At 51.7% G+C, this 45,329-nt stretch carries 42 protein-coding genes, 1 other RNA gene and 1 pseudogene; 11 read left to right on the top strand and 33 right to left on the bottom strand.

The genetic code is table 11. The features are described 5' to 3' along the window. Window positions 1-278: 278 nt before the first annotated feature. The 6 genes from ACI31J_RS00665 to ACI31J_RS00690 all read right to left on the bottom strand — a co-directional run bounded on the left by ACI31J_RS00665 (window position 279) and on the right by ACI31J_RS00690 (window position 6,545). A complete protein-coding gene (locus tag ACI31J_RS00665; RefSeq protein WP_439772547.1) occupies window positions 279-1,064 on the bottom strand; it encodes a metallophosphoesterase in 786 nt (261 codons plus the stop codon). Window positions 1,065-1,131: 67 nt separating this feature from the next. Then, window positions 1,132-3,636: an ATP-grasp domain-containing protein gene (locus ACI31J_RS00670; RefSeq protein WP_439772548.1), complete on the bottom strand. Its 2,505-nt coding sequence runs from the start codon at window positions 3,634-3,636 to the stop codon at window positions 1,132-1,134. Further along, the gene (locus ACI31J_RS00675) at window positions 3,636-4,718 is read right to left on the bottom strand and encodes a carbamoyl phosphate synthase small subunit (protein ID WP_439772549.1); all 1,083 of its coding nucleotides are present in this window, start codon (window positions 4,716-4,718) and stop codon (window positions 3,636-3,638) included. Before ACI31J_RS00675 ends, ACI31J_RS00670 begins: the two co-directional genes overlap by 1 nt. Before the next feature lie 67 nt (window positions 4,719-4,785). Beyond that, complete coding sequence (locus ACI31J_RS00680) at window positions 4,786-5,697, bottom strand: RluA family pseudouridine synthase (RefSeq protein ID WP_439772550.1); 912 nt, start codon at window positions 5,695-5,697, stop codon at window positions 4,786-4,788. 1 nt (window position 5,698) lies between these two features. Next, a complete protein-coding gene (gene lspA, locus ACI31J_RS00685; RefSeq protein ID WP_439772615.1) occupies window positions 5,699-6,142 on the bottom strand; it encodes a signal peptidase II in 444 nt (147 codons plus the stop codon). After that, window positions 6,138-6,545 (bottom strand): EbsA family protein, encoded by a 408-nt coding sequence (locus ACI31J_RS00690; RefSeq protein WP_439772551.1) that lies wholly within the window; start codon window positions 6,543-6,545, stop codon window positions 6,138-6,140. The genes lspA and ACI31J_RS00690 overlap by 5 nt, the downstream gene beginning before the upstream one ends. A gap of 36 nt (window positions 6,546-6,581) precedes the next feature. Between ACI31J_RS00690 and ACI31J_RS00695 the strand changes: the two genes are divergently transcribed. After that, window positions 6,582-6,971, top strand: coding sequence for a ribonuclease HI family protein (locus ACI31J_RS00695; protein WP_439772552.1), 390 nt, complete (start codon window positions 6,582-6,584; stop codon window positions 6,969-6,971). 219 nt (window positions 6,972-7,190) lie between these two features. On the opposite strand, the gene ACI31J_RS00700 is transcribed toward ACI31J_RS00695, so the two are convergent. Continuing rightward, window positions 7,191-7,850 carry a cupin domain-containing protein gene (locus tag ACI31J_RS00700; protein WP_439772553.1) on the bottom strand — a complete coding sequence of 220 codons (660 nt, stop codon included), beginning with the start codon at window positions 7,848-7,850 and terminating at the stop codon, window positions 7,191-7,193. A 102-nt stretch (window positions 7,851-7,952) separates the two neighbouring features. Between ACI31J_RS00700 and ACI31J_RS00705 the strand changes: the two genes are divergently transcribed. From ACI31J_RS00705 to ACI31J_RS00715, 3 genes are all read left to right on the top strand, one after another. Then, entirely contained in the window at window positions 7,953-8,618 is a 666-nt protein-coding gene (locus tag ACI31J_RS00705) for a Crp/Fnr family transcriptional regulator (protein ID WP_439772554.1), read from the top strand. 99 nt (window positions 8,619-8,717) lie between these two features. Continuing rightward, window positions 8,718-9,587 (top strand): alpha/beta fold hydrolase, encoded by an 870-nt coding sequence (locus tag ACI31J_RS00710; RefSeq protein ID WP_439772555.1) that lies wholly within the window; start codon window positions 8,718-8,720, stop codon window positions 9,585-9,587. 168 nt (window positions 9,588-9,755) lie between these two features. Beyond that, on the top strand, window positions 9,756-10,295 hold the full coding sequence (locus ACI31J_RS00715; protein WP_439772556.1) for a flavodoxin family protein: 540 nt from the start codon (window positions 9,756-9,758) through the stop codon (window positions 10,293-10,295). Window positions 10,296-10,391: 96 nt separating this feature from the next. On the opposite strand, the gene ACI31J_RS00720 is transcribed toward ACI31J_RS00715, so the two are convergent. The 6 genes from ACI31J_RS00720 to ACI31J_RS00745 form a co-directional block, all read right to left on the bottom strand. Beyond that, window positions 10,392-12,659 (bottom strand): phospholipase D family protein, encoded by a 2,268-nt coding sequence (locus ACI31J_RS00720; protein ID WP_439772557.1) that lies wholly within the window; start codon window positions 12,657-12,659, stop codon window positions 10,392-10,394. A 196-nt stretch (window positions 12,660-12,855) separates the two neighbouring features. Continuing rightward, window positions 12,856-13,989, bottom strand: a complete 1,134-nt coding sequence (locus ACI31J_RS00725) for a THUMP domain-containing class I SAM-dependent RNA methyltransferase (RefSeq protein WP_439772558.1) — start codon at window positions 13,987-13,989, stop codon at window positions 12,856-12,858. 91 nt (window positions 13,990-14,080) lie between these two features. Then, a complete protein-coding gene (locus tag ACI31J_RS00730; protein WP_439772559.1) occupies window positions 14,081-14,899 on the bottom strand; it encodes an aldo/keto reductase in 819 nt (272 codons plus the stop codon). 101 nt (window positions 14,900-15,000) lie between these two features. Continuing rightward, window positions 15,001-15,375, bottom strand: an RNA gene (gene rnpB / locus ACI31J_RS00735) — RNase P RNA component class B. Window positions 15,376-15,403: 28 nt separating this feature from the next. After that, window positions 15,404-15,769: a cell division regulator GpsB gene (gpsB, locus tag ACI31J_RS00740; protein ID WP_439772560.1), complete on the bottom strand. Its 366-nt coding sequence runs from the start codon at window positions 15,767-15,769 to the stop codon at window positions 15,404-15,406. A 73-nt stretch (window positions 15,770-15,842) separates the two neighbouring features. After that, window positions 15,843-16,415 (bottom strand): DUF1273 domain-containing protein, encoded by a 573-nt coding sequence (locus ACI31J_RS00745; protein WP_439772561.1) that lies wholly within the window; start codon window positions 16,413-16,415, stop codon window positions 15,843-15,845. A gap of 86 nt (window positions 16,416-16,501) precedes the next feature. Here ACI31J_RS00745 and recU point away from each other — a divergent pair, with 86 nt between their 5' ends. Continuing rightward, entirely contained in the window at window positions 16,502-17,137 is a 636-nt protein-coding gene (gene recU, locus ACI31J_RS00750) for a Holliday junction resolvase RecU (protein WP_439772562.1), read from the top strand. Further along, on the top strand, window positions 17,127-19,412 hold the full coding sequence (locus ACI31J_RS00755; RefSeq protein ID WP_439772563.1) for a PBP1A family penicillin-binding protein: 2,286 nt from the start codon (window positions 17,127-17,129) through the stop codon (window positions 19,410-19,412). Before recU ends, ACI31J_RS00755 begins: the two co-directional genes overlap by 11 nt. 137 nt (window positions 19,413-19,549) lie before the next feature. On the opposite strand, the gene ACI31J_RS00760 is transcribed toward ACI31J_RS00755, so the two are convergent. The 4 genes from ACI31J_RS00760 to ACI31J_RS00775 all read right to left on the bottom strand — a co-directional run bounded on the left by ACI31J_RS00760 (window position 19,550) and on the right by ACI31J_RS00775 (window position 24,784). Beyond that, window positions 19,550-20,470 carry a DMT family transporter gene (locus ACI31J_RS00760; RefSeq protein ID WP_439772564.1) on the bottom strand — a complete coding sequence of 307 codons (921 nt, stop codon included), beginning with the start codon at window positions 20,468-20,470 and terminating at the stop codon, window positions 19,550-19,552. Window positions 20,471-20,489: 19 nt separating this feature from the next. Further along, on the bottom strand, window positions 20,490-21,203 hold the full coding sequence (locus tag ACI31J_RS00765) for a DnaD domain protein (protein WP_439772565.1): 714 nt from the start codon (window positions 21,201-21,203) through the stop codon (window positions 20,490-20,492). A gap of 74 nt (window positions 21,204-21,277) precedes the next feature. Continuing rightward, entirely contained in the window at window positions 21,278-21,796 is a 519-nt protein-coding gene (locus ACI31J_RS00770; RefSeq protein WP_439772566.1) for a cell wall elongation regulator TseB-like domain-containing protein, read from the bottom strand. Between the two features lie 75 nt (window positions 21,797-21,871). After that, entirely contained in the window at window positions 21,872-24,784 is a 2,913-nt protein-coding gene (locus ACI31J_RS00775) for a helicase C-terminal domain-containing protein (protein ID WP_439772567.1), read from the bottom strand. Window positions 24,785-24,929: 145 nt separating this feature from the next. Between ACI31J_RS00775 and mvk the strand changes: the two genes are divergently transcribed. From mvk to fni, 4 genes are read left to right on the top strand one after another with little or no spacing between them, the layout of a single operon-like run. Next, window positions 24,930-25,880 (top strand): mevalonate kinase, encoded by a 951-nt coding sequence (gene mvk, locus ACI31J_RS00780; protein WP_439772568.1) that lies wholly within the window; start codon window positions 24,930-24,932, stop codon window positions 25,878-25,880. Continuing rightward, the gene (mvaD, locus tag ACI31J_RS00785; protein WP_439772569.1) at window positions 25,880-26,857 is read left to right on the top strand and encodes a diphosphomevalonate decarboxylase; all 978 of its coding nucleotides are present in this window, start codon (window positions 25,880-25,882) and stop codon (window positions 26,855-26,857) included. Before mvk ends, mvaD begins: the two co-directional genes overlap by 1 nt. A gap of 24 nt (window positions 26,858-26,881) precedes the next feature. Then, on the top strand, window positions 26,882-27,991 hold the full coding sequence (locus ACI31J_RS00790; protein WP_439772570.1) for a phosphomevalonate kinase: 1,110 nt from the start codon (window positions 26,882-26,884) through the stop codon (window positions 27,989-27,991). A 58-nt stretch (window positions 27,992-28,049) separates the two neighbouring features. Beyond that, window positions 28,050-29,090, top strand: a complete 1,041-nt coding sequence (gene fni, locus ACI31J_RS00795) for a type 2 isopentenyl-diphosphate Delta-isomerase (protein ID WP_439772571.1) — start codon at window positions 28,050-28,052, stop codon at window positions 29,088-29,090. A 221-nt stretch (window positions 29,091-29,311) separates the two neighbouring features. On the opposite strand, the gene ACI31J_RS00800 is transcribed toward fni, so the two are convergent. From ACI31J_RS00800 to ACI31J_RS00870, 15 genes and pseudogenes are all read right to left on the bottom strand, one after another. Beyond that, window positions 29,312-31,408, bottom strand: coding sequence for an FAD-dependent oxidoreductase (locus tag ACI31J_RS00800; RefSeq protein WP_439772572.1), 2,097 nt, complete (start codon window positions 31,406-31,408; stop codon window positions 29,312-29,314). Window positions 31,409-31,506: 98 nt separating this feature from the next. After that, a complete protein-coding gene (locus tag ACI31J_RS00805; RefSeq protein WP_439772573.1) occupies window positions 31,507-32,043 on the bottom strand; it encodes a hypothetical protein in 537 nt (178 codons plus the stop codon). A gap of 229 nt (window positions 32,044-32,272) precedes the next feature. Further along, on the bottom strand, window positions 32,273-33,241 hold the full coding sequence (locus ACI31J_RS00810) for an L-lactate dehydrogenase (RefSeq protein ID WP_439772574.1): 969 nt from the start codon (window positions 33,239-33,241) through the stop codon (window positions 32,273-32,275). A 24-nt stretch (window positions 33,242-33,265) separates the two neighbouring features. Further along, a complete protein-coding gene (locus ACI31J_RS00815) occupies window positions 33,266-34,006 on the bottom strand; it encodes an LrgB family protein (protein ID WP_439772575.1) in 741 nt (246 codons plus the stop codon). 15 nt (window positions 34,007-34,021) lie between these two features. Beyond that, window positions 34,022-34,429, bottom strand: coding sequence for a CidA/LrgA family protein (locus ACI31J_RS00820; protein ID WP_439772576.1), 408 nt, complete (start codon window positions 34,427-34,429; stop codon window positions 34,022-34,024). 547 nt (window positions 34,430-34,976) lie between these two features. After that, a pseudogene (locus tag ACI31J_RS00825) lies at window positions 34,977-35,081 on the bottom strand (aldo/keto reductase); the annotation flags it as partial. Between the two features lie 21 nt (window positions 35,082-35,102). Further along, window positions 35,103-35,873 carry an ABC transporter permease gene (locus tag ACI31J_RS00830; RefSeq protein WP_439772577.1) on the bottom strand — a complete coding sequence of 257 codons (771 nt, stop codon included), beginning with the start codon at window positions 35,871-35,873 and terminating at the stop codon, window positions 35,103-35,105. A 13-nt stretch (window positions 35,874-35,886) separates the two neighbouring features. Continuing rightward, entirely contained in the window at window positions 35,887-36,645 is a 759-nt protein-coding gene (locus ACI31J_RS00835) for an ABC transporter permease (protein WP_439772578.1), read from the bottom strand. Further along, a complete protein-coding gene (locus ACI31J_RS00840) occupies window positions 36,642-37,523 on the bottom strand; it encodes an ABC transporter ATP-binding protein (protein ID WP_439772579.1) in 882 nt (293 codons plus the stop codon). The genes ACI31J_RS00835 and ACI31J_RS00840 overlap by 4 nt, the downstream gene beginning before the upstream one ends. A 152-nt stretch (window positions 37,524-37,675) precedes the next feature. After that, a complete protein-coding gene (locus ACI31J_RS00845) occupies window positions 37,676-38,128 on the bottom strand; it encodes a MarR family winged helix-turn-helix transcriptional regulator (RefSeq protein WP_439772580.1) in 453 nt (150 codons plus the stop codon). Between the two features lie 11 nt (window positions 38,129-38,139). After that, on the bottom strand, window positions 38,140-38,868 hold the full coding sequence (locus tag ACI31J_RS00850) for a B3/B4 domain-containing protein (protein ID WP_439772581.1): 729 nt from the start codon (window positions 38,866-38,868) through the stop codon (window positions 38,140-38,142). Between the two features lie 158 nt (window positions 38,869-39,026). Next, window positions 39,027-39,758, bottom strand: coding sequence for a LytR/AlgR family response regulator transcription factor (locus tag ACI31J_RS00855; RefSeq protein ID WP_439772582.1), 732 nt, complete (start codon window positions 39,756-39,758; stop codon window positions 39,027-39,029). A 2-nt stretch (window positions 39,759-39,760) separates the two neighbouring features. After that, window positions 39,761-41,506, bottom strand: coding sequence for a LytS/YhcK type 5TM receptor domain-containing protein (locus tag ACI31J_RS00860; protein ID WP_439772583.1), 1,746 nt, complete (start codon window positions 41,504-41,506; stop codon window positions 39,761-39,763). A gap of 12 nt (window positions 41,507-41,518) precedes the next feature. Continuing rightward, window positions 41,519-42,385 carry an SPFH domain-containing protein gene (locus tag ACI31J_RS00865; RefSeq protein ID WP_439772584.1) on the bottom strand — a complete coding sequence of 289 codons (867 nt, stop codon included), beginning with the start codon at window positions 42,383-42,385 and terminating at the stop codon, window positions 41,519-41,521. Window positions 42,386-42,396: 11 nt separating this feature from the next. Continuing rightward, the gene (locus ACI31J_RS00870; protein WP_439772585.1) at window positions 42,397-43,773 is read right to left on the bottom strand and encodes an RsmB/NOP family class I SAM-dependent RNA methyltransferase; all 1,377 of its coding nucleotides are present in this window, start codon (window positions 43,771-43,773) and stop codon (window positions 42,397-42,399) included. A 151-nt stretch (window positions 43,774-43,924) separates the two neighbouring features. Between ACI31J_RS00870 and ACI31J_RS00875 the strand changes: the two genes are divergently transcribed. Then, the gene (locus ACI31J_RS00875; RefSeq protein ID WP_439772586.1) at window positions 43,925-44,737 is read left to right on the top strand and encodes a Cof-type HAD-IIB family hydrolase; all 813 of its coding nucleotides are present in this window, start codon (window positions 43,925-43,927) and stop codon (window positions 44,735-44,737) included. Here ACI31J_RS00875 and ACI31J_RS00880 read toward each other — a convergent pair. After that, window positions 44,734-44,982, bottom strand: coding sequence for a hypothetical protein (locus ACI31J_RS00880; RefSeq protein WP_439772587.1), 249 nt, complete (start codon window positions 44,980-44,982; stop codon window positions 44,734-44,736). The two genes, ACI31J_RS00875 and ACI31J_RS00880, sit on opposite strands and share 4 nt — an antisense overlap. Window positions 44,983-45,329: the final 347 nt, after the last annotated feature.

Consider the following 45,329-nt stretch of genomic DNA (forward strand, 5'->3'; position numbering starts at 1 on the left):
ACCCGCGACCCCCACCATGGCAAGGTGATGTTCTACCACTGAACTACTTCCGCATGTCGTCCTTGACAACAGAAATAATAATATCAAGATTTCTGCTAAATGGCAAGGACTTTTTGCAAAAAAATTAAACTAAATTCTAAAAGCCTCGACAACCTCCGGCAGCACACGATTTCCGGGCGCCTTCATTTTCATCCGATCAAGACAGTGTCACCGCTTTTCGGCTAGAAGTCCATAATTCGCAGACTAGCCTGCCATTGGGCGGTAAAGTCGGCTCGCTGCTACTCGTTGATCCGCTTGTTTCTGACCCCCACCGCCTGGTTGAAGTAGGTAACGCCGTTGCGCTTTAGCGGTGGATGGCTCCCGTGAAGGTGGCCATAGAAAACATCCTTGACGTTGCCCATCGACTCCAGGAGCTCGCCTAGCCGGTCACTGCCCATCATGGCGTTGATCATCTGGTAGAAACGTTCTCGCCGGGGCGTTTGCACCGCCGCCGGACGTGGCGCTAGCAATTCATGTTGAGGGGCAAAGTGGGTCAAAAAGAGCACCCGTTTCCCCGCATCTTTAGCGGTGACCAGCTGATCCGCCACCTGGTCAAGGACGCCCTGCATTCGCTCTTGGTCGTCCCCTGGCTGGTCGATCTCGCTATCTAGCCAGTAGACCCGCTTCCACTGACGAACGGCGGCCGGATCGTCACGATAAGCAGAAAAGGAGTAATCATACCAGCCGTTATTGCCGACCACCCGCCAGTCCGTCCCCGCTAAATCGACGGAGCGCCGGTGCAGATAACCGGGATCAGCCAAGTGTTCGGTCAATTCAAAGGGCGCGTGTTGGAGAAGGTCATGGTTGCCCGCAATGTAGTAAACCTGTACCCGGTTGGCCAGCCGGGTACGAAGCGCCGTCATGTAGCGCCGGGTTTGATCAAAATCATTAAACAGGTCTCCGGCGTAAAAGTAGTACTGGACCCCGCGTGCTTGCAGGTATTGGACCTGCATCGCCAGTGCCTTTTGTGGCTCGACCTGATTGACGTCGAGATGATTGTCACTGCTGATTGCAATTCGTACCATTTTCGTTTCCTCTCCAAACAAAGAAAGCATCCCAGACTTGGAATGCTTTTCATTCTACCAACTTCAATTAACGCGTCAAGAATTGCATTCGGGCCCCGATGATCTTATTTACGGCTGGTACCCCATCCTTGACGTGGAGGGCCTTGAATGGGAAGGTTGCCCGATAGGTTACTACCCCGGGATCCACGGCCTTTTTCAGCGAATCAATCACTGCCTCAGTGGCTGTTGAGCCCGTCACCAGTTGGGTGAAGACACCTGGCAGGTTAACTTGAAGGACTTTGGATAAGAAGGCCAACTCAGGTAGCGGCAAGGGCTGGACCCCAACCTGATGAAACTCGTTGCCAGCCTTCACAAAGACGACCTGGTACAAGCCAGGATTGCCTTGCTCCATCACGGCGTTGCTAGCTTGGTCACTTACTGACTGGAATTCATAGTCCGGCAGCTCGGCAGGATAGCGGATCGCCGTCGACTGGTAGTTAAGCTGTTCAGGAGAAAGCAGGTTGGTCGTCGTCCCGAGCGGGTAGGCATACTCGCCATCGAAAATGTAGTTAAAGGCCACCAGCTTGGCCGCCCGGCTATCCAGCTGCGGCAATCGATCATCAGGAAGAATAATCAACCGGCTGTCGAGTTCCGTCTGGGTTAGACTAGCTAAAAGTTGAGTATATGAGGCTGGCACAAACAGTAGTTGCGGCTGCTCCACCTTCAAGAGCTGGAGGATATTTTCCGGAGTCGGCGGTTCCAGGTAGCGTTTGTCGCTCAATTCCCCCACCAGGGCCACCGAGCTCGGGTTAGTGTCAACGATCACCGTATGGTACCCTTCCTCACGCAGCTGTTTCATCATGGAGGCGACAAAATAGTCCCCGGCATTGCTGAGCCCCAGCCGCAAGCCGCCGGTTCCAATCACCAGGGCACTTGGCTGGGCCGTCTTGGTCCCTTCATTTTCATCTTCCAAGGCCGAATAAAAACTGCTGGTGTGCTGGTCCAGCTCGCCTGCAGAGGGCTCAATTTCCTTGTACTTGGTCGTCAGCTGGTGATCCACCAGCATCTGGTAGATCCGGTGCGGCGTGGTCTTCCACAGCCGCGCGATCAGCTGATTGCTCAGCCCGTATCCCTTGGCCTTGATCAAGACCGGCTCCTTATTTGGATTGTCAATAATCTCCCTGATCAGAAGCCGCATCTGGTTAATCTGGTCGAAGTAGAAGGGATCGATCTTGGTCATCTCCGTCAGTTCATCGACGGAATATCCCCGATCCATCGCTTCGATCAGGACAAACAGGCGGCCAGCCTCGGGGTGTACCAGTTTGACGATTAATTCGTCATCTGAAAGCTTCTTCTGGGCCGCCAGGTGGAAGTCAGCGGGTTCGCGGTAACGGGACTCGATGGCCTTAAAAAGCGCCTCGATCGTACTCCGACCAACCCCGAAGACGGTTCCGACCGACTTCTTCTCGGTTCCTAGCAGACGACTGGCCTCGGGAATCTCATCAAATCCCCAAACCGGCACCCGGGCGGCGATGTGGTCCATTGTCGGCTCAATCAGGGCGGCATGGTGGACGTAGTTAGGTCCTAAGTCAATGTCCCGCAACAGTTTACCGGCGTAGAGCTGGGCACAAACCTTGGCAATCGGGTAACCGGTCGACTGCTCGACGAAGGAAGTCATCCGGTCAAAGTAGGGACTGTTCTTGATGACGTAAAACTTATCATTTTCGGGGTTCAGGGCAAACTGCACGTGGTTGATGCCGACGATCCGCAGTTTTCGGGTAATCGCAAAGGCGGTGTCCCGCATGTCCTGAATCTGGCGATCGAGGAGGGTTTGCGGCGGATTAAAGGCCACTGAATCACCGGCGTGAATTCCAATCGGATCCATGTCCTCAATCATTGAAAGCATCATCAGCGTGCCTGAGGCATCGCGCTGGACGATTACTTCAATTTCCTTATACCCCGCCAGGCTCTGCTGGACCAGGACTTGTTCGGCCCGGGATTGGCTGAGGCAGCTCTGGACGGCCGCCGCCAGTTCCCGCTGGTCGTGGACGATTCGCCGAGTACTGTTGCTCTTTGGCAAAACAGACCGGATGATCACCGGGTAGCCCAGTTTGCGGGCCTCCTCGAGGGCATCCTGGTAGTTGCTGACCGTCACCACCGACTTCATGGGTGCGTCCATCTTGTGAAGGGTCCGACTGAGCAGGACCGGGTTATTGACCTGGCGGATTGTCGCCTCGGGGACCCCCAGCAACTTGATGTCCAGTTTCTGGATAATCCCCTTCTCCAAGAGCTCCTGGGTCAGTTCAAAAGCCCGCTGGTTACCCAGGGTCGGCAGGATGGCCTGCGGGTGGTAACGGTTGATCAGCGTGACCAGGTTTTCCACGTTTAGCGGACCGATACAGGCGTGATCAACCGCCGCCCGGTTCTCCAGGCTGACCGAAAACGGGTTGTCATCGGCGAGGATGGTCGTGATGCCAAGATGCTTAAAGGTGGTCGTGATCTGGTAGGTCGCAGCATCAAGCTCATCACCGTGCTGGACGTCGTTAGCCCCGGCACCGATCACCAGGACCGATTTGATTGCTGGCGTTGGCATTAATGACGCATCTCCTTTCGCTTCATCATATCAAGAAACTCGTCGAACAGGCCATCCGTCTCGTCCGGACCCGGTGCGCCATCGGGGAAGAATTGGACCGAGAAGGCTGGGTAATGCCGGTGACGAAGGCCCTGAATACTGTTGTCGATCAAGTCGACGTAAGTGATGAACAGCTGAGAACGGTCAACCGTCTGCGGGTCGATGTGGTAGCCCTCGCCCTGGTTAGCGTAGACGATATGGTCGGTGATGATCTCCTTCAACGGGTGGTTCATCCCGTGATGTTCGACCGGATCGCGTTGAACCTTCGCTCCATTGGCAATCGCAAACAATTCGTGACCCAGGCCGATCGCAAAAAGCGGCACCTTGGTCTGAATCTTTTGGATCATCTCCAGAACCGAGCGTTTAATGCTGTTCGGATTGCCAGGACCACTAGACAAGACGACCCCGTCTGGATCCAGGCGCAAGATCTCCTCCGCGCTGGCAGTATATGGCAGGACCGTAACGTTACACTTCCGCCGGCTGAGCTCCCGCAAAACCCCGTTTTTCAAGCCAAAGTCAACAACCACGACGCTCATCCCCACCCCAGGGTTCGGGTAGGGCTTCGGTGTAGCTACCTGCGCGACCTGCTGGTTAGTCAGCACTGTCGCATGGAGTTGGTCGAAGGCGTGGTCGTCGGGAACCGGCACAATGCTCCCTTTCAAAGGCTTCCCGGCGTCGCGCAGCTTATGAATGACCGCCCGGGTATCGATATTGATGATTCCCGGAATATTCATCTGCTTAAGGTAGCGGTCAAGGGTCTGTTGCTGGGGATTATCGGCGCCGACATTTGACAGTGAACGCACAATAACCCCCTTGATTGTTGGTACAATCGTCTCGTAGATATTGCGTTGGATGCCATAACTCCCGATGTTCGGCTGGGAAAACACCACGATCTGGTTATTGTAGATCTGGTTAGTAATGATCTCCTGATAACCAGTCATGCTGGTGTTGAAAACTACCTCGCCAAAGGTAACCGCGGGGGCCCCGAAGCCCTCCCCGGCAAATGTTGTTCCATCTTCAAATATTAGGTATCGTGCTGTCACTTTATCACTCACCCCAAATAGCGTTTCCATGTCCTATTATGCCGTACCCCGGCACAATTTCAAGAATTTAATTATCAATTTTATCAAGCTTGTCTAGCATTTCTCGGAAGTATGCCGGCAGGGGAGCGGTAAACGTCAGCTGCTTGCCGGTCCGGGGGTGTTTGAAACCCAGCAGACGGGCGTGCAGGTACTGGCCGTTGCCCGGCAGCGTCTTCCGAGGGCCATAGAGTGGGTCCCCGGCCAATGGGTGGCCGATATACTTCATATGGACCCGAATCTGGTGGGTCCGCCCCGTCTCTAAGCGACAAGACACCAGGGTATAGTGACGGTAACGCTTGAGGACCTTAAAATGCGTAACCGCGTGACGCCCATCAGCGACTACCGCCTGCTTCTTGCGATCCTTTAGGGAGCGGCCCAGCGGTGCGTCAATCGTCCCCTGCTCCTCCTTGATTACCCCGTGGACCAGGGCCACGTATTCACGTTCATTGGTCTTGGCCTTAAGCTGAGCAGCCAGGGAACGGTGGGCCATGTCGTTTTTCGCCACCATCAATAAGCCCGAGGTGTCCTTATCGATCCGGTGAACAATTCCCGGCCGGAATTCCCCGTTGATGGTCGACAGCGGCGAATGGTACAGGAGGGCATTGACCAGGGTGTGATCGGGGTGTCCCGGCGCAGGATGGACGACCATTCCCTGAGGCTTGTTGACGACGATCACGTCATCGTCTTCGTAAACAATGTCTAAGGGGATGTCCTCCGGTACCAGATCGATCTTCTTCGGCTGCTCTGGGGTGATGGTAACCACGTCCCCCACCGCCAGCTTATACTTGGGCTTAACCGCCCGGTCGTTGACCTTGACGTGCCCATCCTCAATCCAGCGTTGAATCTGCGAACGGGAAAACTGGGTGAAGTGGTGACCGAGCTGCTTGTCAATTCTCCCCGTCAGCTCATCTGTGATTACCAGTCGTACTGGTTCAGTCATTTTATTCATCATCCTCCCGTAAAATTGCAATAATTAAAATCAATACCCCGATGGTCAGGCAGGAGTCCGCCACGTTAAAGACCGGGAAGTTGATAAAGAGCAGTTCAAACATATCGACGACATACCCGTTCACTAGGCGGTCAATGAAGTTCCCCAGGGTTCCGGCAAGGATCAGGGCCAAGCCAACCATCAGGGGGACCTGGTGCCGCCAGCGGACCATTAGGTAGACGACGATCAGGATTGCCACCACGGAGATGATGGCAAAGAACCACTGCTGCCCCTGAAGGATGCTCCAGGCCGCCCCATTATTGTGGAGGTTGGTAATGGCCAAGAGTCCGGGCGCAACGACGTGACTGGCTCCCAGGGTAATCGTGGCCGTCACCCAATGCTTTACCAGCTGGTCAATGGCCACCAGGGCCACGACTAAAATCAGGCTGAGACTAATGGTCACGAGCATTCCCCTCCATCTGATTCTTGAGGGCCAGTTGCAGACGCTTGATGGCCTTCTCGGTAAAGGTGAAGTTCAAAACCTCGCCGTTAACCGTCATCGTCACCGTGTGCTTAGTGAACCGGGGCTGGCGAATGTCAGCCAGCGGGATCATCAGGTAGTCGCGTTGCAATAGCCGGCTGAACACCAGCTTAGTCGGGGTGATCAGCACGGTCCGCCGCTTGATCTCCAAAAATGTTAAAATAGCAAAGACCACAAAGAAGGCTGCTGATATCCATTGGAAATGGGTAATCTCAAGCCAGATAATCAGGCCGGCCAAGAACAACAGGAAGGTCCAGCACCAACTGATGATGGTCCCGGTCAGGTCCGGCTGATAAAAATAACGGGTCTCTTCTTCCATAAAATAAACTCTTCCTTTCAAAGCGAGGTAATCTTAATGTTAAAACTATACACTGACGCCGCCAGCAAGGGCAATCCCGGCCCAACTGGTCTCGGCGCCTTGGTCATCGCTGACCACCAGCAGTACCAATTGACTGCTACCCTGGCGTGTGCCGACAACCACCACGGTGAATTCGCGGCCGCAAAGTTTGGCTTTCAATACCTATTGGAGCACTTTGGTCCACAGCAAACGGTACTATTCTACACCGACAGCCGGGTGCTTAGTGACGCAATCGGGAAAAATTATACAAAACATTACCAAGCTGAACTAGCCACTCTCAACGAGCTCATCGGCCAGTTCACCACCGTGATCACCCAATGGATCCCTGACCAGCAGAATCATGGGGCCCATCACTTAGCTAACCAGGCGCTACGGTCACTCGAATAGGTTCTACTGATTATATACGTAAAATAGTGCCATTAACATCACATGGCAAAACCCATTACATTATATCATTTCTGTCCCTTGTTCAGCAGCCATCGATAATCACCAAAATAAGGGAGTACGGCAATTTTGCTTGTCGTGCTCCCTTATTTCTTCCTGTTGCCCACGTTGAGGCGGGAAGGGTAATCATATGAGGCATTATCTGGATGTCAGTACTCAGCCTTATGCCTCTGCCGGGGTCATCACCAGCAGGGCCATCTTATAGTCCTGGTCCGCTTTCACCGCGTGCCGGGCTCCCTGCGCCATTTTCAGTGCCGCATTGGTGCGTAAGACTTTGGGGGTTCCTTCGTAGTTGACCGTTCCCTGCCCAGCCAGCGCAAAGATCAGCGCGTTTCCGGGGGCCGAGTGTTCAGCCAGCTTGGTACCGGCGCCTAACGCCATCAAGGCCAGTTTGAACGCCTGCCCAGTAACCAGGTCGCAGTTAATAATTTTCCCCTGCTGGTATGGAATGAGGTCGGCCACCTTAAAGACCTTGCCAGGTTGGATGAGCGAACTCAACACGGCATCTTGCGTGAAGCTGATTTCCGTGTAGATACAGTCCTTGGCTGCTGCAAGGGCCACCGGCGTGTCTTTAGGGGTCACTAAACTGTCCCCCTGCTGAAGTTCGTGCTGGTCGTCGGCAATCGTGACGGTCAAACGCCCTTCTTCAACGGTAATTAGTTGATAGCTGGCATAGCGGGCCGCGCTGATGCTGGTGTTGGCCGCCAGTGAAAACGTGGTACTCGTCACCTGATCATTAAATAGCTGGTTAGAAATCGTACAGCCCTTGACAACCGGATTATCCTTAACCAGGTCCGTGACGGTTCCTGCTGGAATTGTCATAATAAAACCTCCTCGTTTGTCTTGTCACCAAAAATTATATATGATCAATGGTAAAATACCTGTTGCCACGGCAACAAGAATTAAAAAAGGAGGTGGCTAGTGATGACCACCCTTTGGCAAAACAACGACCTCTTCAACAATCTCGGGCCCGCTGAAATCCCGGTGGCCCTGCAGTTTCTCCACGCGCACAACAGACACTACGTCAAGGGAGAGGCACTGCAGACGATCGGTGCACCCTTTCGTTCTGCCGGAATCATCAACAAAGGCCAGGTTGAAGAATCCTGCATCATCGAAGACTTTAACAAAATCCGTCTTCACCAATTCTTTGCGGGTGAACTGTACGGGGCCGCCTTTGCCATTGAGCACGTTGCCAGCCCGATCCAACTGATCGCCCAGAGTGACTGCGACGTCGTTACGCTTGACTTACGAGCCCTGTTTAACCCCAGGGAACCGCTGCCCGCCTTTTACCACCAGCTAATGCAAAATCTAACCCGCCTCTTGGCCCGGCAGAACATCCATGACACCATTCGCTTGCACATTGCTAACCAGAAAACAATTCACGATAAGCTGATTGTTTACCTGCGCCACCTCCCCAGCGCTCCCGATGGCTACCAGCACTTGCCGCTTAGTCAAACCGGGTTAGCGGCCTTTCTGGGTGTTAACCGTAGCGCACTGGCACGAGCCATCAGCAGGATGAGAGCGCATCACGAAATCGAAGTTCACGGCAACAAGGTCAAACTATTGCCAGCAAAATTTCATCATGATTGAAACCGTGCCACTTCCTTAATAATGGAAAGGTGACATTCTCGCAGCCGCGCCTTAAAATAAGGTAAGAACAAACGCACTCAGTTACTAAAGAAGAAACGGATGAGCAACATGGATTCAATCACCGCAGTTCCCCATTCCAAGGCCGTGGTCGTCCTTGTCCACGGGATGCAGGAATACAGCAATCGCTATCAAGTCTTTTGCGACTACTTAAATAATCATGGCTACAGCACGATTCGTTACGACCTGATCGGTCACGGGCAGCACCTCCCGGCAAAGCTCAAGGGTTACTTTGGCTTCAAGGGCTGGCATAATTTCATCACGCAGCTGCGCCACTATGTTCGGCTAGCCCACACCCGCTTCCCGGGCCAGCCGGTCATTCTTTTCGGTCACTCGATGGGAACCATCATCATCCGCAGCTACATCCAGAAATACAGCAACTTCGACGGCCTAATCCTATCGGGAGCCCCCTTTTACAATCCCTTGTGGGCCGCGGGTAAAATGCTCAGCGCCGGCATTGTGCGGATCAAGGGTGCCAGAAGCAAAAGCCGCTTGTTGGACAAGCTGACCACCGGCGGCTTTATCAAAAGCATCCCCCATCCCCGAACCAAGCTAGACTGGCTCAGTCATAACCCGAAGAACGTCCAGAAATATGCTGATGATCCCGATTGCGGCTTCTCGTTCACCAGCCAGGGTTACAACGACCTGTACGAGGGGATGCGCGAGGTCGGGCACTTGCGCCACTTCCGCAGCCAGCACCCGGTCCCCATCCTGTTTTTGACCGGACGCGACGATCCCTGTGCCGGCAACAAGGGCCAAGTCCAAGAGACACTAAAAACGCTGGTTAAGGCCGGCTACCACGATTTAACCAAGCACCACTACCCACGAATGCGACATGAAATCTTATTTGAGGACAAGTCAATGGTAGTTAAGCACGATATCGTTGACTGGCTGGACCATAAATTTGCTTAGATTATGTTGAAAAGTGACCAGGAAAACCCTCCTGGCCGCTTTTTATGTCTCTTACTAAATCTCGATTTAAACTATCAAGTTTAAGCATCGATCACTATTCAATCTAACTCTTTTACCTTTGTCATGGTTCAAGTTACAATAGAAGTATCTTAGGAAGGAAGCGATTCCATGAAGAAAATCGTTGTTTTAACCGGTAGTCCCCACCATCCAGGGACCTCAGAAAAGTTAGCCGATGCCTTTGTCAAGGGCGCCCGGGAAGCCGGAAACGAGGTTTACCGGTTCGATGCTGGTCGCCGAATCAATGAATTCTCATTAATCCAGCTTCAGGATAACCAACCTGGTGCAGAAGTCGAGGTCGAACCGGATGACGTGATCAAAAACGAAGTGATGCCGAAGCTGCTCGATGCAGACATCGTCGTTCTCGTCAGTTCACTCTACTACTACGGGATCAATGCGGCACTGAAGGCAGTCATCGATCGCTTCTACAGCTATAATCACGAGCTGCACGGCGGCAAGAAGGTCATCACCCTGGTATCCGGCTATGGGCAAGAGGATGCCTTTGCTTCCATGAACCTCTATTTCAAGCAGCTCTTCAATTATATGCGCTGGGAACAAATTGGGAGCGTCCTCGCTGCCGACTCATGGAACACTGAAAAACTGGCTCAGCACGCCGATGAAGCATACCAATTAGGAAAGAGCATTCAATAGAACAAGTAGAAGATCTCTCACAGAAATGTGGGAGTTTTTTGTTACCCCGGCGTCAACTTAAAAATGGCATTGATTCTCATCAATACCACTTAACTGCTATTCTTTCCGGCGCAACCAGCCAAAGAGCCGGTGACGCTGGTTCTGTCTTTCCTGCATCTCAGTCAGCTTAGTGATCGCCTCGCTCATCCGGGCCTCGGTATCAACCTTACGGGCATCACGAGCCACCTGACTGTCGTTATAGCGTTGCTCCAAGGTATCACTATTCAGCCACCGGTCGAAGTTCTTTACATCAACGATAAAGCCGGTACTAGTATGCTGGTAGCTGATCCGGTACTTCCGCGGCAGGTATTGGAAATACCGGTCCATCAGCATCGACCCGCTGTTCCGAGCCGTGTTGTCCGAAACCTTGTTGAACAGTTGCTTGTTGATCTGAGCCTTCAAGCGACCGTCCTGCTGGACAAACATGATGTCCGTCCCGACCTCCGCCTGGTTGATCAGCATCGTCCAGTCGTTGCGGCCGACAAACAAGGAGTAGTCGTAATTGTCCTTGAAGTAGTCCTGGACCTGGTCAAACATTCCAAACTGGTCCATCGCCTGCTTCAGGACGTACTTGATCGGGTATAGGAAATCGCGTTCGATTTGTTTCTCCGTGGCTGGCGAGACATCCGCAAAGAACTTGGCCAATTCCACCTGGCAATAGCGATAAAGCTGATCATTAGCCCGGCCGAGCAGTTCATTAAGTTTCTTCTCCCGTTCACTCTCTTCCCCAGCAAACGTCGACTCAAAGCTGAGGTACCAGAGGCGCCGCATTATCTCAGCCTTCAGGGAAAATTGTGATCTGGTGTCACCCTCACGGCGGTTCATCGTGAAGATAAACGACGGCAAAGGTTGAGTCAGATTACGGTTGTTAGTGGTTTCCTTAATGAAGCGGTCAAAGTACGGCCGCGTCGTCAGGTCGGGACTGATGTCGTCGATCATCATCGGGTTAACCGGACCGCTGTACATATAATCGTTTAAAACGTTGGTAATCGTCATGTTGATGTTGGACTTCCCCAGTGCGTAGTTTTTGGGATCAAACACCCCGCCGTCCAGGAAGTTGCCGCTTCCGGTCAGTTTGGCCGCCAAACGTTTCCCCAGCGTCGACTTACCGGTTCGCCCCTGCCCAATCAGAGCAACCCCTAGGGGAACATCCTCCCGCGACCGGGCGCTCGGCGACAGCTCATACATATTCCGGATCTTCCACAGCCACGGTGCCTCGAACAGGAAGCACATGAAGTCGCAGGCCTGCCAGCCCTCGCCGACCTCCTTATAGTTATCGTACTCGTGGGCAATATCAGAAAACAGTTGCAGTTGCTTCTTGAGATTTTCACCGGCGAGGTCTGACTTGATCACTGCCGACTTAACCTGATCCCCGATCCGGGGTGCCTCGAACAGTTGCCCATTGTTATAGAAAAGCACCGGCTTCGGATAGAGGTCTTCCTCGTGCTTGATCTTTCCAGCAGTGGCGTTATTCTTTGAAACGTGCCTTACGACCTGGGTCAGTTCATATAGACTTTGCCCGATGTTATCCAGCTGGCGTTTCTTGTATCCGGCATTCCCAAAAAGCTGGACAACCTGGGTGACACTTAGCCGTTCCCGTTCGGATAACTTTTTTAGTTCCTCATCGGAATTATATTCGTCCCGATATTTCTTAATTTCTTCTGCCGGCAGGACGACGACATTCTTGTCACCATCATCCTTATTCTTCAGCATATTGGCAGCATCGGTATAGACGCTGACCTGCAGTTGCTCCGTGTTCTTGGCCTGGATGAAGCCGGCCATCTTCTTGGCGTCCAGGTAGGTGGCGGCCCGGGCGAAGTTATCGTCAAACATCTGTTGGTGACACTGATAGAGCGGATCTTTCTGACTGCCATAGTCACCGGCCAGCTGTTCGACGTTGTGATGCAGAGCAGCTTCGGTAAGGTTCATCGACCCGGACAGGGCCAGGTAGTCGTGGTCGTTGGTCAATAGGTACATCTTGGTGTGAATCAATTCGCGCTTGGTGAAGTACAGCTTGAGGGTTCCGTCCAGGATACGTTTGGTAAATTCGCTCTGCTGGTGCTCGTAGCCATACTGGACAAACTGGTTCCGGTCCATCAGCTGGGCCAATTGCTGGCCGATCGAGGCAGTCCCGTTGTCACTCAGACCCAGAATGAGGGTTACTGATTGGTAGCGGGGCAACAAGTACTTTTCAATGAATTTGATTGAGGAAACAAACGATACTCCCCGGAACTCGGTTGCATCTTTAATATGTTCATCCGTAAACTTCCAGAAATCGGCATCGGTCACCAGTGTTTGCCTGGTGTAATCTAAAATGTCTAGCATCCCCACGCCCCCCTTTTTGGTTAGGTATGTTACCGTATGAATTATATCATGGGATAAGAGCCCTTACTAAAGGATAAGCATTCAGTTAGACTAATCGTTCTGTTTCTGCTCTACAAGTAACTTTTATGTTCCTTCTGTCATGTTTTAAAACGAAAAAATCCCCTGCCACGTCAGCCGTAGCAAGGGATTTATCATTTTAGCGTTTCTTTTTGCCCCAGTATTGGAAGAGGTCCGTCCGCAGGGCCCCGTTGTAAAGCTTGCGCCGCTTGGTAGCCTTGGCACCATAGTACTTCTCAAACTCCATGTCAGCGGTCAGGATGTACTTGCTCCAGGTCGTCAGCGGCCGGTAGAGGTCCCCCATCTGCCGGTACAGCTCGTGGACGGCTTCGTGGTCGCTCAGTCGCTCCCCGTATGGCGGGTTGGCCACGATGACTCCATTGATCTCGTCGGTCCGCCAGTCTTTGGCGGCCAGCTGCTTGAACGTGATGTCATGCGTCAGCCCCGCCGCCCGGCAATTCTCGTTGGCGATGTCAATCATGTTCTGGTCAATATCGTAACCATGAATCTCCAGTTCAACATCGTAGTCGGCTTCGGCGTCCGCCTCATCACGAACCTCGTCAGACAGACCGTCCGGGGTCAGGTTGGTCCACTGCTCACAGATGAAGGAGCGGTTGATCCCCGGCGCAATATTGTGCCCGTACAAGGCTGCCTCGATCGGGATTGTTCCCGAACCGCAGACCGGGTCGACGAACGGGTTGTCCGGGAACCAGTGAGCCAGCATCACCAGGGCCGCCGCCATATTTTCCTTGAGCGGCGCGCCACCCTTGTTCTTCCGATAGCCACGCTTAAACAGTCCCTCGCCGGTAGTGTCCAGGGTCAGCATCACGTGGTCCTTGTTGATGGCCACCTCTAGTGGGTACAGGGCCCCCGTTTCCGGAAGGCGACTCCGCCGGTGGTAGAAGTGGCTTAACCGTTGTACGATGGCCTTCTTCACGATCGCCTGAACACTCGGAACGTTGTGCAGCTGAGAGTGGTGGCTCTTCCCTTCGACTGGGAACTGGGCATCGACCGGAAGGAGGTCCTCCCAAGGCAGATCATTGGTCCGGTCAAATAGCTCTTCAAAGCTCCGCGCATCGAACTCGCCGACCACAATCTTGACCCGGTCGGCAGTCCGGAGCCAGAGGTTGGTGCGCAGGACGTCCTTCATATCCCCCTGGTAGCGGACCCGGCCGTTCTCGACCTGGGTATCATAGCCTAGCCGTCGCAACTCCTTGCCAACCAGGGCCTCGATGCCGGCCGCCGCCGTGGCGATCAATTGATACTTTTCCAAATTTAATTTCCCCTTTAATTCACATTACTATCAAATATTTTACCATAATAAAACGGCAACGTGATCAGCCGCCACGTTCCCGCCATTAGAATTAATAGTTATCTTCTTGCATTGATTCCGGCCAGCCGTCGAGGGCCTGTTTAACGTCTAACCCCTCCAAAACCCGCAGGTCGCCGCTGTCCAATTCAAAGTCAAAGAGGTCTAGGTTCTCCGCCATGTGCTTAGGGTTCAAAGACTTTGGAATCACCACGACCTGTTCCTGGTTAAGAAAACGCAAAACAACCTGGGCTGGGGTCCGGTGGTACTTATCGGCAATTTTAAGCAGCTCCGGGGCGTCCATGAAGCCCGGTTGGCCCTCACCCAATGGAGCGTAGGATTCGTGAACAATTCCCCGACTGGCCAGGAAGGCGTGCATCCGCTTCTGTTGCCAACGCAGGTGCGTCTCGATCTGGTCGACCATCGGCACCACCGTCGAGTTATCAATGATCTGCTGGACCTGGGCCGCGTTAAAGTTGCTCAAGCCGATTGAGCGCACTTTACCGTCCTGGTAGGCCTCTTCCAGAGCACGGTATGTCTCCAGGTCATTGCCAGTTGGCCAGTGGATCAGGACCAGATCAAAGTAGTCGTTGTTGAACCGACGCAAGGACTCATCCAGTCCCCGCTTGGTTTCCGCGTAGCCGCTGGTCTGCACCTTGGTGGTCACGAAGACTTGTTCGCGAGCAAGCCCGCTCTCCTGCAGGGCCGCTCCAACCCCGTCCTCGTTACCATAGTATTGGGCCGTATCGATCAGCCGGTAACCGGTACGCAGGGCCTGGAGAACGTTGTCCCGGGTCTGGTCAGGCGCCACCTGGTAGGTTCCGTAGCCCACCATCGGCATAACCACGTCATTATTCAAATGTACAGTATTCATCCATCATCACGTCCTTGATCGTCATTGATAGCTTTATTATACTCCTATTTTAATTTTTAAAATAAAAAAACCCGGACGAATCCGGGTACCTGTTTGCAAGCATCTGTAGGCCATGTTTTGTCGTAGAACCACCACCAGGTAATGATGGCCCCGAGGTAATCATCTATCTCAGAGTAAAAACTCTCCCCTGGAATCACTTCAAATTCGTTATCCAAAGCTCCCCTACCGTAGTTTGGGTTTACCGCTTGAGGGGTTTACCGCGTTCCACCAGATCAGTTTCCCGACCTGTATCGTCACTGTGGCACTTTTCAGGAATACTCGGGCATCGCCGAAGCATTAGCCGTTTTTTCCGCCGTCACCGAAGAATCGGTGCCCCGCCTTATTTTTTCAGCGAGCACAAACACTACAGGCATCGCAGCCTGTGCGAGCATGGACCTTCCTAACACAACAAAAGCTGTGCTCAATTACCCAAAGCTTGCAAATTTATTCAATTTTAGGTGTATCTTATAGCAGATGAGAGTCGTCTTGACCGTTGCCCTCATTAATCTGAGAGCCGAAGACCCGTCGTTCAAGGTTGGACAGTCGCTTCAAAATATCCATGTTAGTAGCATTTGAAACTGGCTGTTGGTTGCTAGTGTGAGCATTCATCGTAGAACCCACCTCAACTTGACGATTCAATTCGTCAACCTTGGTCCGTAAACGTTCATTTTCGTTGTTTAAGCGGTCAAGCTCTTTGTTATAAGTGTCGTAGTCTTTGATAACATCGTCTAGGAAGGCATCAACATCAGCCTCATCATAGCCCTTACCAATGTTCTTTTCCTTAAACTGCTTATGCAAGATATCTTGCGGCGTAAACTTTATGCTATCCAACTTAAACACCTCAATCATTTAGCTATCCGTGACACAACAATTATTTTACCAAATCCAGGCATAAATTCAAGGGTCATTTCTGATTTTCTTCGTGTTGTTCTTCTTGGTACTCAACAGCGGCCTCCTGAAGCTCGTCAAAATCAATCAAGCTGATAGAATAATCCGCCTGTTCTTGGTAACGTTGCGCTTGCCGGTAGTCGTACTTCGGCTTACCCTCATATTCCGGATCATACACCATCAGCAAGGAATCCGTATGGGTCAGCATGAAGTGCTGGTAGTTCCGCAACTGCTGCGGTGACTGGTAGGGATGCTCCGTCACCGGTGCAGAAAAGTCAACCTTAGTTTTAATCACCGCCAGTTTTTCCTGGTTGGCTTCGTTCCACCGCTGGTCAAAGGCCGTATATGGCTCCATCAAAGCCAACCTGAGCTGGGAATAATCTTCCTTTAATGCCAAGCCACACTCCAAGGCCCATCGCTCAACCCCCATCTGCGGGCCCGAGATCAGCCAGCACTCTTCAGCGTCTTTCTCAAGATAATTCTTCAAATGCTCGGCCAGAACTTTTTTGATGACCTTGACCTTAGGGTCGCTGTCCTTAAATACATTCAATTCATAGCCGCGATAGCCGGTTACCCATAGACGTCGCACGCGTGCCACCTCCGTAACATTTCTGTATCATTATTTTAACCGACATTCTGGTATAATATAAGGCTAGTTAGGAGAGTGATGCAAAAATGAATATTCACTATCCCAATGGCCAGCACCCGCGGCAAGTATACCATGCCAACCGTGATTTGCCGACTCCCCACCAATCGATCTATGCGCGGCGGGGAATGTCGCTGGAGGATGAAATTAACCATAGTAATCAATATTACCTGGCCCGCCACATTGCGGTAATCCACAAGAAGCCAACCCCCATCCAGTTGGTTAAGGTCGATTACCCCAAGCGAAGCGCGGCGGTGATCCGAGAGGCCTACTTCCGACGCCCTTCGACGACTGATTACAACGGAATCTATAAGGGACGCTACATCGACTTCGATGCCAAGGAAACGCGCAACCGCCGTTCCTTCCCCCTCAAGAACTTTCATCCCCACCAGATCAATCACATGCGGGAGTGTGTCAAACAGGGCGGGATTTGTTTTGCCTTCATCAAGTTTACCGATCTGGACCTCGTCTATCTATTACCTGCAACAATTCTATTTCATTATTGGGACGAGCGCGATCAGGGTGGCCGCAAATCAATTTCGTTAACTGATATTCAACGATGGGGATTCAAAATCGAATACCAGCTTAACCCCCGCCTACCATACTTAAAGGCAGTCGATCAGATTATCGCTGCCGAACGCAAAGGAGTTTATCATGACAAGTAATGATCAACCAACTCGTAGTGACCGTCACAGGGCCGACTACGACGATTATGACGATGATGAACCACGCCACGGAGGACTTTTTAAACGAATCCTCCTCTGGGTTCTCGGTATCATCGTCCTACTGTTCGTTGCAGGAACCGCCCTCTTTTTCTACTATGCTTCCAGCGCGCCACGGATCAGCCGGAGCGAATTAGCCGGGCAGAACACCACGACGATCTACGACGACCAAAACCGGGTCATTTCACGGCTCGGAGCACAGAAACGTGAATACGCTAAGAGCGATCAAGTACCCGAAAACCTCAAGCACGCGGTCGTCGCAATTGAAGACCGTCGTTTCTACAAGCACCACGGGGTCGACCCAATTCGGATCATGGGGGCGGCCACGGCCAACATCTTCGGTCGTTCTGCCGGCATGCAGGGTGGTAGTACCCTGACCCAGCAGCTGGTCAAGCTGTCGGTCTTTTCAACCGCGGCCTCTGACCGGACCTTTAAGCGTAAGGCCCAGGAAGCCTGGCTCGCCATCAACGTTGAGCGACACTTCAGCAAGAATCAGATCCTCAACTTCTACATTAATAAGGTCTACATGGGTAACGGGGTCTACGGAATGCAGACCGCTGCCCAATACTACTATGGTAAGGACCTGGATGAATTGGACCTCGCCCAGCTGGCCCTACTCGCCGGGATGCCGCAGTCACCGACCTACTACAACCCACTGGCCAGCACCACTAAGTACGCCACCCAACGGCGAAACGAAGTGCTGAACGCCATGGTCCGTAGCAAGTACATCAGCCAAGCCCAGGCCAACCAAGCCGCCAGCGAGAGTGTTACCGACGGCCTTGACCCGGACCACGGAAACACTTCTAACAATGGAACCGGGGTCAAGGAAAAGGTGATTGATTCCTACGTCAAGCAGGTCCTGGCCGATCTGGAAGCCAAGGGCTACAACCCGTATAATGACGGCCTGAAGGTCCACACCAACCTTGATCTTGACGCCCAGGAACACCTTTACAACGCTGCTAACAACACTGTTTCCTTCCAAAGTGATCAGATGCAGACCGGGGTGGCCGTCACTGACCCACACAACGGTCAAGTGGTTGCCATGCTTGGTGGTCGGCACACCGGTAATGTTGTCTATGGCCTTAACCGGGCCGTCCAGACCAACCGGAGTTCCGGTTCCACGGCCAAGCCACTGATGGACTACGGCCCGGCCATCGAATACCTGCAATGGCCAACCTTCAAACAGGTTCAGGATACCCGCTTCGTCTACCCAGGTACCAATAAAGTTCTGCGGGACTTCGATAACAAGTACAAAGGTACCATGACCATGCGCGAAGCCCTCGTTCAATCACGGAACGTGCCAGCCATCCGGACCCTTCAAGAAGTCGGGATCAAGCGGGCTACCGAATTTGTCAACGGTCTCGGGATCTCCCAAAAGGATCCTTACACCCTGCAAAGCGGGATTGCCCTCTACATCTCTCCACTGCAGATTTCGGCTGCCTATGGGGCCTTCGCTAACGGCGGGACCTACTACAAGCCGTACTACATCAGTTCCATCACTACCCAGGATGGGACCGTCAAGCAGTTCAACCCTAAGGGTAAACGGGCAATGAGCAAGGCAACGGCCTACATGATCACCGAAATGCTCAAGGGGGTCTTCAACTCCTCTGAACAAGGTAGTGCCACCGATGCCAAGCTCGACGGGGTCAACCAGGCCGGGAAGACCGGGACGACCAACTATCCATCCGGCACTGGTCACTCCGGCGCCATGGACTCATGGATGGCTGGTTACACCAAAAACTACTCGATCGCCGTTTGGACCGGGTACGATCACCCAATGCAGTCTCCAGGACTCAGCGACCAGGGTACCAAGTCCGCTATTCTCTTGTACCGGGACCTGATGGAATACCTTGATAGCCAAAACCACGCAAGCAACTGGTCAATGCCCGACACGGTGGAAGCCGTCCGGGTCAACGGCAAGCGGCAGTTCGTCATCAAGGATTCCAAGTGGGCGCTCGAATACGCCGCGGACGATAGCGATGACGACAGCGATCAGGATACTAACAGCAGCTCCTCTGCTTCCAGCTCTAGCCGGAGCGAATCCAGCAGCGAGCGGAGCAGTGAGAGCAGCAACAGCGGTGCTACGGAATCTTCCTCATCCCGGAGTACTTCCTCTGCTTCCTCGTCAGCGGCAAGCAGTTCTAGCGCACCGGCCGCTTCTTCAAGCTCCGCGCCCGCTGCTACCCAGCCAGCTGGCAATGATAATAATGGTCAGTAATAAGCGCCACTAAAAGGCCGTTCACGCAACGTGAGCGGCCTTTTCTTATACACTCTTAGTTGAAGTACACAAAAACGCTGAATCCTATTCACCAACGAATGAGATCCAGCGTTTATTTGTAATATTTGATTAGTTAATCAAACTCCCTTGAGCTTCCGGCGACGACCTTCTTGAAGGATGTAGATGGCCAGGATGACCAGGATGATCCCCAAGATCTCCACCCAGTTCAGGACCAGGTGGAAGAAGATCACACTCAGAATCGAGGTAACAATTGGCTGAAGGGCGTCCATGATGCTGACGACATCTGATGGGGCAAACTTAGTAGCTTCCATCAAAAGGCCGAATGGCAAAATCGTCCCAAACAGGACTACCGTGCTGACCGAGGCTACCAGGGTCGTTGAAATCTGCGGCGGGTTTACCCAGAACGGCCGGTAGAGGTTGAAGAGAATCCCTGCAATCATGGTTCCCCACCCCAGGACAACAATCGGTGGATTCTTCTCCGCGGCTTTCTGGGGCAGGACCACGTAGAAAGCGGCCGTGATCCCGGAACCGATCCCCCAGAGGAGGGAGTCGACCGGGATCGCCAGCTTAGTGATGTTCCCCCGAGTGATACTCAGCACTACCCCAATCAATGCAATAACAAAGGCGATAATATCACTTCTAAACGGCCGCCGGTGAAGGAAAACAATCCCGCCGAAGACAATAAACAGCGGCGATAAGTATTGCAGGATGGTTGCCGCTGAAGCGTTCCCCCGCTGAATGGCATAGTAGAAGGTCAGGAGGTTCGCCATCAGGCCAAAGACTGCATAGGTCACTACTGAGATGGTCGTGGCCCGGGTCTTAAAGACGTTAAAGATGCGTTTACCATACATGAAGGCACTGATCACCAGCAGGATCACCCCAGTAACCAGCGTCCGAACAGAAAGCATCCAGGTCGCGGGAATCGCCAGGTTTTGCGAGATCAGCTGGAGGACGGTTCCAGAGATCCCCCACATGGTCGAAGCCAGGGCAGCAATCCCAATCCCCTTCATGACATGTTGAGACGAAGTATTATCCATTTATATCATTCCTTTCCAATTACTCCCCCAGCTTATAGATGGGGATTTTCGGGCCAGCTGGCCGCGACTGACTATCATGGCGAGTGTTTGACTGCCCCTCGCGACGGTTCTCAAACTGCCGCTCGTGTTCCTCAATGTCGCGCTTAGTCCGCAGTCCCTGATGAGCCCAACTCTGCAGGATCCGTTCCATATATTGCAAGTTCAGTGCGCTATTCATCACCGCCTGACGGAGGGCCAGTTCGACCATGGCCGCCGAATAATCATCCTTATCCAGCCAATCATTGACAATCTGCAGTTCCATTGACGACAAGGGGCGGCCGAACTCGCTCTCCAGCTTGGCAAAGACCTGCTGACGATTGTTCTGGACCTCTTTCTCCTGTACCGTGGCTGTCGTCTGATCCTCAAGGAGGGCCAGCTTGTTGAGCAAGGGGGTAAAGTCATAGATGGCGTCCTCCTTGCCGTCCGGCAGCTTCCTCATCCCCTGCTTCACCAGCTTATTAGTCATCATCTGGTGAAGCTGGTTGAAAACCTGAGTTTCCGAAGTCCCGAGGTTTTTGGCGATCACCCGGACATCCGGGTTCATCGTCCCCCGGTCCTGGTAAGACTTGAACTGCAAATACAAGACCAACTGAGCCGTCGTGAGGCCGATCTGTTTATAGTGGTGCACCAACAGGTTGCTGATTGTCGTTTGTCCCGCACGGATGTATCGCTGCAGGGCGTTTTCTTCGGTCACACTTCATCACCATTCCCTTCTTGGCAAACTAAGAGAGGAATCATAACCACGGTTACAACTCCTCTATCTTGAAATTACAGGTTATTGATATTTTGAATATAGCGGCCATTCTTGAAATTAATCAGGTCGTAACACAGACTGCCCTTGTGGTTGCGGTAGGTAACCTCCCACACCACCTTATCATTGAAGACGCCGGGCGCCACCTTCAGGATCTCGGCTGGATGACGGGTCGACTTTACCATCGTTTTCACCTGCTGTTCACTGACGCCCGAGTGCTGTTTAACCACTCGGATGTTTCCGCCGTGTTGCGGAACAATCACGAGGATTGGCTGATTATCCTGGTTTTCCCCGGCAACCGTATAGTAGGTGCTCTCCCGGTTGAAAATGTAGAAGCGTCCTGGATTATGCAGATGCGCATACTTCTCGGCCATCGAGATCGTCTGCCGCCGAGCAGCTGCCCGGGGCTGGTTAGCAACGGCATAGACACTCCAGCCTAACAGGAGCAGTACCAAGATAGTAAGTAAAACATTTCGAATCGTGCGCAGCACCGAGCCACGGTTCTGTTCGCGCTGCACTTCGCGTCGACTTTGCATGTAATTATTCCCTTCTTACGTCTGACGAACGATTCGTCAACAATCATGTTAATCTTTTTGATTATACCAAAAAATTTAACTTTGCGGGTCTTGATGATTCTTTTTTATGAAATTATTTGCCTCTTCCACCAGCTGGTCCGTCGGTAGAACCTTAGTTGGCAGGTCTTTTGGAAAACTCTTTAAAATCGTCTCCCCATAGCGCCGGTTGTCCAGACGGGAATCTAAAATGGCCGCAACCCCGTAATCATCCGCCGTCCGAATCAGCCGGCCGATTCCCTGACGCAAGCGCATCGTCGCCTTTGGCAGGGCCGCACTATAAAAGGGATTGCGTCCCTGGCGTTTGAGCAGGTCGTTATAGGCCCGGGTCATGACCTCGTCCGGGGCATCAAACGGCAGCCGGGTGATGATCAAGAGCTCCAGGGCGGTCTTCGGGAGATCAACCCCCTCCCAGAAACTGGAGGCCCCGAGCAGGACCGCATTCTTCCCGTTAGCAAATTGCTTCAGCAACTTCTCCCGGCCGCCGGTGATTCCCTGGGCCAAGATATCGCGCTGATCGAAAAGGTCGGTCTCCCGCAGCTGACTGTATACCTGCTCGATCATCACTAGTGAATTGAAGAGGATCATCGTCTGACAGTTGGTCTGCTTGGTCAGCCGGTAAATCGTTTGGCTCAGATAGCGAACGTACTCGGCGTTATTCTTTGAATTAGGTACCGGCGCGTCCTTGGCAATCAATACCCGGGCGTGCCGCTGGTAGTCAAACGGCGAGGCAAAGCGCTTAGCCAGGGTTGACCGCCGCTCTAAGTCCAACTGCTGGTAAAGGTAGTGGGACCGACTCGAAGAAAAGAGGGTGGCTCCCACGAACAACGGTTGGGCAAAGTACGGATACACGTTCTCCGTCAGGTAGTGGTTGGCCTCAAGGAGCCCGCCCCGTAATGTCATTGCGCTATACTCACTAGACTGGTGGATGGTAAGCCAGAAGGCCGCCGAATCTCCCCGGTTACGCAGGGCCTCGCTGTACTTATTCAAAGTGGCATCAGCTGCGGTCAGCTTTGCCATCTGGCTCTGGAACTGGCTCATCAGGTAGCGGTCACTCGGCAGCCACCGTTCCGCCTGCTGGGTGAAGATGTGCTGGAGCGCGGAAAAGTGCAGCTGCACACTGCCCAGGGCTTGCTCCAGCTCCATCATCACCGGTCCACTGACGTCTAAGAGCTGTTGCAGCTGCTGGTTGTCCAGTTCCTGTTCAATCAGCTCGTTTTCCCCGCCGGCCGTCGACTGTTGAATGAATTGCCGATAGAGGGCCTGCTGGAAATGATTGAGGGCCGTCTCAAGATTGGTGAGGTCCCCGCGCAGAAGCTCAACATTGTAACTGGCAAGGGCGTGATCCTGAAAGATATCGTTCAAGTTGCGTTCCTCTCCATTACCGACCAGGCCAACGAGGACGTGGATAGCCGTCCGCAAGTGGGGAAAGTCAAAACTGCGCCGGGAACGCCGCAGGATGCTTTCGCTGAGGTGCTGGGCCTCGTCAACCACCAGGTATGGCCGCCTAGTCCCATCCCCTAACTCCTGGGCATGAGCGACAAGGTAGGCATGGTTAGTGATCACGATATTAGCCTGCTTCAAACGCTTGTTGCGGCGCACCAGGAAGTCGTCGCTGTAGAGACCGCTGGTGGGATTAAGACTTTTAACCCCGTGATGGCGAATTTCGGTAAAGTACGGCGACTGCTGACTAGTCAGGTTGAGTTCGTCCAAGTCGCCGCTGGTCGTCGTCAAAAGCCAGACCAGGATCCGAGCCTTAAGGAGCTGTACTAATTTGGAATCCTCGACCACACTTAAGGAGTGGGCAAATTTAGCCAGGTCCAGGTAATGATCGTTTCCCTTCACGACCACGGCGTTCATGTTAAACGGTAGAACTGTGTTGAGCTGTTGGACGGCCTGCTGGGCGATCTGTTGCTGGAGAAGGTTGGTAGCGGTACTGATGACAATCCGCCGGTCAGGATAAGCAACATAGCTTAGTGGCAATAGATAGCCCAGGGTCTTACCGCTCCCCGTCCCCGCTTCCACGATCATGTTCTTGGGTTCATCATGGGTGTAGTTATTATAGATGCTATTCATCATCTTCGATTGAACCGGGCGAACGGTCAGGTGATCGCCGTAGAGCTTTGCCTTCCCCCGCTTGGTCGAAGGATAGCGCGGTGTGGTTGTCGTCTTGTCCACCGTCAGCGGACGCTGCTTATGCAGGACCAGGCCGTGACTGACGTAGAGGTCTTCCAGTAGCGGCTGGGGATGGTCGACCCGGCGTTCCAGTTCGTTTTCAAAGACCGCGGCAGTCCGTTGCGGCAAGGCTAGTTTCAGCTCCACGATTCTTTCCAGGGTCAAGGTTGGCAGACGATGAACCCTGTCGAGGAGGTCGATCAGCAGCTGGGCGGTTGCTTCTGCATCGGACACCGCACTGTGCGGGTGATCGTGTTCAATCTTCAACGAACCGGTCAGGTCCCGCAAACGGAAACTCTGGGCGGTCGGCAGCAGGATTTGACTCATCGTCACCGTATCGATCGCTGGAATGGTCAGCTGCGGGTAACCTGCCCGCTCCAATTCCGCGTTTAGGAACGGAAAATCAAAGTTGACGTTGTGGGCCACGAAGATCGTCCCTGACAGCAGGCTATAAATCGTCCCCGCCACGTCCTCAAAAAGTGGGGCCCGGCGGACATCTTGGTTATGAATCCCGGTCAGCTGGACAATCGCATGCGGGATCTTCTCCCGCGGATTGACCTTGGTCTCAAAATGATTGATAATCTGACCATCCTGAACCAGCACACAGCCGATCTGGATGATCCGATCGCCATGGTTAACATTGGTCCCGGTTGTCTCCAGGTCCACCACGGCATAGATTGGCGCCTGCTTATCGCGTTTCTTGCGGCGCGTTTGGTTATTTCTACTCACATTATCACCGAATCTCTTCAATAATTTGTTTCCTATATGATACACCATTCACCAAACATTTGTCTTTGACGGCAGTCAGGGAAATAATTACCAAAATATTTAGATTTAGTAACAAGTAGGGGTCGCCCCTTTCCTAATAATCAATTTTAAGTTATGATGAAGGATGGAATTTTTTAGAAGAAAGTAGGTTACGATGGTGAAAAAACAAGGGATTGGCACTAGCCATGCGAAAATCATCTTAATGGGGGAGCACAGCGTTGTGTACGGACAACCCGCAATTGCCCTGCCCCTTCCCGATGTTAAGCTGACGGTCACCCTGACACCTAGCGACCAGGGACAGACGGTCGAAAGTCGCTACTTTACTGGTGATTGGCACGACCTTCCTCCAGTCATGCAAGGGGTGCGACAGTTGATCGCCACACTGATAAAACACTTCGACAGAAACGACGACCACTGGAAAATGACCATCGACAGCCAGCTTCCCGCCGAGCGTGGAATGGGTTCCTCAGCGGCAACCGCTGTGGCCATCGTCCGCGCCTTTTTCAATTACTACGCGGCCCCGCTTAGCCGTCACCAATTGTTGGAATTGGCCGACGTCGAAGAGCAGATCACCCACCGCAGCCCATCCGGTTTGGATGCGGCAACGGTCAGTTCTAAGACCCCACTCTACTACATCAAGGGCCATGAAGGGACACCGATCCCGATGAACCTGCAGGCCACAATGGTTGTCGCCGACACTGGTGTCAAGGGTGCCACTAAGGAAGCTATTACAGCGGTGGCTGACCTGCTGAAGACGGACCGCCAGCATGCCCAAACCCACATTGAGCACCTGGGAAAGCTGGTAGACGATACTCGGCAATTCCTGGCCGAGGGTGAAGTTTTCAAATTAGGTACAGCGTTAAACGCCGCCCAGCAGGACCTGCACGCCCTGCAAGTTAGTAATCAGGAGCTTGACCACCTGATTAACGTGGCGATCCACCATGGCGCCCTGGGGGCCAAGCTGACTGGCGGTGGTCGGGGTGGCTGCATGTTTGCCATCACTCGGACCGCCCTGGGGGCCCGTAAGCTGGCCGCCATTCTGAAGGATAATGGGGCGCGGCAAACCTGGATTCAACCGCTAGATACAACGCGAGGTGAAAATTAATGGCAACGGCCAAAGCACATACCAATATTGCCCTGGTCAAGTACTGGGGTAAGAAGGACCAAGATCTGATTATTCCGCAGACGGATAGTCTCTCGATGACCCTTGATGAGTTTTATACCACGACCCGCGTCGTCTTTGATCCAACCCTCACCGCTGACCAAATCAGCGTCAATGACCAACCGGTAACCGGCAAGGGAGCCGAACGGATCACCAGCTTTTTGGACATTGTTCGCCAATTAAGCGGCCGGCACGACTTTGCCCTGGTGGACTCGCATAACCACGTGCCCACCGCAGCCGGCTTGGCCTCATCGGCTTCCGCCTTTGCAGCCCTGGCCGGGGCTGCGAGCCGGGCTGCTGGGCTGGAGCTTTCCCGGCGTGACCTCTCCCGGCTCGCCCGCCGCGGATCCGGTTCTGCCACCCGGTCAATCTACGGTGGCCTAGTCGAATGGCACCGGGGGCACGATGACGCCACTTCCTATGCCGAACCGATCATGGAAAAGCTCGACTTCGGCCTGGAGATGCTGGCCATCATGATCAACACGAACCGCAAAAAGATCTCCAGCCGGTATGGGATGCAGTCTAGCGTGATCAGCTCACCGTATTATGATCGCTGGAAGGAAGTCGTAGCCAATGACATGGAAGCCATGAAGGCCGCCATTCAGGCCAAGGACATCCCCGCCATCGGTCACATTGCTGAGGAGAATGCCCTGCGGATGCACGCCCTGACTCTTTCCGCGGATCCGGGCTATACCTACTTTAACAATGAAACTCTGACCGCCATCCAGGCTGTTCACCGCCTGCGCGACCAGGGGATCAACTGCTACTTCACGATGGACGCGGGTCCGAACGTCAAGGTCATCTACGACCAGCGCGATCGTGACCAAATCGTCAATGGGCTTGCGCAAACCTTTGCTCCAGACCGCCTGGTAGTTTCAACGGCCGGTCCGGGAATTGAAATTTGGGATGAAAATAACTGATTATATTAGGGGGACATTTGAACTTTGATTACTGAAAAAGCGCCTGGGAAGTTATATATTGCTGGTGAATATGCGGTCGTCGAGAATGGCTATCCGGCCATTCTGGTGGCCCTGGACCAATTTGTCACCTGCACGATTAAGGACAGTGCTCGGGAAGTCGGCCAGATCATCAGCCAGCAATACACCAATGACCAACTGAGCTGGCGGCGGATGGGCGACCAGATGGTGGTCGACAAACGGGACAATCCGTTCTCATACATTCTCTCGGCGATCCGCATCACGGAAGAATACGCCCGGAGCTTCGCACGTGAGCTACGGATCTACGACATGCAGATCGATAGCCAGCTGGACAGTGCCAATGGTCGCAAGTACGGCCTCGGCTCCTCGGCGGCGGTTACGGTGGCCACCGTCAAGGCCCTCTGCCACTACTACCACCTCCCCGTCACCAAGGACGAGATCTTCAAGCTGGCGGCGATCGCTCACTTCGAAGTCCAGGGCAACGGTTCCCTGGGTGACGTAGCGGCGTCGGTTTACGGCGGCTGGATTTCCTACCACTCCTTCGACCGGCAATGGCTGGCCCAGCAGCGTAAGTACTTGGACTTAAAGAGTCTGATCGACCTGCCTTGGCCGGACCTCATGATTGAACCGCTCAAGGCACCCGAGAACCTGGAGCTCCTGATCGGCTGGACCGGGAAGCCAGCCTCTACCTCCCAACTGGTTGACAAGATCTCCCTCTTCAAGGCTCGGCAGCAGGATGACTACCACCGCTTCTTAGAGGACAGTCGGGCCTGCATCCAGCGGATGGTCGAAGGCTTCCACCAGCAAAACCTCGATATTATCAAGCGGGAGATCCGCTTCAACCGGCACTTGCTCAAACAGCTCGGCACTAACTCCGGCGTCAACATTGAAACTCCAGTCCTCAACCGGCTCTGTCAGATTGCAGAACACTTCGGGGGCGCCGCTAAGACTTCTGGTGCCGGCGGCGGAGACTGCGGGATTGTCGCAATTGACCGCCGTGCTGATTTCAAGGCCGTGCTCAAGTCCTGGACTAAGGAGAAGATCGAGCAGCTTCCCTTATCCGTCCACTTCATCGATGACATTAAATACAGTGTGCAGGAACGCCTGCCGCTATAAAAATACCAGGGCGATGACAATTTAGTTTGCTACCGCCCTTTTTTAGGGGGATTAAACAATGGAGTCACAACAAGCCCATCGCAAGGATGAGCACCTATCACTCGCCACCGCCACCTACCAGCGCGCCCACGCCCACCACTACTTCGACCAGGTCCGCCTGATTCATAACGCCCTGCCCGAAATGGCGGTTAAAGACGTCGACCACCGGGTCCAGCTGGCGGCGGGCCTTCAGCTGGAGTGGCCGTTCTACTTGGAAGCAATGACCGGGGGCAGTAATCAAGCAACAAAGATCAACCGCACCCTGGCCCGCCTCGCTAGCAAGCACCACTTGGCAATGGCAACCGGTTCCCTCAGTGTAGCGCTCAAGGAGCCGGCAACCCGGCCCTCATTCACAGTGGTTCGTGAGGAAAGTCCAGCCGGGATCGTCATCGCCAACTTGGGGGCGGACGCCAGCCTGGACAAAGCCCGGGACGCCATTAGAATCCTCAACGCGGATGCCTTGGAACTTCATTTAAACGCCGCTCAAGAGCTCGTGATGCCAGAGGGCGACCGTGATTTCCACTGGCTGGCAAACATTGCCCACCTGGTTGACGAGCTTGACGTGCCGGTCATCGTCAAGGAGGTTGGCTTCGGGATGAGTCGGTCTACCATCAACCAGCTCCAAGCCGCCGGGGTCAAATTGATCAACGTCAGTGGACGCGGCGGCACCAACTTTGCTATGATCGAGGATCGGCGCAACCACCAGATTGACCTAACCGACTTAGCCGATTGGGGACAAACGACTCCAGAAGCACTCCTCGAAGCCCGCAAAAGCAGGAGCAGGGCCACCATCGTAGCCTCTGGCGGGATCACCAGTCCGCTCGACGTTATCAAAGCTGGCGTGCTCGGCGCCCAGGCAGTCGGGGTCGCTGGCTACTTCCTCAACATCTTGATCCGTGACGGGGCTGCTGCCCTGGATCAGGCCCTGACGGACTGGCAGACGGAAATCCCCCGCCTGCTCACCCTGCTCGGTTGCCGCAACTTTACCGAACTGCAGCAGACCCCCTTTGTCTTGACGGGTGACCTTTACAGTTATGCTCAGCAACGCCATTTGATTTAATTCTCCTGTCCCATAGCTAAAATCGAAAAATGCTACTAAGGCATGACTCTGACGTTCAAGCAGGATCATGCCTTTTTACTTTGCCTACGGATGATTCATTAAGCGAACGCAATTTACGGACAAAAAAATGACCTTACCGAAACAAAACTTTGCTTCAGTAAGGTCAATAAATTTTTATCATTACTAATCAGGATCCACTACCAGACATTCGCTAAAGAATTTTATATTCTTCTGCCCACCTGATATCCTTCGTGCACCGCATCCAGAATTTTACGTGGCTGGATTGCATCCCCAATCACTTCAACCGTCACTTCAACCGGAAAATGGTTGGCCATTAAGTCCTTAGCAACTTGGTTTACAGAACGCATCCCGAGGGCGCAAATAACCGCATCCCCCTTAAAGGACTCTTCACCCCCATCATAAGGTCCAGAAAGGTCATAAGGCTTCTCCTTACCCTTACCAGTATTAAAGAAGTAGGGAGCTTCTTCCTTCTTCGTCGCCACAACGACTTCGTTTGCCGACATGTGAAGAATCTTTTTTTGCAGTTCCACTTTAACGTTGTCTGCTTTCAGTCGCGCATTGATACTCCAGTCAACACCGTAAAGGTTGGCCGGATTACTATTTGGAACAATATCAAGAACGGTTACCTTTTTACCTTGTTCGGCTAATGACATTGCGACTTCGCAGCCAACCAAACCGGCACCACACACCAGGAAGTTTTCGACATCGGGGAATTTTCCGTCCAAGACTTCTAACGGATTCAAAATACCTTGATCATGTGCTCCCGGAATATTAGGAATAAACCATTCTGAGCCAGTAGCTGCAATAATTTTATCATAATGGTGTGCTTTGGCTGTTTCTAGCGTAAAAGGCGTATTGAGCTTTACTTCAATGGTTTCTTCCTTAGCAACCTGCCGAATTAAATAGTCAGTAAACTTTTGATAATCTATTTTAAACTTTGGTAAGCCCACGTAATACATTAATCCGCCAAGCCGGTTTTGCTTTTCGTACAATGTTACGTGGTGCCCTCTCCTGGCAGCGGCAAGTGCAGCATTCATCCCTGCGGGGCCTGAGCCAACAACTGCGATCTCCTTTGGCGTTGAAACTGGGTGCAAAATAGCGGTCTCTGTAAGATCATTCCCTAAATTCGGGTTAACCGCACAATGAATTGTGCAATTTTTGTTCCCCGCGCCCAGACATTCATTGCAACGAAGACATTGTCTGATGTCTGCAGTGTGGTTATTAATTACCTTATTCGGATAATCCGGATCAGCAAGAATTTGGCGTCCAATGGCGGCAAACTCAGCCTGACCATCGCTAATCATCTGGTTTGCCTTTTCTGGTCTGATCCCGGCGACGGTAATTATTGGCACATTCGTATATTGATGAAGGACGGCAGCATTATGAGCGTAAATGGCACGTGGACTATAAGTGTTCGGCATCCAAGTGTCACAGCCAATCCCCCGTGTTAGCTGCATTTTCTCCTCATTTATTTTCTTTTTACCATCCATCACATCAAGGTAATCTTGCATTCGCGAGTCAAGGGTTCCACCGGTAACCGTAATTGCATCAACCCCTGCTTCTTCAAGATACTTAACGATTTCTTTCGATTGGTCTAAAGTAATTCCATTAGGAACGTAATCCTCTGCGGAGAGCTTAAATAAAATTGGGAAGTCCTTACCGCAATATTCGTGAATCTTGTCAATTATTTCGAGTGAGAAGCGCAAACGATTATAAACACTTCCCCCATATTCATCATTGCGATGATTGTAATAAGCAGATAAAAACTCTACTTGCAAATAACCATGTCCACAGTGTAATTCAACACCGTCAAAGCCGGCTGTTTTCGCCCGTAAAGCCGCCTTTGCATAATCAGTTTCTACCCGCTTAATGTCATCTTTGGTCATTACCTTTAATTTAACCCCAGGTAAAGAAGCAGTACCAATCCCAGACGGAGTATACGGTAACTGTTCAGAAGACGCACCACGCGCAAAAACACCACCATGGCATAACTGAAGCACGGCCAGTGCACCACCAGTGTGAATCCCCCGTGCCAGTCGGCTCAAGCCAGGAAGAAATTTATCCTGGCTGGCGTCAAGCTCCCCGGGGAAAGTTACACACCCAGGCGTTGGGTTGGTCATTTCGGTAATAATTAATGCAACACCACCATTAGCCCTCCTGGTATAGTGGTTAATCGTTGCCTGGGTAACCATCCCATTGGTTGTTGCTGTCCAAGTTTCCATTGCTGGCATACTCATCCGATTTTTTAACCATAGTTTACCAATATAACCAGGTTCTTTTAACTTCATTAGTTCCATATCAGCACCTCCTATTGTGATTGTCTTAACAATATCACCAACAAGTAAACGCTGACATTGGCAAGTAAAGGCAAAAGTATGAAATCATACTTTTATGCTTAATAGTATGATATTAAATTAGCCGGTATACTATTTTGAAATAGGTTGGCCATTTTTTCGGGTGAAAATTGAAAGCCTTGCAAGATCCAGTTTCGCAACTGCTGCGTTCCACCAACATCCTTCGCCTCAATTGAAAAAGCAATTGCCGGATTTTTAGTATCGCCACCCTTTAACTGAATGCATGCTTTATCAAAGGCAATTACTTGTTTGGTCTCAAACTCAGTCGTGCAGCCAGTTTTCTGCGATGAATATAGGTTCCTTACAAGTTGTTGGTGCTTAAGAAATAAATTAAACTTATTAATATACAATTGATTCCATTGCTGTATATCTAGCTTAGCATTCGGCTTATAAAACTCCTTGATAAAAAAGTCATAATAGATAGAGTTACCCAGGACGTATTTATCGAGGAAATAGCGGTAAAAAGTTTGCTTACAAATTTCAGCTCTGGTAATGATTTCTTTAAGGGTAATATTATCGATTGAATGGGCTTGAAGTAATTCAACGCAACTTTGCTTTATTATTTTTTTACAATTCATCTAAAGCATCCTTATATAATGTCGCTTAATTCCCAGTAAAGCCATATCTGACTATATTGCTATTATATTCCTCTCGTTAAATTAATAAAATATTCATGTAGCCTAGATAATCAACAGACAGTAAAAAAACGGCTGGCCTTGGCTGACAAACATGTGACAATTAACCCTCGATCAAATTATTTTTAAAATAAAAAACTCGCTAGTGAACATTCACTAACGAGTTTTCTCATTACCAGAGGTAGTTGACCAAGCCAACCTTGGTCATACCATCCGTGGCAGTTTGCTTTAACGTTTCTGCTGACTTAGTCATTGCGGCTTGCTCGCGATCATCAAGGGGTACCTCGATAACCTTGGCAATTCCGTTGGCGTTGATAACGGCTGGAGTACCAAGGTAGAGATCCTTGATACCATATTCGCCGTCAACATAAGCACCAACTGGCAACACCGCATTTTCATCACGCAGGATGGCCTTAGTAATCCGCATCAGGCAGGTAGCAACACCATAGTAAGTAGCACCCTTCCGATTGATAATTTCGTAAGCCTTGTTACGAACGTCATCCTCAATCTTCAGCAGGTCATCTTTGGAGATGTGTTCCTGCTTGGCAAGGTCGTACAGTGGTAAGCCACCAATCGTTGCACTTGAGTAGGCAGCGAATTCTGAATCACCGTGTTCAGCCATGACGTTGATATTAACGTCCCGTGGATCAACCCCGAACCGCTTAGCTAAAGCCACCCGCAGACGAGCAGAGTCAAGCGAGGTTCCAGAACTGATCACCTTATTAGCTGGGAAGCCGGAGATCTTTTGAACCGCGTAGGTCAGAATATCAACTGGGTTAGCAGCAACGATGAATACACCATCGAAACCACTGGCAACAATTGGTTGAACGATCTCACGCATGATCTTGAGGTTTTTACCAACCAGATCAAGCCGCGTTTCACCAGGCTTCTGTGCCGCACCAGCACAGATAATTACTACATCAGCATCTTTACAAGTATCGTAATCAGCAGCATAAATTTGCTTTGGTGCAGTGAAGACCGTCGCATCTTCCAGGTCAAGGGCATCACCTTCAGCCCGCTTCTTCGTCAGGTCGACGATTGCGAACTCTTCGGCGAGTCCTTGTTGGACCATTGCGAATGCGTAGGATGAACCTACTGCACCATCACCGACAAGGACGACTTTTTGATGATTTTTGGTCATAATCGGTTATCCTCCATCGACTGATTACATGAATAAGTTAGCGTAAATTGGAACCAAGATGTCCATTGCCAGAGAAATGATCAGAACTGAAACACCGGCCATAGCACCTTGAACTTCACCAAGGGAAAGCGCCTTAACAGAACCAACCGTGTGTCCGGCAGAACCTAAACCTAAACCAGTAGCAACTGGAGAAATCTTGTCGAGCCGCAGAACCTTGATCAAGAATTCGGCCAAGGCGTAAATAACAACGGCGTTTAAGATACATGCCATTGCGGTAACGGCAGGAACACCGTGAACGCCAGCAGCGATAGGCATGGCAACGGCAGTCGTAGCAGCTTGTGGCAGCATAGAAGCAGTTGAAGCAGCGGACAGACCGAAGAGCTTAGATACTAATTGAATCAGGAACAGGGAAATGAAACCACCGACGAAGCAGATAACAATGATATCGAACCAGTACTTCTTGAAGGTTTCGTTAACCTTGTAAACAGGAATAGCGAAGGCCATGGTAGCAGGGTTCAAGAACCAGAAGATAATGTTACCACCTGGCAGGTAGTACTTCGTGTAAACAGCAGCGGTAGTAGAACCAGTGCTCTTAGCCCAAATAGCTAAGACAACAATCCCAAGAACCATCCCAACCAGCAGTGGGTTGAAGAGGAAGAAACCATTACTAATCTTACTTAACCACATACCAATAAGATAAACGATCAATGAAATGAAAATACCAGTGAATGGTAATGCTAGATTTGTTGCAATTGTAGCTGACATAATTTATTGCGCCCCCTAGTCCTTCTTGTTACCAGTGATCTTGTGGTGAATGCTCATAACCAAGGCACCGATGTAGGCAATTACGACCAACAGGATGATCGTAGAGATGATGATAACACATACATCTTGGATACCTTCACGACGCATGATGTCCAAGTGAGCGGCCAATTGAATACCTGATGGAACGAACAGGAATGCAATAAGACCGATCATGAAAGTCCCGAACTTTTCAACTTGGTGCAGCTTAACAATGTGGCAAGCCAACAAGATATAAAGCAATACCATACCAATCAGAGGGGTTGGCACAACAAAGCTCTTTGGAAAAAGATCAGAGATCAATTGAGAAACAAACAGAATAGCAGCGAAGATTCCCATTTGAACATAAATGTTGGAAGCTTCTGGCTTTTTATCCTTCTTGTCCATAATATATTCCCTCCCACAGAAATAACATAGAAATAATTGCTCGATATTGCGTTTGCAATATCATTACAACTGTAATGTTAACGCAACATTCCACTTTGTGCGCATTTTCACACTGAAATAACCCAAATTCAATCTGAAATGCCCTCTCCCCCAGATGAAATACCATTTTTCTTGCTCAGGTGCCTACAAAAGGGGCTAACTTACACAAAACTATCCTTCCCGAAAAAAAGCTTTGGTCGCCCTAAAAGCACTCCCTAAGCCAAGTTCCCGCCATAGCTCAGCTACCGGTAACATCATGTTTTACTGTGAGCAAACGGCAAAATTTTCTGAAAAGTACCCCACCCGCTGCCGGCTAAAATCCCGCTACAAATGAAGGCGGCGGTAAAATAAAAAGCCGGAGCAAGCGGCTTCGGCTTCCATAAATCTTTTATTTCTGCCCCGCTAAGGACGCAGGTAATTTCCGGTTGCCGCGACGACCATTTCCGCCAGCAACTGGTGGCATTGTTTGGCAACCACATTGAGTTTTCTGTTCAACCTGACCCGGATGCAAGTTGGTAATGGCTGCGGTCTGCTGGCCATTATAGTTTGAAATTCCAACGGACAAAACTTTCCCTTCCCTGACCAGCTGGTCAAGAGCTTCGGCCGTTTCTTCTTATTATCCCATTATTACATCCTAGAAGTGCTTATGTTGGAAACAGACGAAGGCTAACCCCGTGAACAAAATAGTATAACAAATTGTCCCCAGTAATAGCTGTCCGGTGGAAAGCAGCGACGAGAGGTGGTAGGTCGCATAGTTATAGTATTGATTCGTCAGGTTCAGCATGTTAAAGGGATTCCAGCGGATAATACTGCTGGGACCCACTTGTGCCAACAACAAATCCGAAGATAGGCCACTCCCCATGAAGATGATCAGGGCATTGGTCGCAATCACCACAGGATTGGAATTAATCAGACAAGAGGTCAGGCAGATTAGGCTGATAATGAGGGTGGTGGTTATCAGGTCCACGCCAGCATTAGTGAACATATTGATCACCAGCGGCTGGTGATATTGATATGGCTTCGTCCACGAAACCGGATCATTAATGATCGGGACAATATTTAACAAGACGGTAACAAGCATGGCGGTGACGTGCAAAACGACGTTATAGAAGAACAACGTCAGGAACTTGGCAAAAAAGACGGCGGCCCGACTGCGCGATCGCTGCATCAACGGAATGATGGTACCGTTTTGAAATTCCATCGAGAAGATCGTTGACCCCACCAGGACTAACAAAAGCATAATACCAACGCTAGAGTCGTAGCAGGTCATCACCAACAGGTTGCTATACGTGCGGCCCATTGCCAGCCCCATGATGATCATTAAAACCACCAGCAGACCGATCAGCACCCACGGTAGTTTTCGGTGATTCAGTTTATATAGTTCTTGTTTTAGTTCAGGGTACATAGTGCTCACCTCACTACCAACTGCGTTTCTTGAAAGTGTCAAGGCCAATGATAAGAAATAACAAGGTATATACCAGGTTGCCAATGACGAGTTCGCCGCTGCTCAGTCCACTGCTCTTTGCAACCCCCGCGTTAGAGAGCTGGGTAATGATGTTGATCATGTTTAACGGGTTCCAGGCAATAATGGAAGCTGCGCCGGGCAGAACCTGCATCGCAAGGGCCGAAAACGTTGCCCCGAGGAAGCCGATCGCCAGCCCGCTGATGATGACGACTGAACTGGACCTAAAGATCACGATAAGCATCAACGACAACGTGACGGTAAACAACAGGTAGATTGCAATCCCGCCAAAGTTCATCAGTAGATCGTTAAATAATGAATGCTGATGATATAGCAAAGCCCAATCAAACTTATCCTTTACTAGCAAGAACTTGAGAATCATTGCAAAGACCAAGCCGCTCAACAACAATAAGACACCATAACAAATCAACAAGATCAGTTTTGCCAAGAAAACTGCTTGCCGGTTGGGGCTCTTATACAGTAGCGTCGTCATTGTGTTGTTACGAAATTCCATCGCAACAAAATTGGCACTTAATGCAATCATTATAATGATGGTCCATTGCCCTGCCCCGAAGCCTTGCGCCACCAGATTCTTATTGATATAGGCGATTGGAGTGGCAGAATACAGCATCAAGCCAAATAAAGCAACGATCGCCAACCATGAGGAGCGCTGATGGCCCATCTTGTAAAATTCATGAGCGAGAACCGTTTTCATTGTTCACGCCCCCGTTTCTCTTCCAGAATACCAACGATTGCTTGTTCAAAGGTTTGGCGGACCGGAATTAATTCGGTAAGTAAAATTTTCTCCTTATATAGTAATTTCTGCACCCGGTTAACATCTTGGGCGCCAATAACAAGGGATTTGCCATTTTGCGTGAAGTCGACGCCATTAGCTGACAGGACTTTCATTGTCCGGGCATCGTCGGTCGAGCTAAGTTGATAATGTTCAACTTTTGTATTCCTAAATTCATCAATCGGCGTGTCCATGAGGATCTGCTGATGATTTAGGATAACCACGGACGTCATTACTTTTTGCAATTCGCTCAGGACATGACTGGAAATCAAGAAGGCCGTCCCATTAACAGCATAGTCATGGATAATTTTACGGATTGAAATCGTGGCTTCAATATCTAATCCATTCATTGGTTCGTCAAGGATGACGAGCTTGGGGTTGTTCAACAGGGCCAACGCGATGCCAAGCTTCTGTTTCATCCCAATCGAATAGGATTTAGCAGGATTATTAATGTACGACGTCATTCCTAATTTGGTAATTAGGCGGTCCATATCTTGCTGATCATGGGAATAGAGTTGCAGGTTTTCTTTACCAGATAAGAAGGGATAGATCGCGGGATTCTCAATTAAGGCCCCTACCCGCTGTAATGCCCTATGATTACTGGCAGTAATCCGCTGGCCATCAAAGTCAATCATCCCGGTAAATTTGGTAAGGCCGAGTAGCGACTTCATAATGGTCGTTTTTCCAGCTCCGTTTGGCCCAATCAATCCTACTACTTCGCCCGGCTCAATATGAAACGAGGCGTTTTGAATCACCCGTTTGCGCCCATAATATACGTTCAGATCTTTGACATTCAGCATGATATTCATCCCCTCTTAATCAAGAAAGCCCTTCCATAACCATTATACAACAATATTTATATGGCATTCATCGACCTTAGTACATTTGCACCAAAAAAGGACACCCGTTTAGATGTCCCGTTAGTTTAATTATTAATTTGAAATCAACTATCTTAATATTGACGCTTGCCGCCACGCTTAACGAATTGCCATTCCTGATCAACATTCTGTCGCATCCGCACGAGGTAGTCATGAACCTGCTGGGCCTCTTCGGCAGAGAACCCCTGTAGTGCGACGTTATTAGAATGCGTGTTTTCTCGAATAATAAATGAGTAGATCTGCCGGCCCTTCTCGGTCACGTAAAGGTGCTTGATCTTCTTATTAGTCGGGTCCTTCTCCCGCTTAATGTAATCCTGCTTTTCCAGGCGATGGACGGCCCGGGCCAGGGTAGTACGGTCAACCTTGATCAGGTTAGCCAGTTGTTCGGCGATGATCCCTGGATGTTCGTAGATCCGGACGACATATAGAAACTGGAGGTTGGACAGGCCAATCTCCTTGAATTCAATGTTGGACATCGAGTCCAGGGCGCGCTCAAGCATTCCCACCTCACGCAAAACATCAATCATTTCAAACTTCCTTAACGTTGAACGGATGGGTTATCCTTCGTCAGGGTGTAGTCCGCCGTCGTTTCCACGTTAAAGTACTTCTTGATGAGCTCACTGAGCTTAGTCATGGCCTCCTTGGCACGGGCAGCCTGTTCCTTGTTCACTGATTCAATGACGATTACGGCGTTCTTCGTGTTGTCATTGACCTGGGTCCGCGTCCCGTCACGCCAGTTCAGGGAACGGCAAACGGCCCCTTCGTCATCATAGTACATGATCTCACCCTCACGAGCTGGGTCGGATTCATTCTCACCATTGCCGCCGACAGAAACGAAGGCTTCACCACCCTTGGCCTTACCGAGGTGCATGTCGCCAGCGATGTGGTCAGCATCCTCAATACCGACTGGGACCCCGTAGGTCATGGAGATGGAGTTGTAGACATCGACCAGCGGGTTAATTGGTGCAAAGTGGTGACCCTTGGAAGCCCGCTTGAGCAGCGCTTCCACTGATGCCCGAGCACCCTTACGCTTAGGGAACTTCTTGTAAGCGTCCCGCCACTGGGCAACCACTGGATTGGCGCTGAAGGGTTCTGCCCCGGTAAACTTAGCCGATTCCCGAACGGCCGTTTGCAACATCTGGTCACGGTCTTCCTCAGTCAGGCTGGTCTGGTCGTTTTCGAAGTTGTTGACGAACATGATGTTCACCGTTGCCTCTGGGAAGAGGTCCCAAAATTCTTGATCTACGATTACCTTATTTAATGCCATAATAAATCGCTCCTTTTCGTTTGGTTAGAACCTATTGTTACTATATCACATTTTGTTGTATATGCAACAAAATTTCAGGATTAATTTTGAGTGGCCCCTATGAACCCTAAAGTTTAAAATAAAAAAGACGCCTCTTCAGCGTCTAAATTATTTATAAATTATTGCATCCCTAGTGCCTTTTTAACTGGAGTAACGTAGGACCGGCTGACTGGCACCTTGCTCCCGTCCTTCAAGGTCAGTTCGTATGTATGGTTGAAGCTTGGTTGCATTTCACTGACCATGTCCAGGTTAACCGCAAAGCTCCGGTGGATTCGAATAAACTGCGCGGGATCCAGCTGCTTGAGCAGGTTCGTCAATGGTTGCTTGCTGACCACCTGGTGGCCACCCTTCGCCCAGACCGAAGTCACCCCATCTTGCGTCTGAAGATAAACGATGGAATCCTTCTGGAGAACAATCGTACGCTCGTCATTGGTCAGTGACAAGCGGGGATTATTTTGCTGGCGCTGAACGTCGACGACCGGCTGACTCGGCTTGACCAGCTTACCAACCCGTTCGATCGCGTCGTTGACCCGCTGCTGGGAAAACGGCTTCAGCAGGTAGTCAACCGCGTCAGCATCAAAGGCATCGAGCGCGTATTGATCATAGGCCGTCGCAAATACAATGTAGGGATGATCTGGTTTGCTCTTGAGGCTCTCCGCCAGGGCCATCCCGCTCCCGTCCGTCAGCTGAATATCAAGAAACATCAGGTCGGGGTGCTCCTTATCCACGGCCTGCTGGGCGCTCATCACCCCGTCGGCCTCGAAGACCTTGGTCACTTGAGGATTTTGTTCAACCAGGTAATGAAGCTCATCACGAGCAAGCGGTTCATCATCAACAATTAACACCTTCATGATTATTTTTCCCCTTTCCTAACTAGCGGAATTGAAATTGTAACCGTGGTTCCCGTTTTACCAGTAGCGAAGTTCAGCTGACTCCGTTTGTCATAAAGTCCGACTAATCGCTGGTTAAGGTTCTGCAGGGCGGTTCCGGTACCGTGGCTGGAGTGAACCGGTTCGTGCCCCAGCTTAGCAAGGATATCGGGATCAATCCCCTCCCCATTATCTGCGACCTTAATCTGCAAACGGTCCCCAACCGCCTGCAGATCGATATTGACGACATTACCATGCATGCGATGGTCAAAGGCATGCTTTAGGGCGTTCTCCACCAGCACCTGGATCGTAAACGGCGGTAAAAGAACGTCATCCCCCACCTGACTATTTAAGTGGACCTTAAAACGGTCGGGGAAACGGGTCTGTTCCAGGGTCAGGTAGGCGTTGACGTGCTCCCGCTCCTGCGCCAGGGTAATCTGGGTTGACCGGGCACCAATCAGGTTCGCCCGGAAGTAGGTACTCAGCTGGAGGAGGAGCTGGCGGGCCTTGTCGCTATCCCGCCGCATCATCGCGCTGATGGTGTTGATGGCATTGAAGAAGAAGTGCGGGTTAACCTGCGCCTGCAGTGACTTGATCTCGGCATCACGAACCAGTTTGGCCTGCATCTCGGCCTGACCCAGGGCGATCTGGTTAGCGAAGATCTCGCCGAGCCCTTCCGCCAGCTGAATCTCAACCGGGGTCAGCCGCCAAGCCGCGGTATAGTACATCTTCAGTGTGCCCACGACCTGATTCTTGATCCGCATCGGGACCACGATGGCGGCTTCCAGGGGACAGTCACGGTGACTGCAGCCAATCTCGTCCCGGTTATGGGCAATGTGGACCCGACCGCTTTTAATAACGATCTCCGAGAGATGGGTCAGCATCATCTTACCCGGAATATGGTGGTCACTCCCCGCCCCGACATGGGCCAGGATGGTCTGCCGATCGGTGATGCTGACGGCATCGAAGTTGGTATGACTCTGAATGGCCCGAACCACCTGTCGGGCAGACTGCATGTTGAGGCCGTTCCGCAGGTATGGCAGCGTCTCCTTGGTCAGTTCCAAAACCGAATGGGTCTGCATGGCCCGGGTTTCGTCCTCCTGACGCCGGAACATCCCAATGATAGAGAGAAAGATCGAGGTCCCGACCGAATTAATCAAGATCATCGGCAGCGCAATGTAGCGCACCAGGGTCCACCCCGTCGGACTAAACAGAAAGATAAAGATCATCTGGATGGTTTCCATCAAGAGTCCCACCAGGAACCCGTGCCAGGGACTCATCACCGCAAAGGGGTTCCGGCGGTCATTGTACAGGTAACCAGACAGCAACCCGATCAGGACGGAACTCGGCACGTAGAACCACGACTGGGCGGCCATGCCACCGAGCATGACCCGGTGCAACCCGGCGATCAAGCCGACCGCCACCCCGACCCAGGGTCCACCGATGATTCCGGCAACCGAAACGGCCAGGATTCGTGCGTTGACAATCGAGTAGTCCTTGGAGATCGCCGTCAAAAAGACCTTATCGTGAAGCTGGTTGGCCGGGTCAATCTCGATCCCGGTACTGTTGGCCAGGATGGCAAAGATGGCAAAGATGACCGCCAGCTGAACCTTGTCAATCCAGCGATCCGAAGACATCAAGCGCCGAAAGGCTGGAATGTTGACCAGCAGGAAGGCCAGGATAATGACGAAGCCGACCCGCTCGCTCATTAGAATCGTTAGATAAAACATCTGCTAACCACCCTATTGCTGGGTCCCGGTGTTGATCACCGGCTGGGTTCCCCGCTCACTGATGATGGCCACCATGATGTTGTTAATGATCTGGAGGCGCTGTTCATCAGTCAGGTTCAAGTTGGCCTCCTTGGCTAGCCGGTCGATCGCATCCTCGGTGATGGAAACCGCCCCCTCAACGATGATCTTCCGGGCCGACAGGATGGCCGCCGACTGTTGCTTTTGCAGCATGGCGCTGGCAATCTCGGTGGCATACGCCAGGTGGGTCAGCCGAGTCTCGATGATCTTAACCCCGGCGACGTTTAACCGATCCTGGAGTTCCGCCGTCAGCCGGTTAGAGACCTCGGTCGGATTGCTCCGCAGGGTCAGGGCCTGGTCATCCTCAAAGGTATCGTATGGATATTCGCTGGCCACGTGGCGGACCGCCGACTCACTCTGGATCTGGACGAACTGCTCATAATCATCGACCGAGAAAAGGGCCTTGGCCGTGTCAACGACCTTGTAGACAATCACGGCCGCGATCTCAACAGGGTTCCCCTTAGAATCATTGACCTTCAGGATCTGGCTATTGAAGTTGCAGACCCGCAGAGACACCCGCTGCTTATCGGTAAACGGCACCGTCATGAACAACCCGGCGTCGCGGATCGTCCCGATGTAGTTACCGAAAAAGGTCAGGACCTTCGCCTCGTTGGGCTGGATAATCGTCAGTGAGGTGCTGAAAATGATCACGATCGCCAGGATCACCCCACCGATGATGATGGTCCCCAGTTGGCCGGCCCGGTAGCCATGAAAAACCAGCCAGCAACCAACCAGGGCCCCGACGATGGCAATCAGCAGACCCAAGTAACCATTGACATGAAACGCGTTTTTCTCTTTCAATTTTATTCCCCCTAAAAACGTAAGCCTTTCGGATAGAAATTCTTGATGGTGGTGCCAACGACCTTCCCAAAGCCGGTAGCATGTCCGTCACAGGCCAACAGGTACCAGCCATTCTGCAGCGCTTGATCAATAGTCACCACATCGCCGTGAACATACTGCCGCCACTGGTCATGACTCAGGTCCAGCACCCGTGGACAGGAAGCCGGATCGATGACCAGGGCCCAAGCCAGCGCCGGCTCAAAACGGTTCTTCTTCAAGGTGCCGAGGTGCAGACCGGGACGCAGGATTGTCATCCCGGTCAGGTCGGCTGGCATCCCCGCCGGCAAGGCGTATAATTGGTCGCCAAACGTTACCAACCGGGTTGGGCGGTAGTCCGGCATCAAGACATCGCGGACCGCCGCAAATTCGGCCTGATCCTGCTTGGCCAGGCCAGGGCGTTGACGCCGCTTCTTCTTATTACGCCGGCGCTTGGTTGGTGCAGCGTCCTCAACCGGAACTGGCTCGCCGTTTTGCAACTTAGCAATGAAATGGCCCTCCCCCTTGATGTGGTGGGGGAAGAGACGCACTGCGTCACGGAGGGCCGGATTGTTATCAGCCCACTCCGGTCGGCCGTCATCCATCCCCGGGTACTTTTTAACCGGCACCGTCTTCAGGTCGGGATAGTTCCGCAATAGCCAGGCCAGATTCTGCTCGTCCTCTTCGGGAGCAAAAGTGCAAGTGGAATATACCAGGATCCCGCCCGGCTTCAGCATCTTCATAGCCGAAGCCAGGATCTTGCGTTGCCGGTTGGCACATTCGGCCGGGTAGTCAGGGTTCCAGTACTCGATGCCAGCAGGCTCCTTCCGAAACATCCCCTCACCAGAACATGGCGCATCGACCAGGATCCGGTCAAAGAAGTGCGGGAACTGTTCCTCTAGGTCGGCCGGACTTTCGTTCATGACCACTGTACTCTTCGTCCCCCACCGTTCCAGGTTTTCGGCCAGGACCTTGGCCCGCTTGCGAAAGATCTCGTTGGCAACCAACAGCCCCTGGTCATGCATCTTGGCTACCAGGTGGGTAGTCTTGCCGCCGGGCGCCGCACAAAGATCTAAGACCCGCTCGCCAGGCTGGGGATCCACGACTTCACCCACGTACATGGCCGAGGGCTCCTGACTATAGATCGCCCCGGTGACGTGGTCGAGGGACTTGCCATCGACCCCACCGTAGTAGCCAGTTGGCACATATGGTACCTTGCCCGTAGCTTGGTCAATCGTGGCCTGGGGCGCGGCCTTTAGAGGGTTGACCCGGAAGCCGCTCTGGCTCGGCTGATCAAAGGATGCCAAAAAGGCCGGGGCCTCATCCCCCAGCAAGCGCTGATACTTTTCAATGAATTCCTCTGGTAATTGCAAAAAATTTCCCTCCTCTAGTCGTCTTCTATTGTACCGTATTTTTTTGACAAGCTGAACCGCTCGTGTCGGAGATTATGGCAAATCAATTAACTTTCCGGCACCATTCGCGTATAATGTTAAATTAAAAATTGTTTTTAGGAAGTGAACACACTTGGATCAACACTTAATCGCCATCGACCTCGACGGCACCACCCTTAACAACCAATCACAACTGACAACCGAAACCATCAAGACGTTGCGGGCCGCCGCTGACGAAGGCCACATCGTCAGCATCATCACCGGCCGGCCCTACCGGATTGCCAGCCGGATCTATGATCAAATCGGCATCAAAACCCCGATGGTCAACTTCAACGGGGCCCTGGCCCACATCCCGCACGAACACTGGGATAAGGAATACGACGTCGAATTGACCCGGGAACTGGCCCTCGACTTGCTCGCCCAGCACAAGAAGCTGGGGATCGACACGATCACGGTGGAAAATAAGTTCCGCGTTTGGGCCAACCACGCCAGCAACCACCTGCCGGAGTTCTTACCCAACCACCTGGCTGAAGACCAGTTGCTGACCGCCAGCAACCTCGACGGCAACCCCATCGCTTTGACGATCGAATACCAGCCCGAGCACGAACAGGATATCATCAAGGCCGTTAACGAAAAGTACGGCGACTTCGTGGAACCGCGGGTCTGGGGTGGCCAATACCACATTCTTGAGCTGATTCACCGAGGAACCCATAAGGAATCCGGGATGTATTACATTGCTAAGCAGTACAACATCAGCCGGCAGAACATCATCGCCTTTGGGGATGAGCATAATGACCTGGAGATGCTGGATGCTGCTGGCCGGGGAGTCGCTATGCAAAACGCCATTCCAGCCATTAAAAAAGTTGCCGACGATGTTACCCCCGTCGACAACGATCACAATGGCCTGGCCAAGTACCTCCAGAATTATTTCAAATTATCTGTCTAACCCATCACCGTCATCTTCAGCAGGTAACCGATGATGACCAGTACAAACAGGACCGTGATCAGCCGACTCGTCGTCTGGTGATTCTGAAATGCTTTGCCGTTGAACAGGATCATCACGCCTCCGCCACAGGCAACAATAACCCCCAGGGTAATCGTTGCCAACCTGTTCTGTCCGCTTAGGGTCAGGGCATAGACGATAATGGCCAGGCCCAAGATCGCCAGGCCAATTGAAACTTTCTGCCGCATTATTTTCCCTCTTTTCGGATTATAATAAAAATATTATTATGTATTGCTAACCTAATTATAAAATATTTGTTATAATGATTGTGAAGGCAATACTGCAATTGCTTTCGCCAACATACTTCTACCGGGAGGAACCAGATGATCTGTTCATTTATGGCTCCTTCCTTATTTTCCCAAAGACTACCCTTCTCACGGCACTGGCATCAGCCAGTGCCGTTTTTAGATATCAATGTAATTGCAGCGCTACCCTCAGGCGACGTTCGCGCGCCGTTGATCATTAAAATAACGCCTATATTATAGCATACAACGTTTTGACCACCGGGATAATTTCCCGCGGTAATTAAACGACT

Origin of the sequence: Limosilactobacillus sp. (assembly GCF_051873075.1) — a bacterium.
Classification (GTDB): Bacteria; Bacillota; Bacilli; order Lactobacillales; family Lactobacillaceae; genus Limosilactobacillus.

What these genes read in the sequence shown, in the direction of transcription:
- ACI31J_RS00845 (WP_439772580.1), bottom strand. Translation starts at nt 38,128, where the DNA reads ATGATTGATGTTTTGCGTGAGGTGGGAATGCTTGAGCGCGCCCTGGAC.
- ACI31J_RS00835 (WP_439772578.1), bottom strand. Translation starts at nt 36,645, where the DNA reads ATGAAAACGGTTCTCGCTCATGAATTTTACAAGATGGGCCATCAGCGC.
- ACI31J_RS00830 (WP_439772577.1), bottom strand. Translation starts at nt 35,873, where the DNA reads ATGTACCCTGAACTAAAACAAGAACTATATAAACTGAATCACCGAAAA.
- ACI31J_RS00730 (WP_439772559.1), bottom strand. Translation starts at nt 14,899, where the DNA reads ATGAATACTGTACATTTGAATAATGACGTGGTTATGCCGATGGTGGGC.
- ACI31J_RS00815 (WP_439772575.1), bottom strand. Translation starts at nt 34,006, where the DNA reads ATGTCAGCTACAATTGCAACAAATCTAGCATTACCATTCACTGGTATT.
- ACI31J_RS00700 (WP_439772553.1), bottom strand. Translation starts at nt 7,850, where the DNA reads ATGACAATTCCAGCAGGAACCGTCACGGACCTGGTTAAGGATAATCCG.
- ACI31J_RS00805 (WP_439772573.1), bottom strand. Translation starts at nt 32,043, where the DNA reads ATGAATTGTAAAAAAATAATAAAGCAAAGTTGCGTTGAATTACTTCAA.
- ACI31J_RS00755 (WP_439772563.1), top strand. Translation starts at nt 17,127, where the DNA reads ATGACAAGTAATGATCAACCAACTCGTAGTGACCGTCACAGGGCCGAC.
- ACI31J_RS00800 (WP_439772572.1), bottom strand. Translation starts at nt 31,408, where the DNA reads ATGGAACTAATGAAGTTAAAAGAACCTGGTTATATTGGTAAACTATGG.
- ACI31J_RS00840 (WP_439772579.1), bottom strand. Translation starts at nt 37,523, where the DNA reads ATGCTGAATGTCAAAGATCTGAACGTATATTATGGGCGCAAACGGGTG.
- ACI31J_RS00695 (WP_439772552.1), top strand. Translation starts at nt 6,582, where the DNA reads ATGTTAAAACTATACACTGACGCCGCCAGCAAGGGCAATCCCGGCCCA.
- ACI31J_RS00665 (WP_439772547.1), bottom strand. Translation starts at nt 1,064, where the DNA reads ATGGTACGAATTGCAATCAGCAGTGACAATCATCTCGACGTCAATCAG.
- ACI31J_RS00855 (WP_439772582.1), bottom strand. Translation starts at nt 39,758, where the DNA reads ATGAAGGTGTTAATTGTTGATGATGAACCGCTTGCTCGTGATGAGCTT.
- ACI31J_RS00810 (WP_439772574.1), bottom strand. Translation starts at nt 33,241, where the DNA reads ATGACCAAAAATCATCAAAAAGTCGTCCTTGTCGGTGATGGTGCAGTA.
- ACI31J_RS00710 (WP_439772555.1), top strand. Translation starts at nt 8,718, where the DNA reads ATGAGCAACATGGATTCAATCACCGCAGTTCCCCATTCCAAGGCCGTG.
- mvk (WP_439772568.1), top strand. Translation starts at nt 24,930, where the DNA reads ATGGTGAAAAAACAAGGGATTGGCACTAGCCATGCGAAAATCATCTTA.
- ACI31J_RS00680 (WP_439772550.1), bottom strand. Translation starts at nt 5,697, where the DNA reads ATGACTGAACCAGTACGACTGGTAATCACAGATGAGCTGACGGGGAGA.
- ACI31J_RS00720 (WP_439772557.1), bottom strand. Translation starts at nt 12,659, where the DNA reads ATGCTAGACATTTTAGATTACACCAGGCAAACACTGGTGACCGATGCC.
- ACI31J_RS00760 (WP_439772564.1), bottom strand. Translation starts at nt 20,470, where the DNA reads ATGGATAATACTTCGTCTCAACATGTCATGAAGGGGATTGGGATTGCT.
- ACI31J_RS00850 (WP_439772581.1), bottom strand. Translation starts at nt 38,868, where the DNA reads ATGGCATTAAATAAGGTAATCGTAGATCAAGAATTTTGGGACCTCTTC.
- ACI31J_RS00670 (WP_439772548.1), bottom strand. Translation starts at nt 3,636, where the DNA reads ATGCCAACGCCAGCAATCAAATCGGTCCTGGTGATCGGTGCCGGGGCT.
- ACI31J_RS00820 (WP_439772576.1), bottom strand. Translation starts at nt 34,429, where the DNA reads ATGGACAAGAAGGATAAAAAGCCAGAAGCTTCCAACATTTATGTTCAA.
- ACI31J_RS00880 (WP_439772587.1), bottom strand. Translation starts at nt 44,982, where the DNA reads ATGCGGCAGAAAGTTTCAATTGGCCTGGCGATCTTGGGCCTGGCCATT.
- recU (WP_439772562.1), top strand. Translation starts at nt 16,502, where the DNA reads ATGAATATTCACTATCCCAATGGCCAGCACCCGCGGCAAGTATACCAT.
- mvaD (WP_439772569.1), top strand. Translation starts at nt 25,880, where the DNA reads ATGGCAACGGCCAAAGCACATACCAATATTGCCCTGGTCAAGTACTGG.
- ACI31J_RS00775 (WP_439772567.1), bottom strand. Translation starts at nt 24,784, where the DNA reads ATGGTGTATCATATAGGAAACAAATTATTGAAGAGATTCGGTGATAAT.
- ACI31J_RS00770 (WP_439772566.1), bottom strand. Translation starts at nt 21,796, where the DNA reads ATGCAAAGTCGACGCGAAGTGCAGCGCGAACAGAACCGTGGCTCGGTG.
- ACI31J_RS00690 (WP_439772551.1), bottom strand. Translation starts at nt 6,545, where the DNA reads ATGGAAGAAGAGACCCGTTATTTTTATCAGCCGGACCTGACCGGGACC.
- fni (WP_439772571.1), top strand. Translation starts at nt 28,050, where the DNA reads ATGGAGTCACAACAAGCCCATCGCAAGGATGAGCACCTATCACTCGCC.
- ACI31J_RS00860 (WP_439772583.1), bottom strand. Translation starts at nt 41,506, where the DNA reads ATGTTTTATCTAACGATTCTAATGAGCGAGCGGGTCGGCTTCGTCATT.
- ACI31J_RS00715 (WP_439772556.1), top strand. Translation starts at nt 9,756, where the DNA reads ATGAAGAAAATCGTTGTTTTAACCGGTAGTCCCCACCATCCAGGGACC.
- ACI31J_RS00705 (WP_439772554.1), top strand. Translation starts at nt 7,953, where the DNA reads ATGACCACCCTTTGGCAAAACAACGACCTCTTCAACAATCTCGGGCCC.